50 protein-coding genes are annotated in these 57,626 nt (G+C 47.2%); 26 read left to right on the forward strand and 24 right to left on the reverse strand.

From position 1 onward, the window contains the following. Window positions 1–114 precede the first annotated feature (114 nt). Genes OXN25_04720 through OXN25_04735 form a run of 4 tightly spaced genes read left to right on the forward strand, consistent with a single transcriptional unit; the run spans window position 115 to window position 3,912 of the window. Entirely contained in the window at window positions 115–810 is a 696-nt protein-coding gene (locus tag OXN25_04720) for an HAD-IA family hydrolase (protein ID MDE0424153.1), read from the forward strand. Between the two features lie 26 nt (window positions 811–836). Beyond that, window positions 837–2,336, forward strand: a complete 1,500-nt coding sequence (locus OXN25_04725; GenBank protein MDE0424154.1) for an IMP dehydrogenase — start codon at window positions 837–839, stop codon at window positions 2,334–2,336. Between the two features lies 1 nt (window position 2,337). Then, window positions 2,338–3,132 (forward strand): hypothetical protein, encoded by a 795-nt coding sequence (locus OXN25_04730; protein ID MDE0424155.1) that lies wholly within the window; start codon window positions 2,338–2,340, stop codon window positions 3,130–3,132. A gap of 15 nt (window positions 3,133–3,147) precedes the next feature. Next, a complete protein-coding gene (locus OXN25_04735; protein ID MDE0424156.1) occupies window positions 3,148–3,912 on the forward strand; it encodes a hypothetical protein in 765 nt (254 codons plus the stop codon). Here OXN25_04735 and OXN25_04740 read toward each other — a convergent pair whose 3' ends face one another. Beyond that, window positions 3,913–4,605 carry a polysaccharide deacetylase family protein gene (locus OXN25_04740; protein MDE0424157.1) on the reverse strand — a complete coding sequence of 231 codons (693 nt, stop codon included), beginning with the start codon at window positions 4,603–4,605 and terminating at the stop codon, window positions 3,913–3,915. Window positions 4,606–4,738: 133 nt separating this feature from the next. Between OXN25_04740 and OXN25_04745 the strand changes: the two genes are divergently transcribed. Genes OXN25_04745 through OXN25_04760 form a run of 4 tightly spaced genes read left to right on the forward strand, consistent with a single transcriptional unit; the run spans window position 4,739 to window position 8,618 of the window. Beyond that, a complete protein-coding gene (locus tag OXN25_04745) occupies window positions 4,739–5,881 on the forward strand; it encodes a site-specific DNA-methyltransferase (GenBank protein ID MDE0424158.1) in 1,143 nt (380 codons plus the stop codon). 24 nt (window positions 5,882–5,905) lie between these two features. After that, window positions 5,906–6,505, forward strand: coding sequence for an MjaI family restriction endonuclease (locus OXN25_04750; protein MDE0424159.1), 600 nt, complete (start codon window positions 5,906–5,908; stop codon window positions 6,503–6,505). Between the two features lie 39 nt (window positions 6,506–6,544). Further along, on the forward strand, window positions 6,545–7,648 hold the full coding sequence (locus tag OXN25_04755) for a mandelate racemase/muconate lactonizing enzyme family protein (protein ID MDE0424160.1): 1,104 nt from the start codon (window positions 6,545–6,547) through the stop codon (window positions 7,646–7,648). Between the two features lie 4 nt (window positions 7,649–7,652). Then, a complete protein-coding gene (locus OXN25_04760) occupies window positions 7,653–8,618 on the forward strand; it encodes an ornithine cyclodeaminase family protein (GenBank protein ID MDE0424161.1) in 966 nt (321 codons plus the stop codon). Here OXN25_04760 and OXN25_04765 read toward each other — a convergent pair. From OXN25_04765 to idi, 10 genes are all read right to left on the reverse strand, one after another. Next, complete coding sequence (locus tag OXN25_04765) at window positions 8,592–9,296, reverse strand: fatty acid desaturase (protein MDE0424162.1); 705 nt, start codon at window positions 9,294–9,296, stop codon at window positions 8,592–8,594. The two genes, OXN25_04760 and OXN25_04765, sit on opposite strands and share 27 nt — an antisense overlap. Further along, the gene (locus OXN25_04770) at window positions 9,293–9,955 is read right to left on the reverse strand and encodes a carotenoid biosynthesis protein (protein MDE0424163.1); all 663 of its coding nucleotides are present in this window, start codon (window positions 9,953–9,955) and stop codon (window positions 9,293–9,295) included. Before OXN25_04770 ends, OXN25_04765 begins: the two co-directional genes overlap by 4 nt. Continuing rightward, complete coding sequence (locus OXN25_04775) at window positions 9,956–11,032, reverse strand: glycosyltransferase (protein MDE0424164.1); 1,077 nt, start codon at window positions 11,030–11,032, stop codon at window positions 9,956–9,958. It lies immediately after the preceding gene. Between the two features lie 60 nt (window positions 11,033–11,092). Further along, entirely contained in the window at window positions 11,093–11,752 is a 660-nt protein-coding gene (locus tag OXN25_04780; protein MDE0424165.1) for a lysophospholipid acyltransferase family protein, read from the reverse strand. Next, the gene (locus OXN25_04785; protein ID MDE0424166.1) at window positions 11,749–12,678 is read right to left on the reverse strand and encodes a phytoene/squalene synthase family protein; all 930 of its coding nucleotides are present in this window, start codon (window positions 12,676–12,678) and stop codon (window positions 11,749–11,751) included. The genes OXN25_04780 and OXN25_04785 overlap by 4 nt, the downstream gene beginning before the upstream one ends. A gap of 39 nt (window positions 12,679–12,717) precedes the next feature. Beyond that, window positions 12,718–14,199 carry a phytoene desaturase family protein gene (gene crtI, locus OXN25_04790; GenBank protein ID MDE0424167.1) on the reverse strand — a complete coding sequence of 494 codons (1,482 nt, stop codon included), beginning with the start codon at window positions 14,197–14,199 and terminating at the stop codon, window positions 12,718–12,720. Between the two features lie 34 nt (window positions 14,200–14,233). Then, complete coding sequence (gene crtI / locus OXN25_04795; protein ID MDE0424168.1) at window positions 14,234–15,721, reverse strand: phytoene desaturase family protein; 1,488 nt, start codon at window positions 15,719–15,721, stop codon at window positions 14,234–14,236. Beyond that, window positions 15,711–16,385 (reverse strand): lycopene cyclase domain-containing protein, encoded by a 675-nt coding sequence (locus tag OXN25_04800; GenBank protein ID MDE0424169.1) that lies wholly within the window; start codon window positions 16,383–16,385, stop codon window positions 15,711–15,713. The genes crtI (OXN25_04795) and OXN25_04800 overlap by 11 nt, the downstream gene beginning before the upstream one ends. Before the next feature lie 83 nt (window positions 16,386–16,468). Beyond that, window positions 16,469–17,038: a hypothetical protein gene (locus OXN25_04805; GenBank protein MDE0424170.1), complete on the reverse strand. Its 570-nt coding sequence runs from the start codon at window positions 17,036–17,038 to the stop codon at window positions 16,469–16,471. After that, the gene (gene idi / locus OXN25_04810) at window positions 17,028–17,567 is read right to left on the reverse strand and encodes an isopentenyl-diphosphate Delta-isomerase (GenBank protein ID MDE0424171.1); all 540 of its coding nucleotides are present in this window, start codon (window positions 17,565–17,567) and stop codon (window positions 17,028–17,030) included. The genes OXN25_04805 and idi overlap by 11 nt, the downstream gene beginning before the upstream one ends. Window positions 17,568–17,896: 329 nt before the next feature. On the opposite strand from idi, the gene OXN25_04815 reads away from it, so the two are divergent. Beyond that, complete coding sequence (locus tag OXN25_04815; protein MDE0424172.1) at window positions 17,897–18,865, forward strand: MerR family transcriptional regulator; 969 nt, start codon at window positions 17,897–17,899, stop codon at window positions 18,863–18,865. A 156-nt stretch (window positions 18,866–19,021) separates the two neighbouring features. Here the strand turns inward: OXN25_04815 and OXN25_04820 are convergent, their stop codons facing one another. The 4 genes from OXN25_04820 to OXN25_04835 all read right to left on the reverse strand — a co-directional run bounded on the left by OXN25_04820 (window position 19,022) and on the right by OXN25_04835 (window position 29,962). Then, window positions 19,022–21,214: an RRXRR domain-containing protein gene (locus OXN25_04820; GenBank protein MDE0424173.1), complete on the reverse strand. Its 2,193-nt coding sequence runs from the start codon at window positions 21,212–21,214 to the stop codon at window positions 19,022–19,024. A gap of 36 nt (window positions 21,215–21,250) precedes the next feature. Beyond that, window positions 21,251–23,107 carry a hypothetical protein gene (locus OXN25_04825; GenBank protein MDE0424174.1) on the reverse strand — a complete coding sequence of 619 codons (1,857 nt, stop codon included), beginning with the start codon at window positions 23,105–23,107 and terminating at the stop codon, window positions 21,251–21,253. A gap of 218 nt (window positions 23,108–23,325) precedes the next feature. Then, on the reverse strand, window positions 23,326–27,654 hold the full coding sequence (locus tag OXN25_04830; GenBank protein ID MDE0424175.1) for a hypothetical protein: 4,329 nt from the start codon (window positions 27,652–27,654) through the stop codon (window positions 23,326–23,328). A gap of 61 nt (window positions 27,655–27,715) precedes the next feature. Further along, entirely contained in the window at window positions 27,716–29,962 is a 2,247-nt protein-coding gene (locus OXN25_04835; GenBank protein MDE0424176.1) for a hypothetical protein, read from the reverse strand. 325 nt (window positions 29,963–30,287) lie between these two features. On the opposite strand from OXN25_04835, the gene OXN25_04840 reads away from it, so the two are divergent. Continuing rightward, complete coding sequence (locus tag OXN25_04840; GenBank protein ID MDE0424177.1) at window positions 30,288–31,313, forward strand: amidohydrolase family protein; 1,026 nt, start codon at window positions 30,288–30,290, stop codon at window positions 31,311–31,313. Window positions 31,314–31,751: 438 nt separating this feature from the next. Here OXN25_04840 and OXN25_04845 read toward each other — a convergent pair whose 3' ends face one another. Next, window positions 31,752–32,447 carry a hypothetical protein gene (locus tag OXN25_04845; GenBank protein MDE0424178.1) on the reverse strand — a complete coding sequence of 232 codons (696 nt, stop codon included), beginning with the start codon at window positions 32,445–32,447 and terminating at the stop codon, window positions 31,752–31,754. A gap of 162 nt (window positions 32,448–32,609) precedes the next feature. Between OXN25_04845 and OXN25_04850 the strand changes: the two genes are divergently transcribed. Next, complete coding sequence (locus tag OXN25_04850) at window positions 32,610–33,215, forward strand: phosphoribosyltransferase family protein (protein MDE0424179.1); 606 nt, start codon at window positions 32,610–32,612, stop codon at window positions 33,213–33,215. Window positions 33,216–33,264: 49 nt separating this feature from the next. After that, complete coding sequence (locus OXN25_04855; GenBank protein MDE0424180.1) at window positions 33,265–34,227, forward strand: DNA-processing protein DprA; 963 nt, start codon at window positions 33,265–33,267, stop codon at window positions 34,225–34,227. Between the two features lie 82 nt (window positions 34,228–34,309). Here the strand turns inward: OXN25_04855 and OXN25_04860 are convergent, their stop codons facing one another. The 3 genes from OXN25_04860 to OXN25_04870 all read right to left on the reverse strand — a co-directional run bounded on the left by OXN25_04860 (window position 34,310) and on the right by OXN25_04870 (window position 37,272). After that, the gene (locus tag OXN25_04860; GenBank protein MDE0424181.1) at window positions 34,310–35,383 is read right to left on the reverse strand and encodes an agarase; all 1,074 of its coding nucleotides are present in this window, start codon (window positions 35,381–35,383) and stop codon (window positions 34,310–34,312) included. 89 nt (window positions 35,384–35,472) lie between these two features. After that, complete coding sequence (locus OXN25_04865) at window positions 35,473–36,432, reverse strand: nucleoside hydrolase (protein ID MDE0424182.1); 960 nt, start codon at window positions 36,430–36,432, stop codon at window positions 35,473–35,475. A 675-nt stretch (window positions 36,433–37,107) separates the two neighbouring features. Then, window positions 37,108–37,272 carry a hypothetical protein gene (locus OXN25_04870; GenBank protein MDE0424183.1) on the reverse strand — a complete coding sequence of 55 codons (165 nt, stop codon included), beginning with the start codon at window positions 37,270–37,272 and terminating at the stop codon, window positions 37,108–37,110. Between the two features lie 260 nt (window positions 37,273–37,532). Between OXN25_04870 and OXN25_04875 the strand changes: the two genes are divergently transcribed. The 6 genes from OXN25_04875 to OXN25_04900 all read left to right on the forward strand — a co-directional run bounded on the left by OXN25_04875 (window position 37,533) and on the right by OXN25_04900 (window position 44,730). After that, window positions 37,533–38,660: a Gfo/Idh/MocA family oxidoreductase gene (locus tag OXN25_04875; protein ID MDE0424184.1), complete on the forward strand. Its 1,128-nt coding sequence runs from the start codon at window positions 37,533–37,535 to the stop codon at window positions 38,658–38,660. A gap of 43 nt (window positions 38,661–38,703) precedes the next feature. Further along, window positions 38,704–39,384 carry an O-methyltransferase gene (locus OXN25_04880; protein MDE0424185.1) on the forward strand — a complete coding sequence of 227 codons (681 nt, stop codon included), beginning with the start codon at window positions 38,704–38,706 and terminating at the stop codon, window positions 39,382–39,384. A gap of 251 nt (window positions 39,385–39,635) precedes the next feature. Then, window positions 39,636–40,649, forward strand: a complete 1,014-nt coding sequence (locus tag OXN25_04885; protein MDE0424186.1) for a hypothetical protein — start codon at window positions 39,636–39,638, stop codon at window positions 40,647–40,649. A 256-nt stretch (window positions 40,650–40,905) separates the two neighbouring features. Then, a complete protein-coding gene (locus tag OXN25_04890; protein ID MDE0424187.1) occupies window positions 40,906–41,862 on the forward strand; it encodes a hypothetical protein in 957 nt (318 codons plus the stop codon). Beyond that, window positions 41,859–42,977 (forward strand): tetratricopeptide repeat protein, encoded by a 1,119-nt coding sequence (locus tag OXN25_04895; GenBank protein ID MDE0424188.1) that lies wholly within the window; start codon window positions 41,859–41,861, stop codon window positions 42,975–42,977. Before OXN25_04890 ends, OXN25_04895 begins: the two co-directional genes overlap by 4 nt. A 103-nt stretch (window positions 42,978–43,080) precedes the next feature. After that, entirely contained in the window at window positions 43,081–44,730 is a 1,650-nt protein-coding gene (locus tag OXN25_04900) for a CRTAC1 family protein (GenBank protein MDE0424189.1), read from the forward strand. An 80-nt stretch (window positions 44,731–44,810) separates the two neighbouring features. Here OXN25_04900 and OXN25_04905 read toward each other — a convergent pair whose 3' ends face one another. The 4 genes from OXN25_04905 to OXN25_04920 all read right to left on the reverse strand — a co-directional run bounded on the left by OXN25_04905 (window position 44,811) and on the right by OXN25_04920 (window position 48,307). Next, window positions 44,811–45,329, reverse strand: a complete 519-nt coding sequence (locus tag OXN25_04905) for a hypothetical protein (GenBank protein ID MDE0424190.1) — start codon at window positions 45,327–45,329, stop codon at window positions 44,811–44,813. A 210-nt stretch (window positions 45,330–45,539) separates the two neighbouring features. Further along, window positions 45,540–46,907: an MATE family efflux transporter gene (locus OXN25_04910; GenBank protein MDE0424191.1), complete on the reverse strand. Its 1,368-nt coding sequence runs from the start codon at window positions 46,905–46,907 to the stop codon at window positions 45,540–45,542. Window positions 46,908–47,066: 159 nt separating this feature from the next. Beyond that, complete coding sequence (locus OXN25_04915; GenBank protein MDE0424192.1) at window positions 47,067–47,966, reverse strand: alpha/beta hydrolase; 900 nt, start codon at window positions 47,964–47,966, stop codon at window positions 47,067–47,069. Continuing rightward, entirely contained in the window at window positions 47,963–48,307 is a 345-nt protein-coding gene (locus tag OXN25_04920) for a ribbon-helix-helix domain-containing protein (GenBank protein ID MDE0424193.1), read from the reverse strand. Before OXN25_04920 ends, OXN25_04915 begins: the two co-directional genes overlap by 4 nt. 230 nt (window positions 48,308–48,537) lie before the next feature. On the opposite strand from OXN25_04920, the gene OXN25_04925 reads away from it, so the two are divergent. The 5 genes from OXN25_04925 to OXN25_04945 all read left to right on the forward strand — a co-directional run bounded on the left by OXN25_04925 (window position 48,538) and on the right by OXN25_04945 (window position 53,957). Then, window positions 48,538–48,792 carry a hypothetical protein gene (locus OXN25_04925; GenBank protein MDE0424194.1) on the forward strand — a complete coding sequence of 85 codons (255 nt, stop codon included), beginning with the start codon at window positions 48,538–48,540 and terminating at the stop codon, window positions 48,790–48,792. A gap of 53 nt (window positions 48,793–48,845) precedes the next feature. Next, entirely contained in the window at window positions 48,846–50,339 is a 1,494-nt protein-coding gene (locus OXN25_04930) for an alkaline phosphatase family protein (GenBank protein ID MDE0424195.1), read from the forward strand. Between the two features lie 158 nt (window positions 50,340–50,497). Continuing rightward, window positions 50,498–51,685: an RNA polymerase sigma factor gene (locus tag OXN25_04935; protein MDE0424196.1), complete on the forward strand. Its 1,188-nt coding sequence runs from the start codon at window positions 50,498–50,500 to the stop codon at window positions 51,683–51,685. Between the two features lie 621 nt (window positions 51,686–52,306). Next, on the forward strand, window positions 52,307–53,080 hold the full coding sequence (locus tag OXN25_04940) for a nucleoside phosphorylase (GenBank protein MDE0424197.1): 774 nt from the start codon (window positions 52,307–52,309) through the stop codon (window positions 53,078–53,080). 43 nt (window positions 53,081–53,123) lie between these two features. Continuing rightward, complete coding sequence (locus tag OXN25_04945; protein MDE0424198.1) at window positions 53,124–53,957, forward strand: phytanoyl-CoA dioxygenase family protein; 834 nt, start codon at window positions 53,124–53,126, stop codon at window positions 53,955–53,957. Here OXN25_04945 and OXN25_04950 read toward each other — a convergent pair. Then, window positions 53,954–54,754: a hypothetical protein gene (locus tag OXN25_04950; GenBank protein ID MDE0424199.1), complete on the reverse strand. Its 801-nt coding sequence runs from the start codon at window positions 54,752–54,754 to the stop codon at window positions 53,954–53,956. The genes OXN25_04945 and OXN25_04950 overlap by 4 nt on opposite strands. A gap of 251 nt (window positions 54,755–55,005) precedes the next feature. Here OXN25_04950 and OXN25_04955 point away from each other — a divergent pair, with 251 nt between their 5' ends. The 3 genes from OXN25_04955 to OXN25_04965 all read left to right on the forward strand — a co-directional run bounded on the left by OXN25_04955 (window position 55,006) and on the right by OXN25_04965 (window position 57,575). Further along, a complete protein-coding gene (locus OXN25_04955) occupies window positions 55,006–55,635 on the forward strand; it encodes a class I SAM-dependent methyltransferase (GenBank protein MDE0424200.1) in 630 nt (209 codons plus the stop codon). A gap of 84 nt (window positions 55,636–55,719) precedes the next feature. Then, on the forward strand, window positions 55,720–55,848 hold the full coding sequence (locus tag OXN25_04960) for a hypothetical protein (GenBank protein ID MDE0424201.1): 129 nt from the start codon (window positions 55,720–55,722) through the stop codon (window positions 55,846–55,848). A gap of 107 nt (window positions 55,849–55,955) precedes the next feature. After that, a complete protein-coding gene (locus tag OXN25_04965; protein ID MDE0424202.1) occupies window positions 55,956–57,575 on the forward strand; it encodes a VCBS repeat-containing protein in 1,620 nt (539 codons plus the stop codon). Window positions 57,576–57,626: the final 51 nt, after the last annotated feature.

Here is a 57,626-nt window from a genome sequence, read left to right on the forward strand (position 1 = left end):
TCTGCCAGCAACTCAAATCACCCTCACTCAAATTTAACGCTGCGTAAGTCCTACTCTATTAAGAAGGGAAATCCGGTTTTGTGTATTTACAGTCTCTGCATCATAAGGAGCAAAATGCCTTACAAAGCCATCATATTCGACCTGTATGGCACATTGGTTGACAATTTCAGCAGCCAAGCATACGACCGAGTCCAAGAACAGATGGCAAAAATTCTCGGTGTACCGTATCCAAAGTTCTGGCAAGCTATGGGAGAAACCATTAAGGACAGGTCATTAGGTAATCTCTCCGCTGAAGAGAATATTGTTGAGGTATGTCGGCGTTTAGGTGCTAAAGCAGATAGGACACAAATTGAACAGACCGTTTTTCTACAGGACGAATTCACAAGGAATTCTATTATTCTCAAGTTTGAGGTTTCGGAAGCACTGAATCTGCTAAAACTTAACGGATTACATATAGGGCTTATCACCAACTGTAACGCCGCTGTTCCGCGGTTTTTTCCAGAATCTCCGTTAGCCCAATACATTGATGCCCCTGTTTTCTCCTGCGAAGAACGAGTCAAAAAGCCTTCACGTCGCATCTATAAGATAGCGTATGAACGGTTGAAGGTCAAACCGCAGGAGTGTCTCTATGTCGGAGATGGAAGCGGCGAAGAATTGAAGGGGGCAGCGGCGGCAGGAATGCTACCCATACTAAAGCGTGCCGATCTAACGGATGTCTATGACCCACACCGACCAGAAGTAGAAAATTGGCAAGGTATTGCTATTGATGAAATCTCGGAGTTGTGCGCTATCGTTTCCAAATTGGCGTAATTATGTGTTAACAGGAGGGATGAATAATGGCTCACTTTTTTTGTGAAGCAAGCCGGACTTTCAGCGAATATTTGCTTTTACCCAACTTAACGACGAAGGATTGTATCCCTGAAAATGTTATCCTGAGAACCCCTCTGGTGAAGTTTAAAGTGGGGCAACAACCCTCTCTGGAAGTAAATATTCCCTTTGCTTCTGCAATCATGCAAGCCGTTTCGGATCACAATCTGGCAATTGCCTTGGCAAGACAGGGTGGGATATCCTTTATTTATGGGTCCCAAAGTATTGAAGAGCAGGTGGCGATGGTCCGGACGGTTAAAAATCACAAAGCAGGTTTCGTTGTCAGCGACTCAAATTTAAAGTGTGATAGTACTATAGAAGATGTTGTGAAACTTACTGAAGAAACAGGGCACTCGACGATTGCTATAACCCACGATGGCTCGTCTTCAGGTGAACTCCTTGGACTTATAACGGATAAGGATTATAGATTGAGTCGCGTGGATTTAGAGGCTAACGTAAGCGAATTCATGACGCCGTTTCCCGAACTAATTGTGGGTCAAAAGGGAATTACGATTGAAGCTGCCAACGACCTCATTTGGAAACACAAGATAAATTGTCTGCCGATTGTTGATGAAAATCGTAAACTGGTACATTTGGTCTTTAGGAAGGATTACGATGACCATAAGAAAAACCCGCTTGAATCCGTAGATTTCCAGAAAAGACTTGTTGTTGGTGCCGGAATTAATACCAGAGATTATAAAGAGAGAGTACCAGCACTGGTCGCAGCAGGTGTTGATATTATGTGTGTTGATTCTTCTGAAGGGTATACAGAGTGGCAATCAGACACGATCCAATTTATTAAAAATACGTACAATGGGACTGTGAAAGTGGGTGGCGGAAATGTCGTTCACGGAGATGCATTTACGTATCTGGTAGAAGCCGGTGCTGATTTTATAAAAGTAGGTATCGGTGGAGGTGCTATTTGTATAACAAGGGAACAGAAAGGAATCGGTCGTGGGCAAGCAACTGCCCTCATTGAAGTCGCTCGGCAAAGGGATCAGTACCTGAAAGAAACCGGTGTTTACGTGCCAATTTGCTCAGATGGTGGTATATTCCAAGATTATCATATTGGTTTGGCACTTGCGATGGGTGCGGATTTCGTGATGATGGGCAGATACTTTGCGAGGTTCGACGAAAGCCCAAGTAAGATAAGAAAATTGGGTATGAATACAGTGAAAGAATATTGGGGTGAAGGCACAAAGCGAGCCTCTAATTGGCAACGCTACCATGAGGGCGGCGGTCCAGAATTACTGTTCGAGGAGGGTGCTGATGCTTATGTCCCTTATGCAGGAAAGATGAACGATAATTTGAAAACGACTCTCGCAAAGATCCGATCGCTTATGTGTAATTGCGGGGCGATATCCCTACCGGAATTCCGTCAAAAAGCGAGATTCGTGTTAGTCTCTTCAGCAAGTATTCGCGAAGGCGGTGTTCACGATATTATTCCCAGAACGACGCAGGATGGGTAACATGAAAACTTTCGACAACAAAATCACACTTAATCTCAACGGTAACGCAAAAATCAACGTCAAAGCCTTCATCGCGCCGATTGAATATACACAATACAACTTTCATGTAGACTGGGATACATTAGCAAACCTACGCGTCGCTGAACCAGAAAAACAGTATCCCCACTCAATCTTCTGCGACTTCCTCCCTAAGGAAGCCGTTTCTGTCGGGACACCTTGGGAGATTGAGCACGCTGGTCCTCTGGAATTGATGAAGCAACTTCATCCGAGTCCATCTCTGGGTATGCGCTGGGATCTGCATCACCATAAAACCGAATCTCAAGGACTATGGGCATGCCTCCGCGCCCACGGCGATGAATTCGCTGACATTGTGTTCCGCATCCACGCGCAATTTGCCCTAAAAGATGGTTGGTTCACGCCTTCCCAGTTTACGGGGCATCTTGTTATTGATAGAATTAAAAGATCGGTTGCCTTTTTTCAGATGTCTGTTCCTAACGGGACCGTAAACTTTGACACTTGGTGGAAGAAGGATCCAGACGCGGAGGGGCATATTATGGATATCGGCTTCTGCCCGCAAATGGAGCTCCATGCTGGAACAGAAGATATCCTGCAAAACGCTAAATTCGCTGAATCCATTAGGCAAGAGGAAGTGGAGCACCAATTAACGCGCTGCTTCTACAAATCACAGCAAATTAACTGGGTATCGCTCAAAGAAGCGTTGGAGACGGCACCCGCAGAACAGAAACCGATTCATGCCATCTCAATAGATGGACCGCTCCTTGACGAATCCTGCTGAGGGAGTGGCAAAGGCTTGAGGGCAGGTGTCCTCTCAAAAGACGAAGTTATTGAATTTTTAAACGAAAATTTTGTCAATACATGGGTACCCAATTGTGAATTAGGACGTATCCAGAGTTTGCGGGAACCGATTGCCAAAAGACGCGAACGCGAGGGGAAGAGCTTTGACACATCGCACCCGTTAGCACAAGCGATTATTAAAGGCTGGGAAACCGGATCCAAAAAAGGCTCGCCGGTAGATTGCTTGGTTATATCGTCAACGTTTGAACTAATGGGTAGACAAATGGTCAATAATCTCCGCGAAGACAGTGAGCGTGAGGGACTCCCGAAGCATGTGCATTATCTCGCATTTCTCAAGGAAGCCTTGGGAGGAAAACAGCCCGGGTTAGGCAATATTGTACTAAGCCGTGAGCAGCCATCGGGAACAGTGTTGGGCACTTTTCGGATACCGATTGTGGGGCATCAGGACTGGACTGTTGTCATGATTGATACCACAGCTTTTGGAAACGGCGGCACACTCACCATTGACGTTGAAATCGGTAGAGAAGATGGTGAAGCGGCGTTCTTTCTGCTTGATGGTGATAAAGAACTTCCCACAGAAGAAACATTACCTAAAGACAAGATTACTTGGGTATGGGGTGAACCCGGGGACACCCGTCAAATTAAGCATCGCTTCAACAAAGGTCAATTATTTAAGTTAGGTGTTATTGGAGCTTGGGTGAGAGACGAACCGTGCATAAACGCCTTTCACGCAAAAATTTCTGTAGAGGCAGCAGATTGATCACTGATTACCGACATCCGACAATCGTACAAACCTGTATCCGTCCTGTTTAAGTCGAGTGATAATCTGGTCTGTCGCTTCGACCGTCCCCGAACGATCTGCATCCTTATTTTCCGCTTTTCCATCGTGCAGGACGATAATTGAACCCGGTTTTGTTTTCTTTAATACGGTCTCAGTGATTTTGTCGGGATTCTGGGTCGTCCAATCCCAACTCCAGACATTGCAACTGATGTGCGCTCGATTACCTTTCGCAAGTACCCACGCCACTGGCAGGAATCTTGTTAATATCGGTGCTCGGATTACAAGTTCATCTGTAACACCGGCTTGACGAAGCAGGTCGTCTGTCCGTTCGATTTCTCGCTGGATATAGGCAGGTGGGCAGAAACCGAGCACGGGGTGACTGTAGGAATGATTTCCAATTTGGTGCCCTTCAGCGATAGCACGCTGGAGTGTTTCAGGATATTTTTCAATCCGATTTCCAATCATAAAGAAGGTGGCTTTGACGTTATGCTCGGCGAGGATATCAAGCAGCCGATCCGTATAGGGTGGATTCGGGCCATCGTCAAAGGTAAGTGCAACCACGCGTTCGTCTGTATTTAGGCGAACAATATTCTTTCCGAAGGGAGGTTTAAAGTAAATCCATAGCAGTGCCGCTGTCGCGAATCCTATTAGAGTAGTGATTAGTGATCTCAAAATGTGTTCCTCATCAAACCAATTTTTCTTGACAGCTTTCATCGAACATGCTATTATTTTTTTCGAATTATTATAGCATCAACAATAGTCTTTTTCCCGATAATTTTATATTCTTTCACACATGAGACTATCTATGAAAACCACCCATCAGATCCTTTTTCAAAACGCACAAGATTTAAAAGTACTCCCTTCAGAAAGCGTTGATTTGGTCGTTACCTCCCCACCGTATCCCATGATTGAGATGTGGGACGATATATTCAGTGCCCAAAATTCGGAGATTCAAAATGCCCTTATACGCGGTGACGGTAAGCAGGCTTATGAATTAATGCACCAGATCCTTGATTCTGTATGGAATGAAATGTTTAGAGTCTTAAAGAATGGCAGATTTGCTTGCATCAATATAGGCGATGCAACAAGAAAAATCCGAGATGACTTCTGTTTATATCCCAACCATGCCAGAATTCTGAATTATCTCCTAACTATCGGGTTCTCAGCACTCCCTGACATCCTCTGGCGCAAACAGGCGAATACCCCCAATAAATTTATGGGCTCCGGTATGCTCCCTGCGGGTGCTTATGTGACACTTGAACACGAGTATATCTTAATCCTCAGAAAAGGTTCCAAAAGAGAGTTTAAAACAGAATCCGAAAAAGAAAACAGACGCGAAAGTGCCTTGTTCTGGGAAGAACGGAATATTTGGTATTCAGATGTTTGGATGGATATTAAGGGAACAGATCAGAAGCTTCCGAATGCAGTGTCACGATTGAGGAGCGCAGCATTTCCATTTGATCTGGCTTATCGACTCATCAATATGTATTCCGCAAAAGATGATGTGATACTTGATCCATTTTTGGGTACAGGAACTACGACTGCTGCTGCAATGACATCAGGACGCAATAGCATCGGTGTTGAAATCGACGAGAGTTTTCAACAGATTATTTGTCCGATTGTGCATCACATTATCGAGTTTTCAAACGATTATTTGTCCGACAGGTTGCAAAGACACTTGGCGTTTGTCGAAAATAGGATCCGAAACGCGGGAATGACAAAATATACAAATAAGTACTACGGCTGCCCGGTGGTGACGAGCCAAGAGCAGTTTATTTTTCTGAACAGTCTCAAAGAAATCCGAACAAGCAAAGATAATATCTTTGAAGTCACATATTCAAAGAAACCGCAAGCTTGGAATTTTGAACGCCCCTCGGAAACTTTGGGCAGGCAGAAAATGAAGTCGTCCACAAAACTCTTTCAACCCAGCATGTTGGACACACAGTAACTTCACATTGCCAAATAAGTATCTATGAAAATCAAACTCAAAAATGCTGAAATTCAGGAGTATGTGAACGCCCCTGCTTCCGAATTTCCGAAGTACACGACCCAATTAATGAATGTTGCAAACCAGAATTCTCAAGCAACACGACCGAGACACGTGGGACAATTGAGCGAACTGATTCAGGAATTCCTGGGACAAACCTTTGAAGAATGGGTTACGTGGTATCAAGAGCGACATCCCGATGCAATTGATGAGGCAACAGATAGAATAATTTCAATGATAGAAAACTTTAATGCGGCTGTCCAAAAAATTGACCGAACCTTGGTTAAATCATGGGTAGAAGATCTCATTCTGGTCAAGACGTTCGCAGGACTTAGATTTCAGGAGGCAATCCTGAAAAGGTTGTCGGAAATAAGAGGTTGCGACTACCGTTTGGCAGAACCTCATGAAGAATCTCAGGGCATAGATGGATTCGTAGGGGAAGAAGCGTATTCTATCAAGCCCAATACTTATGATTCAATGTCAACTTTAGCGGAATCGATAGAGGTAAAAATCATTTTTTACGAAAAAAAGAAGGATGGTGTGGTATTTGAAATACCGGAAGACTTAAGTAAAACCGTTAAGTGACTACCCGCCTCATTTCACGCGTGACGCATAACTAAAAACATGAAAATTCGTTCTATTAACGCTTATCAAGTCGATCTCCCGCTTCATGAAGGCAGCTATAACTGGTCGGGTGGGAAATCTGTATCCGTCTTCGACAGCACCATTGTCTCAATTGAGACGGATGAAGGCATTACGGGTTACGGCGAGGTCTGCCCACTGGGACCGTTTTATCTTCCCGCTTATGCAGCAGGCACCCGCACCGGCATCGTTGAACTTGCCCCACATCTCATCGGCGAAGACCCGACCCAACTATTTCCGCTCAACCAACGCATGGACATCGCTCTCAAGGGACACCCGTATGTGAAATCCGCAATCGACATCGCATGCTGGGATATCCTTGGCAAGGTTTCAAACCAATCCGTTTGCACACTTCTCGGTGGAAGGTATGGAGAAGATTTCATGCTCTATCGTGCGATCTCACAACAATCTCCCGACGAGATGGCAGCGAAGGTTGCAACCTATCGGGCGGAAGGCTATCGCAAATTCCAGTTGAAAGTCGGCGGCGATCCGAACATCGATATTGAACGTATCCGAGCGGTTGCTGAATTGATGGAGCCGGGAGATGTGCTTATCGCCGATGCGAATACCGGATGGCTGATGCACCAAGCAGCACGCGTCGTCCGAGGTGTCCGCGATGTGGATGTTTATATCGAACAACCCTGCCTCTCATATCAAGAATGTCTTGCCGTCCGTCAGCGCACAGATCACCCCTTCGTCCTTGATGAGACGATTGACAGCATCGAAACCCTGTTACGGGGGAATGCCGACCGTGCGATGGATGTCGTCAATATTAAGATAAGTAAATTCGGCGGACTGACTAAAGCGAAACTCGCCAGAGACCTCTGCGTTGAACTCGGAATTGCAATGACGATTGAAGATAGTTGGGGTGGTGATATTACAACCGCAGCGATTGCGCATCTTGCCCACAGCACCCCCCCAGAATTCCTTTTCACGGCAACCGATTTCAACAGTTACGTTACCGTCAGTACAGCAGCAGGCGCGCCGCAACGTGTCAACGGCAGAATGGCAGCCGCAACGCAACCGGGTTTGGGGATCACTCCAAATATGGATGTGTTAGGTGAAGCGTTAGTTCGCGTGGAGTAATTGCATGCCTATCAGAATTCTCTCCGCTGCCGATGTCCGAGATGCTCTACCGATGTCCCAAGCGATTGATGCAATGTGTTATGCCTACGGTCAACTTTCGGCAGGCAAAGCCATCGCACCACCACGGCAACACATCTCCACCGACAAAGGCGTTACGCTTATAATGTCCGCCTACCTCCCAGAACATAGAGACTTCGGAATCAAAGTTGTCTCAGTCTATGACGATAATCCTAACCTCAAGTTACCTCGTATCACCGCGACAGTCTTAGTCCTCGATCCAGCCACAGGAGTCCCAAAAGCCTTCATAGACGGTGCCAGTCTCACTGCCATCCGCACAGGTGCCGGTGGCGGCGTGGCGGCAGATTTGCTTGCTCGGCAAGATGCAAAAACAGTTGGACTCTTTGGAGCCGGTGTACAGGCAAGAGCACAGTTACAGGCGGTGAGAGCAGTCAGAGACATCACCTGTGTCAACCTTATCAGTCGCACACAAACCTCCGCACAACAACTCGCTACCGAGATTTCCGAGTGGACAGATGCTCCCGAAGTCAATCTCGTATCTACGCCACAACAGGTCATAGAAAATGCTGATATTGTCCTATGTGCGACGACCTCAGCAACCCCTCTTTTTGACGGAAGTGCTTTACAACTTGGCACACACATCACAGCCGTCGGCACATTCGTCCCAGAAAAACGGGAAGTTGATACCACAACAATAAGGCGAGCAGATCGGATTGTGGTTGATTCGCGGGAAGCCTGCTTAGAGGAAGCGGGTGATCTGATTATTCCAAATGCCGAAATTGATGCTGAAATCGGTGAAATCGTTAACGGCGACAAATCTGGGCGGCAGTCAGATGACGAAATCACGTTCTTCAAATCTGTAGGGGTGGCGGTGCAAGATGCAGTGGCAGGTGCAGCGGTACTCGCAGCGGCAGAAGCAAAAGGGTTAGGTGTTCTTGCGGACCTCTGGTAGATGCCACCACGGAACGGACGGATATTCATGGTGTTCCCAGTGGTAGCCGAAGTGATAACAGGTGATAAAAGACCAGAATGTCGAATACGCATTGCTTCGCGCTCGGTGTGGGTTGTCGTAGCCATCTTCTGGTCTGCGATGTGGTAGATACGTGCCAAAATAAAATAGCTGCAGCGTGCTAAGCAGTGCTGGAGAAACCCAGAACAGTATCAGATTGAGTGTCGGGATTCCCAGAACGTATTCCAGAATCTGAAAGACAATCGCCATACCGACCATCTGTCTCCAACTGAGGTATTCCTTCATAAAACGAAGATACCACATTAAGAAACCGCTATGCCCCCCATCGTGAAAATCTGGATCCGTTTCACTCGCCGGTGCTCGGTGGTGTGCCCAATGTTTCGCTAATAATTTGCGATATGAAAACAGGGCATATAACCTGACAGCGATTGTCCCGATTGTATTATTGACCCGTGGGCGCGTTTGGCAAACCGCACCGTGCATTGCATCGTGTGCTGTAATGAAAAGACCGGTATAGAGAAACGTCTGGCAAAGGACACCCAAAGGGACCAACGCAATGTTAATCCGAGCGAGATCGAGTGACAGCAAAACTGAGAGACTCAATCCCCACAGACCCATAATCATTAGCGCAATGAATAAACCCTTGTTTGTCGTTTTCATAGGCTTTTCAAATCCACCAGTCCGAAATAGATGAGTTGTGCGAAATAGAAATGAAACGCAATTCGAGGCAACGGCGGTTGAAAAAACAAACCAACTTTTATACCAATCGTCGCAAAGACGAAACTCAATCCGAACCACGCCAGATAGTTCTGCAGCGGAATACGGTTGTCCACCCATACCCAATAGTCTAATATCCCCGCTGCAGGTTCCATAAACAGATCAAAACAGACCATCAACACCGCTACACACATTGCCAACTTGATTGTACTTTTAATTACGGATTTTGGTGCGATTTTTTGGACGACGGCAACTGAAGCAACAAGCATTACAAACCAAGCACACCCGATAGAGATCGGCACACCATCAATTGAGGGACGTAGTGCTTGCCCGTAGGTATACGCTCCGAAAATCTTCCCTGTCCGAACACCGAGCCATTCAACTCCGACACTCCCTACAATAACGATGATGCTCCAGAGAACAAGTTGCCGTCTTTTCCGTGGTGGATATACCTGCCAACACTCCCAAAAGAGCCAGATCCCCAAACCAAACATCATCGGCGAAGCAAGAACTCGCATGGCTCCTTGAAAAACACCGAGCAGATGCCACAACCCGCCCGCACCTAAAAGCAGATAAAGTACACCTATTTTTTGCTTGTTCACTTACCTATTTACCTGCATGTCAATCCGCCGTCCTTTCCATTGCAAGCGACCGCGTTTAACTTGATAGAATGAATTAATCCCTATTAGCAACGTGAATAAAACACCCATCGGATGCAAAACTACGCTTGTAAAGAATGGGTGCCTATATTTCAACGCCAGTACAGCACGCATCGTAATATTCATAGAGATAGCAATGAGCGATAGTTTCGTAAGCGAAGCGAACCAAACAGTGATATAGGGCAAAACACACATTGTAAACAGCGCAAGCGTTAGCACAAAAAACGGGATTGTCTTGTAGCGCACCAATCCAAAAAGGTTTTTGGAAAACCCGTTCCACACTTCGCCAAACGAATGATACATTCGACAAAACACCACGCGAGTGCCAGCCGAAGTCAAGATTTTGATGCCCTTCTTTTTTGCCAAGCGACTTAACTCAACGTCCTCAACAATTTGACTGGATACCGCTTGATGCCCACCAATCTGTTGATATGCATCGCGAGTAAAGGCAATCCAGAGACCACTCGCAGCTGCCAGCGACGGAAAACGACTGAAATACGTAAGCCACAACGGAAGCCCAGCATAAACAAACATATCAACCACCGGCACTACGAGATTTTCCGCCAAACCTCCAGTTACTTTCTCTGGAAACGCCGATAATAATCCAAGTCCAAACTTCTGCATATAGGCGACGGTATTCACAATCGCGTTCGGGGCAGGACGGTTATCCGCATCGGTGAAGATGAGTATCTCTCCATCGGCATGCTGACTTAATTGATGGCACGCCCAATTTTTGCCCATCCAGCCCGATGGCAGGGATGCACCGCGCATTGCTCGAACTTTAGAATGCCGCGTCGCGAACGCTTCAATGATTTCACCCGTGCGATCGGTCGATTGGTCATCAAGAACGTGAATCTCAAAATTGTCGTACTGCTGTGCCAAAAACCCTTCAATACACGCACCGATATTGGCTTCCTCGTTCCGAGCGGGAATCAGCACCGAGACGCGCGGACGGTTCTGGAGGCTGACGGATTTTTTCAGCATCGGTGCAGTCACAGCATTAAACAAAGCGACTGCCAAAATAACCGCCAACAAAACTATCGAAATAACTATGAGAGTAAACAAAGCAACGCCGACCTTTCAAGGTAGCAGATTCCGTCCCTTTTCCTGACGAAGCATCCGCAGCGCGAGATCATCTAACAAGGCAGTTTCAGTCTCCTCAAGCCAATCCACTCCGAGAAATGTGTCCGAGTCAAAGACATTGACATCCCCAAATAAAAATAACACTTCTGGACGTTTCTCACCGAGGAGTTCAGTGCGAATTGCCAAGGGTAGAATAGCCACCGGTTTTCCGTATGCCCTTAAAATCCATTCAACACCGCGTTTATAGCCGAGTGGACGCGTGTGCCATGGTAATAATTCGCCCTGCGGAAAAATAGAGATAAGCGGGGTCCCTCGTTTCAATAATTCAACGGTATATTCCAGCGATTCAACGATACCTTGCCGATGCTTCGGCGCAATCGAATAAGCCCCAATCTTCGTAAAAAACTTGTACTTAGATAATTGCTCCTCAAGCATCATCAAATAGGCAGTTCGTCGAAAAATTCGTTTATTGAGCAGATAAACAAAGAACCCATCCCACCATGTACTGTGATTCGGCAGCAATAGCAACGGCAAATGCTTCGGAATTTCTGGCAGATCCCCCAAGAGTTGGATTGCGTGAAAATGCCGTTTGAATAACCATTTTAGATACGGTTGAAAGATAAAATCCGCCCAAAAGCGGTGTTGTGCCCGAATCATTTATTTATTATTCCAGAGTGAGCTGGGAATAGTTTTTCCTGCGCCGATAGGAGCTTTGTGCGAAGTCCTTCGTGTAGCAAAATTCCAATTTTTTCAACTGATGGCACAAAAACTCGACCTAAAAACGGGTTGTAATCGTGGGCTTCGATTTTTCTTAAGATACCGCGGTAAATTTTAGCAGCCGAATAAATCGCATACTGCGAATCCGTATTGAGCAGGGAAATCCCCGGCATTGCCTCAGCATAATAGTGATCCGCGCGTTCGACTTGAAATTTTATGAGTGTTTTTAATCGAGGTGTCATTCTCTCTTCTAAGATGTCCTGTTCTGACACACCGAATTGCACCAACTCCCTCTGCGGTAGATAGATGCGTCCCATCCCTTTATCCTCTTTAACATCCCTCAGAATATTGGTCAGCTGCATGGCAATACCGAGTTGCTTGGCGTAGTCAAACGCCCGATCGTCCTTATAACCAAGAATATGCGTCATCATCAAGCCAACAACAGCCGCAGCCCGATAGCAGAAAAGAGACAGGTCATCAAACGTTTTGTACCGCATCCGCTGGATATCCATAGCAACACCTTTGAGCAGATCAAGCGGATAGGCAATAGGAATTCCATAAGATTTCGCCACAAGAATAAAGGCACGAATAACGGGGTGTTCGGACTCACCTGTATCATAGGCAATCCGTAATTCTTCTGCCACAAATTGAATCTCCCTGAGAAGATCTGTCTTAGTTCGTCGACGCGGGGTATCAATCAAATTATCGCAGTGTCGGCAGAATCCGTACAAGGCGTATGTTGCCCAACGTTGCTCACTCGGCAGCATTCGTGCAGAAAAATAAAAACTTTTTGAGTAATAGGCAGTTATCCTGCGAGCATGCTCAAATGCAGCGCGATCTCTGTCTGCTGGTTTCCACAATTTCATGATATTCCTCCCATCCGATGTTTAAAAACGAAACACCGGTTACTCCACCAAATCCTTAAGGACCAATTTTACCGTCGTTTCCGCTGTTAGTAGTACGCCTGGTACGCCAGCTCCGGGATGCGTACTCGCCCCAACGAAATATAGTTTTTGTATATCTTCACTTCGGTTATGTGGTCGAAAATACGCCGTTTGTGTTAGTTTCGGCTCAACCCCCCATGCACTGCCGAGATGATTGTTCCGTAGTTTTTTGAAATCTGAAGGCGTAAAGGTTTCGAGCACCTCAATCGAACGCTTTAGATCTGTCAGTCCAAAATCGTTCTCCAAGAAAGTCAATATGCTGTCTGTATACGCTCTCTTTATCTTCTCCCAGTTGATACCGCTCTCCAAATTCGGCACAGGAATTAGAACATACATACTCTCACAACCTTCGGGTGCCATTGTCGGATCGGTCTGTGACGGAATATGTAAATACATCGAAAAATCGTCCGGTAGGATTTTATTGTCAAAAATGTCGTCTATCAGTCCCTTGTATCTCTTAGAAAGAATGAGCGTATGATGCTTCAGTTGCGGATACTTTTTATTCACACCGAGGTAGAGTAGAAACGCACTCATTGAATATTGGGTTCTTCTGAGTTTCTTGTCAGACCATCTTCTACGATGTTTCGGTTTAATAAGTTCGCTGTATGTGTGCACCAGATCGGCATTGGAAATTACAGCATCCGCTTCGTAAAATCTCCCTTTTGCCATAACCCCTTTCGCTTCTCGCTTTTCAACGGCAATCTGTTCAACCTCTGCATCGGTTTCAACGATACCGCCGAGTTCTATGAACACATTTTCCAGTGTCTGAACAAGGTTATACATGCCTCCCTTGCAGAACCAGACACCGCCAGTTTTTTCAAGGTACGGAATCATTAGGTAAACCGAGGGAGCCCGAAACGGATTGCCCCCTATAAACAGTGGATGAAATGAGAAAGTGAAACGGAGACGCGGGTCGTCAAAATATTTTTTAACGAAGTTGTATGCTGGCATCAACGCCTGAAGTCGTAAGGCACGTGGCAGAAAACCGATCATTGTCGGTAAGTCAAAGGGAGTCGATCCAAGCCCATCCGTAATGACAGCATCGTAGAGTTGACGGGTGTGCGCCATGAACTGGTCATAGTTGTCAGCATCCTCCTTATTAAACCGTGCCATCTGCCGTTTCATCTCTTCGCCGTCATCCGTATAGTCAAGCGATGAACCGTCATGGAAATAGATGCGATAAAACGGATCAAGTTTCACCAAATCAAGATAATCTTCCATCCGCATACCCGCGCATGCAAACACACGCTGAATCAGGTCAGGTGCCGTGATAATTGAGGGGCCCATGTCGAAAGTGTATCCGTCCCGAACCAGCTGATAGGCATGGCCACCAACTTTCGCGTTCTTCTCCAGAACCGTGACCTGCATACCCTCAGCCTGCAGTCGAATCGCTGCTGCGAGACCGCCAAATCCTGAACCGATGATGACGATTTTCTGCTTCATAGCTCCCAACCCCACCACAAAGTTTAGCCACACTTCATAACTTTTCCTGATCCTCTGCAATCAACGTTGCTGCCATTTTTCCAGACAATATCACCAACGGAATTCCACCACCCGGATGCACCGAACCACCAGCGAAATAGAGTCCATCAAGCGTCCGACTCCGATTTGGTATCCGTTTGAATGCTGTGGTTTTGCTATTCGACGATATGCCGTAGATGCTCCCCTGATTGCTCGCATACAGTTGAGAAAAATCTTCCGGTGTGTAGATCTGCTCCACTTCAATTTGATCGGCGATGTCAAAACCGAGTTGTTTTAACGTGTCCAAAACAACCGATCGCATCCGAACCGTCTCCTTCTCCCATATCTGTCCAAATGTGAGATATGGCATGTTCAACAATACGAACCAATTCTCGCCATCAGCTGGTGCGTGTTCAGCATCCGCTTTACTTGTTATAGCGATATAGATAGTCGGTTCATTCGGTACTTGTCGGTGTTTGAAAATCTGCTTGAACTCCGCATCGTAGTCGCTGGAGAAGATAATGTTGTGGTGCGCTAACTTCGGGTGCTTGGCACGAACACCCCACAGGAATACCATCCCTGATAACGAAGGTTCCAACCGATTCAATCTTTCGCGACGTTTCTGATGTCCGTCAATCAATTCGTTATATGCTACAACTGCGTCCGTACCGCAGAGTACGTAATCCGCCTCAATCTTTTTGCCATTAACCTGCACACCACTGACCCGTTTGCGTTCCTGACAGATTTTTTCAACTTTTGCCGATGTATGAACCTGAACACCTAACTCGCGCGCGACTGCCAACAAAGCATCAACGAGACGATATATCCCCCCTTTGACATAATACCCACCCAACTCATACTCAATATACGGAATTATGTTAAGCGTCGCAGGTGCCTGAAACGGATCTGAGCCGTTGTAAGTCGCGTAGCGGTCAAAGAGTTGAACAAGTCGCGGATCTGAAAAAAAACCGGACACGCTCTGGTGGACGGTCCGAAACGGATCAATTTGATGAAGCCTCAACAATGTCTGAAAATGTCGAGGTTTCATGAGTTTTTTGAACTCATGGATCGGTGTAAACATAAAGATTTCAGATGTTAAAGTATGAATCCGTTCCGCATATTTCAAGAAACGCTCATACGACTCCACATCATCAGGTGATAGCTGCTGGATAGCGGTTCTCATCTTCGCCTTATCGGCACTCGCATCCATCACTGAACCATCTGAGAAGAAGTATCGGCATATCGGGTCAATTGACACAAAATCAAGATAATCTGACCGATTGAACCCAGCAAAATCGAACAACTCGTCAATAACAAAAGGCATTGTTAGCAAGGACGCGCCAGTATCAAATCGGTAGCCCTCCAAAACGACCTCGTTCACCTTTCCACCGATTTTCGGATTCTTCTCGAATAATTGCACAGAAAATCCAAGCCGTGCCAGACGCATTGCACCACTTAGCGCACCAAGTCCACCCCCAATAACTGCTACTCTCTTATTTTCCATTCTTTAGTTTCTCGTAGAGCATTGTGTTAAAAAGCATCAGTGTGAATCCGTATCCGAAATCCTCAATTGGAATCGTCCAAATCCGGTACCCCATCTGATACGCCTCACCATATATAACAACCGGGCGCGCCGTGAGATAGCCGTTGAATACCAAAATCAAACCCGCGACAATTGCAAGATAGAGATAAGTTTTCGGACGCAGAAGTAGGTCGGTTCTTAACAGCATATCTACCAATCCAACAAGTCCAAAACAGCATAACACCAATCCTGTATACTGTTTACCTGTGCTGAAAACCCATATACCGACAGGTAGTGTAGCGTATAAAACGTTTCTAATGTGCCGAAGCGACTTCAATCGTGCTAACCATCTATCCAATTGGGGTAAGGTCTCCCACACTAACAAACATCCAAATGGAACTGTGATGAAGAAGAGCCATTCCTCAATTGGCAAACCGAACAACCGAAAATCGAGTGTATATGCCGTGTTGAACTGCCAATGCGAGCCCGCGACAAGCGCGTCCCATATCACATAAGGAATCATTACAATTACACTTACGAGTAATTTCAATCGCCACCGTGAAACGCTTTTAATTTGGCGACTGAACTGGGACACGACAGGCCCTACAACAACAGCAAGGTTAAATAGAAGATATTCAAACTTCATTTTCAGGGCGTTCTGCTGCGCTTCACTCTCAGCAGTCAGGTCGCTGCGCTTTCAGGTGTCAGCAGTTAGCAAAGACGCAAGCGTTACTGACCGCTAAAAAGTGTTTGGAGATATATTTTTTCGCTATCAGTCAACTTCGCATTTTCAAGTAGGAACACAAAGACATTTGTGATTAACTTCGGATCGTAGGCATCTATCTGCTGTGGCATCAATTTGATAATTTTTTTGAAATCGCGTTGGGCATCGTCCGCACGTCGGAAGAAAAATGGAAGATGATAACAAGTCGTTCCGTGGATAAATAGGGCTTCAATGTCGTTTGGACTCTTCTGCAAACCGCTATCCATAATTGCTAAACCGCGCTTTGCCCACTTGAGTTTGGTATGCGGGAGAAATGCGTGTTTGCCTTTGAGGGCAACGAGTGCGCCGATATAGACCTTTGCGCGCCCAACGTACTCCGGTTCGACTTTCGCAATTTGCTTAAACAACGCAATTGTCGGCGCAACCTGCTTTTCGTCTTCAATCGCGGTATAGAATTGTTCTCGCGCGCCCCTCAGCGTCTCTTCCACCGATCCGTGAGATGCAATACTACTAAACCATACGAAAAAAGGCAGTATTAATATCAGACTTATATGCGCAAATTGGTTATATTTCATTAGAAAAACCGATTTTTTGGGACTGTTCAACAACACGATCCAGCGTTAGTTTGAACCAGTAAGTGTAATTTTCAGGACTTTCTTGAACATCCTGTTTCAACGCGCTTATGTTCATCCATTTCCAATCGTCAACTTCATTCGGATTTGGAGTAGGTTGACCGTTATAGTATCCAGCAAAGACATGGTCCAATTCGTGTTCAAATAGACTATTATCGAGTTGGGTGTGATAAATAAAACTAAAAAGTCCAGTTAATTCACAGTTAAAACCCATTTCCTCATTGAGTCGACGTTTCGCCGCGTTATAATAACTTTCACCGGGACGTGGGTGGCTACAGCAAGTATTCGTCCATAATCCCCCAGAGTGATATTTTGTTAGTGCGCGTCTCTGTAGCAATAATTCGCCTACGGCGTTAAAGATAAAAATCGAAAATGCACTGTGTAATTTACCCTCACGATGTGCTTGTAGCTTTTCTTGGGTGCCGATTTCTCTGCCCGTATGGTCTACGAGTATGACATGCTCTTGTATCATTGATATTCATTTCCTTCGTATCGGTATAATTTCTCAAGTTAAATTAGGGCGTAAATCTCTATGTACACTATTATTACATATTGTCTATATTATGTCAAGAAAAAATTTATACAATTTTATCATAAATCAAATTTTGTATAAAATTATGTAGGGCAATAGCACAAGATGACGCAACGAATACCCACCACAGATAACCAGATCGAAAGGAAATTAAGATTTCTCCTCCGTCTTAATTTTAAAATTTAGACAAAATTATAGACAAATAACATATACCAATGTTATACTAAATCGTAAGATAACAAGAAAAAAAAGAAAAAAGGAAAGGACTGATGACGGATCAACATAAACACGGTATTAAAACCGTTGCTATTCAGACAGGATTAACACAACTTATCATTCGGGCATGGGAAAAGCGATACAACGTCGTCACACCGCTGCGAACCGAAACGAATCGTCGTCTCTATTCCGATGCGGATATCTCGCGACTCACGTTGCTTCGTCTCGCGACTCAGGCAGGACATAGTATTGGACGAATAGCAAATCTATCGACCGAAGAACTTCTGGAACTCATTGGAACGGGTGGGACGGTTGTGCAGTCCGCTGCAATCGCAAAAGAGGATGTCTCACAGGAAACATCCCTTCATTTTTACATCGCTTCGTGCATCGCAGCGATTAAAAGATTTGAGATGCAAGCACTCGAATCAACACTCTTCGCCGCATCAGTCGCATTTAGCCAACCTGTTTTCCTTGAAAAGTTGATCACACCGCTGATGCAGAAAATTGGTGAACAATGGAAAGCAGGAACGTTACGGATCGCACACGAACATCTTGCCACTGCAGTTGTCCGAACACTGTTGGGCAGCATCTCTCAAGGATCTGATGTATCCGCCGCAATGCCAAATTTAGTGGTCGCGACGCCACGGGGTCAACTCCACGAAATCGGTGCCTTAATTGCCGGAACAACTGCAGCGTCGCACGGGTGGCGAGTCACCTACCTCGGTCCCAACCTACCAGCTGAAGAGATTGTAGGGTGTGCAGTGCAAAATGGGGCAAAGGCGATCGGGTTGAGCATCGTTTACCCGACAGATGACCCCCTTATGGCAAATGAATTACGGAAAATTCGACGCGGAATTCAAGCAGATGTTGCCCTGTTTGTCGGGGGGGCGGGGGCAATCGCCTACGACTCCGTCATTAACGTTATTGGCGCGGTGAGAATCAATGACATGCCAACTTTCCGCACCGAACTCGAAGCCTTGCGTGCGCAACAGAACGCGTCAGTAGCATCGGAGGAATCGTAGCGGAAAGACTATCTTCGTTCAAGTTGCCAGTTATTGATTGTTGAACAAGAGTTGTGTGGTAACAGAAACCACTTCGTTACGCTCGCGTCTTTAACCAATATCTGATAACGGAAAGGATTTCGCAGAAATCCGTACCGAGAATTGTTCTTTCAATAACTATTCCCCTCGGATCGCTTGTCGTAAGATTCTCATCTGTTCAAGTGTTGCAGATGAGACTTTTCCATCCTGGGTAATCCCCATGTTCATTGTAATTACCAACTTCTGGGCAATACAGGTCTGCACATAATCAATAAGCCGCTGAGTAGCAAACAGGGGTGCAGCAATATCGGTATCTGGATATCCGTGCTGCCAAGGGTCATCGAGAAAAATCAAGCCGTGCGGTTGTAGTCCGCCTGCACTGCCACCCTCTGCAAAGAAACTTGCTGGTGGATTCACGAGCGCACCGCCAAACTCACCCGCATAGTACTCTTGAAATTCAGTCGTTTTGGGGAGAATCCAACTGTTCCAAGCGACAATGCGTTCGGGATTGCCAACCTTGGTCGCCTCATACAACTCTTCAAACGGCTGAAGCGGATACCGATCGTCGAACCAGTACCCCGCAATTTTTTTACCATAGCGAATACCGATCTCGGTAAGAATGTCACGCTCAATTTTGAAGAACCCTGACTTGTCTTGACGTAAAAACCCAGCGGCTTTCATCCACCCTGTATCCCCAACGCCATGATGGAAATAAAGAATAAGGGGTATATCATGTTCTTGCAGTTTGTCAGCCATCTCTCCAATTAGATCGCGTCTACACGTGCGTTCCGGCATAACCGCTTCGATCGATTTCAACGGAGCAGGGAAATGCATAACTCCGTGGACAGAAGTGAAAATAACGTAGCCTGCCCCAGTTTCACGCACCATATCGGCGAAAGTATCGATGTCAAAAGCGTTCACCGCTTCTGGATAGGATTTTTGTGAACCCCGCAACGGCTGCGTCGTTGTTGACCAGTGGAACATTACGCCATATTTCGCCTCGACGAACCAATCGGTATTCGCTCGTATTTCTTGAGCCTTCTTCCTTGAAGCAATCGTTGCTTTTGCTGCCGAGGGTGAAATCAGCTCAAGCGAATGGACTTTTATGTTTTCTACAGAGTTTGCCTTTCCGATGAGGCGCAGCGTAATTGTACTTTCACCTTCGGGAATGTGCAATGTCTCCTGAAGCGGTATCCTTTCAAAATTCTGCGAATCCCCTGCCCATCCGGTTGTTTGGCGGACTATCCAAGTAATTTTGCCGTGTCTTGTGATAATCTCGAACGCCGAACCTATTGCATCGGCATCGGCAGTATAAGTTAGCGCAATTTCATAATCAGAAGACCCCTGGAATTTCACCTTCCATGAGAGTGAAGCGGATGGTTTGTTCCAACCCTCAATCCAGTCCTGTGCCTGCAAGTGCGCAAGACCGGCATCTGTCTTGGCACTGTCCCCAAAAAGATAGATAACCGACGAAGGATCTGCTTCAACCAACCGCGGTTTCTTAAGCGTAGCGGGATCTCCCTCAATATCAAGAACGACGATGTCATCAATACCGTTTTGGTATTCCTCTGGAACCACGATCAAAAGTCCCCACGGATGTTGTCGCACGATTCCCCACAAAGTGCCGTCTACCGTGGGATTTCCCAGAATCCAAGCGTTCTTCACCACCCGATCGGTGATTGCTGGAAGCGTGATATTGTTCTTTCCAGCCCAAGAAAGCACATGAACGTAGATTCTGCCATCCTTGTAGGTTGTGACGTATTGGTCGGTGGGTTCAAATGGACCACCGCGAGTATTGATGATCGATTCCCCGTTCTCCTTAATCCACTCTTGAATCACTTCGTTTGCTCCAGGGAATCTGGACCTTTTCTGGCTATCCGACAATGGATTGACATTGATCTCTAAATCGCTACCCGCTGCATGCACCATATCTACAATCAACGCCTTGGCGGTTCCTTGATTACGCATAATTTCCTCCTCTGTGTGTGCAGCAAAAACCAGGCAGTTGAGCGCAAGTAAAATCGCAAAGAACGGACTTAGTTCGCGACGCTTTTCAACTTTCTGGCACACCTTGTTATGGGCATCTGCCTGCGCATTGAAATAGGTATGTGATGCCGATTTGACGGTAAAGCCCTCTTTTTTGCTGCCAGGGTCTACACCCACAGCAATCTCTTGATTACATCGTTTTGAAGGTTCTCTGTTGAGTCTTACACAGAATACGCCGTTGCTCCAAAACGGTGTTGCCTTGCCTGATTTTATTCGCTTCGCTGCCCTGGAAGGACGTGTAGGCATCAATGGCTTTTGATTCTTATCTACAACTGGGACAAACATAGTTTGTAACTTCCTTGGGATATGTATTTCCCCTTTTTAGAATCTCCCAAAGACACGCACAAAAATTTCCATGTAATTCTGGTCGTTAACATCACCGATTGCCCGTTGATCTATGTACCGCGCACCGATATGCAGAAACATCCGCTTTTCGTAAGCGACAAAACTCTTCTCCATTTCAGCCAACAAGGCTTGACGGACAAAATCGTTATCGTTCTCACGCATATCATTGAACAAGAGAATTTGCCCCCCACCGGTTAGCTTGATGGTTTTCGTAAACTGGTAGACAACCTTGAGGATAAGTGCGGGTGCCATATCGCGGACATTTGCGCGTTCAATTTGGCGTAGTCGGAGGCGACGGGAGACCTCCTCACCGTCAATCTCTCCAGTTAGGGAAAGGTATTCCAACCGGTCCTCCGCCATTCGGAAGCCATTACGGACAGTGTACTTGAACATTGGGCTAATCTCAAGCGACTTGGTAGGACGCATACGGTACAAGGTTTTGAAGATACCCACTTCGTAATGCTGGTTGTCTTTATCAAAGTCGTAGTCGTACTGAACTTTAGCGCGAGCTGTGGTGACCATCCGGTCAATTCCTAAGTATTCCCAAGTGATTTTGGCAGTGTTAATCAGGTCGTTCTGCATCAGCAGCGGATCCTTGCGTCGTTTTTCGACTTCAGTCCCGCCATCAACACCAAAGAACTGAACATCACCATCTTCTTCCATCTCCCAGACTTCCGGCTGTGATCGATAGAGGTGTTCGTCTTGCCTACTTAAAAATCCAGCGTAATACCACGTTTCGTCAGGGATTCGATCTTTCACCAACTTCAGCTCATTCTCAAAAACGAGCGAAGAGGCGTGTGGGAGTTCTTTTTGATAAACGAGATTAGCGAACGCTTTCGTTGAAGTTGGCGTATTTCTGAGTCTGATATTTTCTTCGATTTGAAACCCCAAATCCAAGTCAACAACACTCGTCTGCTGACTGATCTTGCGGTTCATGAAAAGCCGTACACCTTGAAGTCCAACATCGAATTCATAATTCGGATCCTTATCATTCTCCTCTTCGTCCCGAATGCCGTTGTTGTTCCGATCGCTCTCATCAAGGAAATCCTCGTCAACATCAAAAAGCAGAATATCATCCTCATAGTCGAAGATACCGTTGTTATTCTTATCAAGGTCTCCGGGGATAATCAGGGAGGGAGGATCAAGCGGTGTGTTATCGGAGTAGCGGTCTTGATCGTCATTATCGCCAACTGAACGAGAGGCATCGAACCGTGGGCCGACGCGAAACACTTCTGCCTGAAAGATGGCATCACCAACGGTTTGGAAGGCTTTGAAAACGGTCGTTGTCGCATCAAAGCGCGACCGCAAGTTTTTCCGCAACGCGCTTTTCGGTGTAACAGCCACTTCTGCTTTTATACCGTAGTTGGTAAAATTGGTTTCCAAATCCACCGCCCATACGGGTGTTTCGCGGAAGTACCAAGAGAGTCCTAACTGCGATTTTCCAAACTTTGTAACCTCACGTAAACCGATACCTGACCCTTCCATTGTCCCCTCTTGTCCGTTCAGTCGGTTAAGCAATCCAGGGACCATGAGAATTGTCCAATCGGTGCGATTCGAGCGGACCTCCCAACGGACACCGCTTAAGTCAATCTGATCAAAGGTGAATTTTGTGAAGGTCGTCGGGACTTCTCCGAGACTCAGGATATTTTTGACGCTACCCGCTGTCTCCTCAATCACCATGACACTGTGGAAACCCCGCCGAAAGAGACGATCAAAATCAAAACGGTCTTGTCTAACGCGTTCTTCCTCCGTATCTGCAAGGAAGTTCCGTCTGTTTGTGAAATCATACTCGACACGTCCAGAAAGAAACAACTTGCCGAATAGACTGTACACATCCTCTGCCTCAGCCCGGAACGTGAGGGAACAACAAAGCAAGACTTTTAAGAAAAAAAGGAAACTTTTAACAGAAAAATAAGGACCGAGCCAGGACTTTCGGTTGTCTGTATTTATTTCCATATCGTATTGGCTATCGGCTATCGGCTATCGGCTATCGGCAAGAAACCTTATAGCGGTTGCCCACACTTTACATACCACAAACTGATGGCTGACGGCTATCTCAAAATATCCTCCGGTCCGTAGGACTCCGTGAAGGTTGTCCAGGTTCCTGTGTGTTTATCAAGACGGCTCAATCCACGATATGTGCCAAACCAAACATAGGTGTTATCTACCGCCACGGAGAGGATACCGTTATGTGCTAAACCGTCCTCTCGGGTGTAAGTCGTCCAACTATCCGTCAACTGATTAAACCGACTGACGCCTGCATTATAGGTGCCGATCCACAGTTCCGTGCCATCCACACCGATATTGGTAACCTTGTTGCTGGCGAGCCCATCTTCTGTTGTATAGGCATCCCAAATATTCGTCTTTTCATTATAGAGCGTCACACCACGATCGCTGCCAAACCAGACCCGATCGCCATCAATAGCGATACAACTGACTTCATCACTTGCAAGCCCATCTTCCACTGTGATTGTCTTCCAAGTGTCTCTACCGATGTCGTACTTGCTGACCCCTCGGCGTGTCCCGACCCAGACGTGTCTCTTGCTTGCCGTGATACACCAAATTTGATCGGTAACTAACGATTCTGCGAACTCCTTAGATATAGCGGAAGGCTGGATTTCGGTTCCCGACGTATAGGTGATCCAAGCATTAAGGTCATCCGCTGTGCGAGGATATTTTCCAATCCCAGAGTTAGTGCCAACCCAGATGCTATCGCCGTCACTGCTGACAGAGGTTATATTATTGGCAGGCAACCCATGCTCAGTTTTGTACTGATCCCACCGGAGTGCTAATTTATCAAAGCGGTTCGCCCCATCGCGTGTCCCGACCCAGACATATTGTTCATCGGTTACAATAGAGCTCACAACGTCATCGGAGAGCGTGTCTCTCTTTTTGCGTCGATGCTCATGCCAGTGGCCGCCATGGGTTTCTATATTTTCGGATCCACCTTCCTGCCGATAATTCTTCCAAGTCCCCAAGGATTTATCATAGCGGGACATACCTTTGTCAGTTCCGACCCAGACAAAACGTTCATCTGTATCAACTGTCCGAACAGTCCGACCAACAAGCGTTGGCAATGATGTCAAAGGTGTCCAAGATTCTTTCCGCTTGTCATAGCGGGAAAGCCCACGCAAGGTTCCGACCCATACGTAGTCTTCATCAACCGCAAGCCCATACTCACCGACATGGTTATGGAGTAGGCCTTTGATATCTCTAAACGCTGCCCAAGTACCAGAAGCGAAATGGAATCGCCGAAGCCCACTGTTGGGTGCAGCTAACCATAGATAATCTTCGTCGGCTGCCAGTTCAAGCGTTCCGCGTCCGGATCTGATTGTCGTCCACTCTTTGTTCCGCCTATCGTATCGTGTAACTCCTACATCTTCCCAAGGTCTATAGAGTATCCATACGTCCTTCTCTGTTGCAATAATGCGTCTAATGGTCCTCGAAGCAAGTACATCGTTCGTTGAAAAGGTTGTCCATTTTTTTGTTTTCTTATCGTACCGCGACAATGGACGGTTGCTACCTCTGTCCCATTCCGAACGCGCAACCCAGATGAAATCGTCATCTACAGTAATCCACTCTCCGCCTCTACCGGCGAGTCCATCCCTTGGACCGAAGTCTTTCCATTCACGGGTAATCTCATTGTACCGAGTGAGTCCACGCCCAGATGCAAACCAGACATTTGGTCCATCAACCCCAAGTGCATTTACACGTTCAATCTGCTCATGCCTATCCTCTTCAACTACTTCCCATGTCCGAGTCGTTTTACTATAATGGTTTAATTCCAAACCTATCATCGGAATGACCCAGACACTCTGTTCACTCACAGCAATTTTACTTAAATCGTCTGTAGAGAGTCCATCCTCTGTCGTAAAATGCTGCCATGTATCCGCCATTTTATCGTAACGGAGAATACCGTAGTCTGTCGTGAACCAGACTGCGTCCGTATCCACATAGGTCCAACGCAGGAGTGTCATGGATCTTTTCTGCGTAGACTTCAGAATATCTAAGCGTGTAAAACGCCGCCACGTCTCTGTTGGCCGATGAAATCGTACAATACCACCATTGGGTGAAGCTCCCCAGTTACTGAACCAGATGTAATCGCCATCGAACTTGATGTTCGAGACTTTGATTTCAAGGAACGGCTCCCGCACTGGACGGGACTGATGTGCTACCTCTCTCCCACTTTGCGTCTCATATTCAACCAGACCAATATCTGTTGCCAACCAAAGTGTTCCATCCGCCTCACAGAGGATGTCGCGAATACTATAGGGCACGTTTGAGAGGGAATTCCAAGAATCAGAAGCGATTGTGTAACTGCCGAGACCGTGTGGTGTGCCGATCCAAAGGACGCCATCTTGAAAGGCAAGTGCGGTAACATTGGGAGAGGGCAACTGTTTATTAAAGGAGAGTGGAAGCCAAGACTGGCGGGTGCTGTCATACTTTGCCAGCCCTTGACGTGTCCCTGCCCAAAGTGTCTGTCCTGTGGGAGCGGTTTGTAACCCCGAATCTGTAGTAAGCAGCACATTAACGTAAGAATTCGGAAGACCGTCGGCGGCCGAGTGCATCTTCTCATCTTCAATCGAATACCGCCAAACACCTTCCGCACCGCCAAACCAAACATTGGCATCGCGAGCGAGTACAGATGATATAAGTGGGTCTTTAGGCGTATCTGGTAGGGCAAGCTGCGTCCATACTTGAGAAATTGTATCATACACCGCAGGACCGAGACTCGTACCGAGCCAAAGGTAGTGGCTCGGCGATGCAGTATCCACATCAACGGATGTCACGAAAGCTTCACCTTGTGTTTTCTCACGAGATGGGATCCGAAATGTCCATTCACCGCCCAAAGATGCCCGTGTCCCAAGCCCGCGATCGGTCCCGATCCAAATGGAATAGTTATCAGTTTCCAGAGAAGCATTACTGGCGACTGGCGACTGTCGACTGCTTAGCTGAATACATATTGATGTGATATAGGAAGTTGGCAATCCATCTTCTTTGGAAATCGTTTCCCAACTGTGCGTTTGCGGTGAGTAAATCGAAATCCCTGCGACTGTCGCAACCCAAAAGTTTCCATCCGGGTCGCGCGCTATATCCCGTACGTCGTTGTCGGTGAGAAAATCGGCTTGTTTGTAAAGCGTCCACTCACCGGTTACCTTATCAAAACGGCTCACACCATCCTCTTTGCTCGCGAACCAGACATCGTTACCTTGTGTTGTAATCCAGCTGACATGATTGCTCGATAATCCATCTGCTCTCGTGTAGTGGACCCATGTGTTGACAGGTTTAATGAACCGATGCACACCCGCATTAGCAGTTCCGAACCAGACTTGGAACCCATCTGCCCGGATCGAGGTAATCATATTGCTTCTGAGCAAATCAGTTTTCGTATACGTTTTGATGAACGTTTGGTCAACCTGATTGTATTGACTGACCCCCTCGTTTTGCGTGCCAAACCAAACACTGTCATCGTCCACCGCAATCGTAGCAATCTGGCTGCCTATCAAACCATCTGATTTGGTATAGTTATTCCAAGAATCGGTATCTCGATGATAGCGACTCACCCCACCCCTGCTGAACCTTGGATCCTCATCCCATCCATGTGGATCAGGATTTATTTCTCTATCGGTGCCGACCCAGACGTACTCCGGCTCGACTGCGATCGTTGTAATTACTTTGCTGACTAAGCCATCTTTCCGAGTGCGTACCGCCCAACTATCTATCGTTTTGTCATAACGGTTCAACCCATCGGATGTCCCAAACCACACGTAGTTTCCGTCCACTGCAACAGAAGAGACTTGGTCGCTCGCCAAACCGTCAATGGTTCGGAAAGTCGAAAAAGCGTTTGTTTGGACATCGTAACGGCTCACCCCTTCATCCGTAGCAAACCAAACCCATTGCCCATCAACAGCAACAGCATTCACCATATCGTTTGCCAACCCATCTTCCATTGTATAGTGGAACCACTTGTCCTGTTGGCGATCCCAGCGCGAAACTCCCCTCGCTGTCGCAATCCATACATTGTCTGCATCTGCAGCAATACAGTTAACTTCGTTACTGACGAGCGTCCGTTCCGTGGGCCACGTCTTTACAGGTGCCGAACCCGTTTGGGAATCCTCAAAGGGTACATCGGATTGCCGATCAGTTGCTAATGTCCCACATCCCATAACTATAAACAGGAGCAGTAACACCAAAACACAGACATTAGAAAATCCGTAAAGTGTTCTAAAGTCTGTAAAGTTGTGAAGTTGTTTCAGATTGCGTCCCAACTTTACAGAATTCTTCCACTCGTTGCCTGAAGGGGGCAAGCCGACTTTAGTATACTTGCTGCTTTTCGCAAGCGATCTTTGCGGCTCACGATTATCTGCTCGCTTTATCATTTCTAATTACCTCTTAATAACTTACAACTAACAACCTTAGCACACTTCATAACTTTCCTTATCAGTCGATGACAATCTGTTCGATAGAATGCACAAACAACACATCTTTCACTTCATCATAACGCTGGAGTATTTGAGACAAGTCATCAGAATTAAGGTCTTCGCCGGTTAATCCTGTGATGACGAGGTCAGCCTGAGCGGATTGATGGGACACTTCGTCTTCCAATGATTCCAAACTGTCATAGGAAACTGATGTCACATTTTGCATCGAGATTGGCAATCGTCCTTCTATCATGAGGGTCGAGAGTTTGTCCGCTTCTCGCTCAGCGTCTCTGGAATCGGAACAAGCGAAGAGTCTAATCTCTGCGCCTTTCCAGTCGGGATGTCCAATAATAATATACGCCAGCAAGAGCATCATCGGGGCATTATTTAGATTCTCCTCTGTCACCCAGACATGGATGGAGGACTTATAACCGAAGCGGTACCCCGTGGATCTGAGGATTAGAATATTGAAAAGCGAATTTACAGCGATCCGCGTGCCTTGTTTGATCTCCTCAATTTCCTCTGGAGTCTCCTCATCAAACTCAAAGAGTATGGTATTGTTAGGCAACCCCGAAATCCCCGGCATCTGTGCTATTTGTGTGATTGCAAGTTGAAACGTTGGACAAATCAGGGTATCAACGAAAACGCTGGCTCTACTGACCTCCGTCCGTTTAATGAGTTCATCAACGTGGAGGCGTGCCTTTATCTCGTTTGGAAATGTGTAATCCCCAAGGTAGAGTTGAACGAAGTGTCCGAAACCGTGTCTGTGGCAGATCCACCGGAGCAAGTCGAAATGCCCAAGTCGATGTTCCCCTAAACGTGAAACGGCGACGATCGAAGGCCGCCATCCACCTTCAGAGGTCATAGCCCGACTTTTTTGGAGGGTCGTCTGCAACCAACGGGTTAGCTGAAACATTGTTCCTTGAAAGATTGCGGCAAAGTCGCGCTCGTCTTGACGGCTGCGGCGAAGCCCTATGTAGGTGCCACCCATGAGGACGAGCGCAATCAGGGCATAGAACGCGCTAATCTGAACCATCATCAGCCCGCACATCACGGTCCCCAGCAGAGACAAATACCAACGAGAATGAAAGGTCGGACGATAAGACGGATTGCCTGCGAAATGCTCAAGAAATGATACCGCACAGAGGGCTCCATAAGTTACCATAAAAAACATACTCAAAATTTGGGCGATAAAGTCCACATCGCCTATGACAACAAACACTATAGCAACAATACCCGACACACCCGTCGCGTACACGGGTTCTTGACTTTTTCCCACACCGGTTTCCATCAGACGATTCAGTCTCGGAATCGGAAAGACGTTATCACGGGCGAGCATTTGCAGCGTCCTTGGTGCCACCATGATTGAACCGAGGGCAGAGGATAGTGCGGCTGCGCCTAATCCGATATAGATTGCCGGACTCCAGAGGGCGACTTGCGCCATGATAAATTGGTCCTCATCCAGTGCCTCAGGTGTGGCACTCTGTCCCAATTTGACAGCAACAAGGACGTATATTACCATACCGCCGAACGTCGCGCCGATTGTGCCGAGAGGTATACTCCGCCGAGGATTCTTTAGATCTCCCGACAACCCCAAGCCCGCAATCATGCCTGTAAAGGCAGGGAAACAGGTCGCGAAAACCGTCCCAAAACCATCCGGATTTTCAATCCGCGCCGTAAGATTCAACCCCTCGGGTCGTATAGAGTCGGGCCCCTCACCAAATAGGAAAGCCAGAATTGAGACCGCAAGCATTACGCAGACGAACCAGAGAAGTTGTACCCCTACGCCTGCCCCTTTCGTCAGCATGATCACCAACATCAGGAACGTGCAAGGAATACTTACCCAGCGCGCATCTAAACCAAAGCCATAAGTAGCCTCAACCCATTCATAAACTGGTTGAAAGGCTTCCGCAAAAGCGACAATATAAAAAGCAACCGAGATCGCTTGCGAAATATACAGCGCGATGCCGATCGAACCTCCGATACTCGCACCGAAGGAACGACTCACAATATAATACGCACCACCGCCAGCGACTCGGCGATTTGTCGCAATCTCAGACACTGCCAAAACGGTAGGGACTGTCACCAAATGCCCAAGCAGAACAACCATAAGTGTCCCCCAGAGCCCAGCATGCGCGACAGCGTAACCGAACCGTAAAAAAAGGATAGCACCGAGGATTGTGCTAATTGAAGCTAAAAAAACAGGAGCTGTACCAAACCCGTGCCCATTTTGACTTTCAGATTTTTGTGACGCTTCTGAAAACATACGCACCCCCTTAGTTTATGAAAACTTCTTAATATATGTAAAACTTCACGAAGTTCTCACAGACGAAATTATCGTGATTTTTTAGGAACACCGCTGAAGAACTAAATCTTTCGTTTTATCAATGATTAATACTAAAATCACGCCATTCCCGCAATTATTATGCCATAAAAGCATTTCATAGGCAAGGAAAGCGTAGCATAAAACCATCTAAACCCAATGAACGGCACTCCAAAAACCTATTTGACAAAAACTCCCAAATGCTCTACAGTGTATTTTAATCGCAAAATGACAACCCGAATTGACTGTAGAGATGGAGGTATTCATAATGCCTTATGGAGATAATGACTGGCTCGCTTTAACCGAAGAACCGACACTGGAACCAGAGATCCCTATCTGCGATCCACATCACCACTTTTGGGATTTCCGAACCGAGCGGATTCCTTACCAACGCTACTTGCTCCACGAGTTGATAGCAGACATCAATAGCGGACACAATGTGCGCTCTACTGTATTCGTTGAGGCGAGAGCGATGTACCGAGCCGATGGACCGGCGGAAATGCGTCCTGTCGGTGAGGTTGAATTCGTGCAAGGGTTGGCGGCTGCGAGTGCGAGCGGTCTATACGGCACGAGTCGCGCTGCCGCTGCGATTGTTGGACATGCGAACTTGAACCTCGGTGAGCGCGTCGAACCCGTACTGGAGGCACTACAAGCGGCAAGCCCGAATCGGTTTCGAGGGATTCGCCATTCTGTCACTTGGGACCCACACCCGGAGATAGCAGGCGCGTCCGCTTACAGAGCAGAAGGACAACTAGAGCGTGAGGACTTCCGAGCAGGGGCGCGGGTGTTGGCAGGTATGGGGATGTCTTTTGAGGCTTGGATGTACGCGCCACAACTCCCTGAACTCGCTGATTTTGCGAAAGCCGTCCCTGATTTGACGATTATCTCAAACCATATTGGCGGTTTGCTACGGGTCGGTCCTTACGGCGGTAAGGATGACGAGGTGCTGGCGAATTGGCGGGACGGCATCGCTGCAGTCGCGGCGTGTCCGAACGTTCACATGAAACTTGGTGGTATTGGGATGCCTCGTACGGGTTTTGACTGGCACGAACGGGAAGAACCAATTGGCTCTGAAGAGTTGGCGGAATCTATGGCCCCCTTTATGAACTATTGTATTGATCAGTTTGGTCCAGAGCGGTGTATGTTCGAGAGCAACTTCCCTGTTGATAAGGTTTCGTTCTCGTACAATGTGATGTATAATGCGTTCAAACGGTTGTCATCGGGATATTCGGAGAGTGAACGTGCTGCGCTGTTTCACGATACGGCTGTTCGTGTGTATCGGATAGATGTATGAGGAAACATCTAATCCTACAAATCCGCGATTTTGCACCGAATAAAACGTGAGTTTGATAAACGTAGGATGTCGGGTTTCGCTCCTGCTATTTAGGCAGAATGTGCCTTGAAAACGACATATTTGTGCCCATTATAGGGTTTTTCGTGTATATTTACCGCTCTACCCGACCTACAGATTTATTTTCAAGCTCACGTTAATAAACATTGCTACGGTGCCCAACTTCATGCACAAAAACCTCTTGGGTTCTTGCATTGAAGGAGTAAAGGACTCGATAATGTTTGGCAACTGTTAGACTGAATTTGCCTCTGTGTATACCTTTCAATGCTTTTTTCGGGTGTTCATCCCAATTTGCACATAAATTTTCCAGTTTTTCGAGTACTCTTGCCCGGATTGTGGGATGTAAACGCTGCATATCCGATCTCGCCCCGGATCTTAGCACTAACGTGTACATTTCAATTTTACCCCAAACTCCTTAGCAACCTCCTCAAGTGAAATCGTTTCTGCTGTGCCAGCTTCGATTTCTGCTATACTTTGATCAATCCTCTCAATAACTTCCGGGCGGAATTCCAATCCTTCGTCCGGATCGTAGTGATAATCTTCAAAAGCACCCTCCAGAAGTTCATAGGCGACGTAAAACTCTCGAAATGCCACTTCTAACTCTTTATCTGAAGGATTTTTATCAAGCAGCACAACAAGCCTCTCACGTACTGGGAAGATATCTTGGGTGACGAGGTCGCGAAGCAAAGCTCGGTATTCTTCCATTGATAAGTCAGTGATTTTTTTTTCTGGCATCGGATCACTGTTGAGGTAGATCCCCATCCGTCTGAAGTTCCGTTCTTTAAGAGTCGTCTTCCGATTAGCGAGGACATATTCGCGCTGCCGTTTGAGTTTTTTAACGAGTGGTGTATCCTGTGTGAGTCCTTCAAGCGGATCTTCTTCGTAATCCTCTAACCAATAGGCGAAATCTACATAGTCGCCGTGGAAGTGAAAGAATTCTGCATCCAGTGCCTCGCGCGGACCCTCCTTTGCGAGTAATGCAGCAAGGCGTTCCCGCGATTTGAAGAGTTCCTCGTTAACGAGCGTGTGGAGTAACTCCCGGAATTCGATAGGGTTCATCTCCGTAATGTTTGGCATGATGTTCTCCGTATGTTTTACAACCTTGGCGTTAAGTATAACATAAAATCCAATTGATGTCCAATATAGAAGCTTGAATTGCTGTGAAATTTGGTTGATACCCTTCACAAAACATGGTATACTTCTTCACAAAGGCAGGAGGACACAAATGGTGCCAGAACTATGACAGATATCAACCCACAAGAAATTCGCGGTAATTGGCGAGCAGGTTGGGCTTTAGACATTCATACACTATCAAGTCGTCCTTTGCCGGGCGGAGGATATGATACGAAACGACCCGAGTTTGGTGAATGGGTCTATCAGTTAAAATATCGACACGATAGAACCAAACTTCAACCTATAGCAGAAGTTGCTGCCAAATTCGTTAAAGAAGAATTTGCCGTTGATGGATATCCGATCCTTCCATATCTGAAGGCGACTCTTCCGATCCCACCCTCAGATCAAAATAGAAATTTTCAGCCTGTTACCGAAGTCGCACAGGAAATAGGGAAACTTCTAAGTGTACCGGTCCGAATGGATTATCTGATGAAAGTAAAGCAGACAGTACCCCTCAAGAATCTTCCAAACATAGAGAGTAAACGTGAACAACTCCGTGGGGCGTTTGTGGTGCAGTCCCAAGATTTGAAAAATCAATGCGTTTTGTTGGTTGATGACCTCTATGACTCAGGAACTACTTTAACAGAGGCAACCAAAGCTCTCTATGAACAGAGCGGTGTTCAACATGTTCTCGTCTTAACCCTCACTCGAACACGGACAGGTCGTAATTGAGGTTATGAACTCCGAGGTTACCAAAATCAAGCCAAACAAGGACAGAAAAATGAGCATTAACAGAGATTATTTCTGGTTTCGACTCTTTAAGACGCGTGGGATAGGTCCCAAATTACTGGTTTCGATTGCCGAAATCTTGGAAGCAGACAACCTAAACCCAGAAATATTACCGCGAAGCCAAAGTGAACTCTCAGCACAATTTCCGAAATTAGCGAAAATTCTTAATGGAAAAATCCGTGCAGAGGATAGAGAGAAGGTGTCAAAAGAGTACGAGGAACTCAAAAGGCAAGGGGTCAATATCATTTATCCCGGGCACCCCGATCTTCAGCCACACATCCTTGAAATTTCACCAATTCTATTTGTTAAAGGGCGGCAGAAACGGCTTATGTCAGATAGTGTCGCAATCGTTGGGGCGCGGAACGTATCAGATATAGGGATTCGTATTGCGAAAAAACTCGCTGGAGATCTCGCAGACGAAGGGTTAAACATCGTCTCTGGATACGCCAAAGGGGTTGATTCGGAAGCACACTTAGGTGCATTAGAGGCGGAAGGAACAACAACACTCGTACTTCCTCACGGTATCAAGCAGCTGCATCAAAAAAGTGCATTTAAGAAGTTCAATTGGGATCAAGACGTACTCGCCGTTTCGCAATTTGACCCAAATTCCAGGTGGCGGGCGCGCAATGCAATGGTGCGGAATAAACTTGTGTGCGGACTATCTAAGGCGGTTGTTGTTATTGAATCAGGACCCGAGCGAAATGAGCAAGGCAAAATGAGTGGAACCTTCAGTGCCGCAAAAACGGCACTCAGTATGGATTTACCGCTTTTCGTTCTCAATCCAAACTGTCTTGACGATGCCCCAAAAGGCAATGCCGAACTGATTAAGTTGGGCGGTTATAGTCTTGATCCTGTCAATGGTGCAAAGGAAATTGTTGAACGTATCTTCGTCAAAAAGGCGAAGCCTGCTTCAATTGCAAATCAAAATTCTACTGAGCAATTGTCACTCTTTTAAGGATTTCCAGACATCCTAACCGGAGTTTGTAGCGTATCGCTGTCGAGTGGGGTTATGCCGCCATACGTATCAAGTGTATGTGTCATAGGTTCTGTCTCCGCTGCATTTCAGTGTTGACGACGCGAATCCCAGCAATCGTTTCGTTAATCTGCCTGTTTGTCCGGTCTCGAAACCCGCATTTGCGTGCGTTGTTCCGAATGTATGCCCCACATAGGTGGTATCCGACGCATTGTGGGATCTCCCAGAGTGCGTCCATCACTTGTTGATAGTGGTCTGTATCGTGCAAACGGTTCGCCGTTGGTGGCCAGCTTGTGTCACTGTGAGCGCGTATATGTCCCGCCGCGTCTGCCAGCAGCACCGGTCGGTCTGCGAAGCCTGCCCAGCGTTGCATCTTCGTAGCAATATTCGCTACCGTCCCAAAACATTGAAAACTGAGCACATCAATGTAGGGCAGTGCTGCTTGGACGACTTCCTCGGGTAGCACTGCGTTTGCTTCCCAACGGTCACCCAAGATTAGGTGGTTCGGGTCGTAGCGACGGATAGCGTCATGGGTGACCTTATAGTAACGTTCGGCAATCGCCGAGAGTTCGCGTCGTCCCGCTTCTGATTCGAGCAGGTCTGGATCGACCAACGACCCGCGCCACTTTGTGGTAGGCGAGGCGTGCACCCACTGCGGACAATCGCAGTAGAAGTAGCCAATTAGCTTGGGATCATCCCGCAAGCGTACGCACTCATCGCGGGCGACATAGTCGCACCACTCTTCAAAATCGGGGCTCATAAGATCAGGCATACGAACTTCAACCTGCCACTGATGTGCCTCAGTGAAAGGTAGCAGATGGCAGTAAGGCATGTCCGCCCATTGGTACTCCTCATAAGTAAAGGGTCGCGAATGCCGATGGTAGCCGTCAGTGATAATTACGACTTCCTGAGTCCAGCCAATCGTGTTAAAGCCCCAATCCCGCAGATCATCGGCGACTGCGCGGAGCCACTGTTCATGACTGTTGGCGAACTCGCCTTCCCACACGCCATCTGACTCTACATACCGCAACGCAGCCGAGTCGATATGGTTCATGCCGATGGACCAGAAAGGTGCACCGTCGGGTGTAATGAACCACCAACGTCCGTCCCGCTTTTCAACCGTGTAAAAGTCTGCCATTGTGGTTGGTGTTCCTTTAATAATAAAACACAAAAGCGCAATGAATTGCGCTACTACAAACAGAAATTATTGAGGTCCGCTTTTTAGATTCACTTTCTCGGCGGTTTAATCATCAAGTCTTCAACGATACGGACAAACTCACTATCCGACACCTTTGGATCCAGATAAGACCGAAAGCCTTGTTTCATCTCCCATTCATACCCATTCGACAATCTACCTTTGCCTTCTGTGACCTCAGTGAAATAGTCACCAACACCGCGGACACCGTATAAGACAGCCAACTGATCCCAACTGGAACGTCCCCTATACTGCCCGTTAAAACGTCGATAATACGCTTCACGCACAGGATTTTCAGCAGCTGTTTCCGCAAGTCTGGCACCGGTATGGACAGACTCTCCATAGTGGCTGATAACAAGGTGTGTGGGCCAATTGTGGATAACATATTCTGATTTATCAATCTGATTGTGACGAACTGTGTTGTACGGATCATCAACAACCAACGCCATCACCACGAGTTCGATGACTTTCTGCTTAACGAGGTTAGAATCGGTTTTCAGGAGATCGTAGAGATTGTTGAGGAAACCGACGCTGATAATTGTTACCGAGTCATCGGGTTGTTCACTAAGCACCTGTCGGTAAAGCTCCAAAGAACTCGGTGTAGGAGTGGTCGGGAGATGATGTGGAAAATTAGCGAGTGCATCCAGATAACTGGATTCATCAGGATCAGCGAGATCACCTTTATAGATACCAATGGGAATGTCTTCGCGGTTGTACCACGTATTTATCGCACAAATAGCGTTGGCAGCACTCGGATGTACTTCGTTGAAACTAACAGCAAGGATCTCAGTCTCTCCACTATCTGCCAAGGCATGAAGCACAGCCAATGCCCCTACATCATCTACGTCTGTAGACATATCGGTCTCAAATATTACTTTTTTAAGGTTCATTTTCTCAGCACCTTCTGCCAGTAAATTAGACGGTGTTATTATCACAACCAAGAACGTCAATATTGCTACAAGGCACGAAATCTTAAAGTTCTGCTCTAACATGAATATCTCCGAGTAACTTCAAAGATGCAATTTCTATTACGTAAGTATATTTGAAAAATTGACAAATGTCAAGAACTCCGGCGTTTTGCGCCAGAGTCATTCGATTTTCAGTTGTCTGAATCAGGGTTTGTAGGATCATACGGACGTGAATATGTATTTAACTTAACGGTATATTTTCCAGCGATTTCCCTTAAAAATGTTACACCAGTGTAACATTTGGCGTATAGTGTGTAACGTTAGAGAACCCAGTCACCGTAAGGGTTCGTTGATGTTTAATTTTCTGTTGTGAAAAAAATAATTTGGCGAAAAGTGTAACATTTTTGAGTTAGCGGTCAGCAATCAGCGGTTGATATTCAGTAAGTAACTTCTGTAGTCCTCTGAAAACGTTTGTGTCGGTTTCCGCGCCAATATTTTGTCGTTTGGTACAATATTCATCTCTTTGGAAAGTCTTACGATATATTATACTCTATTTGCTAACGGGTGTAAAGTTAAAAATGTATTAGTGATTTATATTTTTGAGGATTTAGTGTCAAAAACTTTACACACCCCTGTAAGTCCATCCTTATGTCTCCTTTTTGTGGTGGTTTACAATAAAGGATAACATAAGGATGGGCGAACACCAAAGCGAAAGCAGCAGCCTTCATGAATCTGAAAGCATCTCATATCTTAAAGCAATTAGCACCAGGCGTGTACATCGTAATTTTTTAGCACCGCTTCACTGAGATAATTTCGGTTGTTAGTGGTTTGATAGATGCTGTCCGGCTCGATTCGTATCAATCCATCTGACCAACCGGTATCGCGTGAAGTATCAACTAAAATCCGAATTCGTTCTTTTGTCATCTGTTGTATGCCCTGTCTATTAGATTGTTGGTTTGGTTCGCTCATTTGGATTTTAATCTTCAATAGTTCAAATTTGCTTAGACACCCCGATAATCCATCCCTTCTTTTATTCAACCGTCCCCATGACTCTTTCTTCAATTTTTTGTTGAATTCTGGTGCTGAAGTTGCTATGATAGAGGCAAACGAAGCATATATTTTTTTGGGCAAACAATATAAGGGCAAGGACAAATTGCGCTTTAGTAGCACGATTTGGAGACACCATGAACACTTATCGTATAGCAATTATCGGCTTGGGCGGCATGGGTGGAGCGCATGCAGAAGCAGTAAAGTTAGAAACGAACTGCGAACTCGTCGCCGGTGCAGAAATCAATCCAGAGCGAGCAAAGGCGTGGAGCGAACGGTTCGGGGTCGAAGCCATCTATGACGACTACGAAAAGATGCTCGACGCACAGCAGCCCGACATCGTTATCGTTCCAACGCAAGCACCCATGCACCATCCCCCGACAATCGCAGCGGCACAGCGTGGCATCCACGTCTTCTGTGAAAAGCCGACTGCTTTAAACCTTATTGAAGCCGACGAGATGGTCGAAACCTGCGACCGACACAACGTCAAGTTTGCCATTAACCACATCAAACGCGCCAGTCCATATAACCGTCACGTTCTTTCATTAATTGAAAAAGGCGAGATCGGCGATGTCGTTGTAATGAAGGCAACAGATAAAGGCGGACGCAAGGTAGGTAATTCGCTCATGGAGATGGGCACGCATCTCTACGACTGGTTGCGTCTTTTCGCGGGCGATGTCGAGTGGACACACGCACACCTCGTGCAGATGGACGGTCGCGAATCAACCGTTGACGACATCAAACACACACAAGAGGTTCACGCATTTGACCGCGACGCGGGACTCGTCCTTGGGGAGCGTGGACACGCTGCTTTCCGTTTCAAGAACGGCATTCATGCGGATGTGCAGTTCCTCGCGCAGCCCGAAACCAACGATAACGCCTACGGTATCGACATTATCGGGACTGAAGGCAGAATTGCCATCCGAGAGAGTGTCGGCACGACGATGTTTATCCACAAGGGACAACACAAAACACCCGCAGAAGCGTGGGAGCCGGTGCATCTATCCGCTGAAGACCTTGACGAAGAAGGTAACCCACGAGATAAAGCCTCAATACGGTTGCTATTGCAACGTCTCATGCTACGCGATCTCATCGAAGCCATTGAAGAGGACCGGGACCCCTTCGCGAGTGGTAGGGATGGTCGTGATTGTCTTGAAATGATACATGCGACATGGGAATCACATCGGCAAGGAGCTCGGGTCCCTATGCCACTCACGCCACGTGAACACCCGCTTGAACGCTGGAGAAAAGAAGAAGGCATCTAAAAAATAGGCGAGGTTAGAAAAACTCGTCAGCAAGGAGTAATTTATGCAACGTTTGGATATTCTTCACCCGTCAATCGACGACTACTTACTCGGCATCATTCCTGAACGCGACGAAGTCCTCACAGAGATGGAGGCACACGCACGCGCAAATCGTTTCCCTATCGTTGGACCGCTCGTCGGACGCGTTTTGCATCAGCTGGTATTGCTTACCAATCCAACGCGGATTTTCGAGATGGGTTCAGGTTTCGGCTATTCGGCGTATTGGATGGCAAAGGCACTGCAAAAACCGGAAGCCTCTATCATCTGTACCGATGGATCGCAGGAGAACGCCGATCGCGCAGCGGGATATCTTGCGCGCAGTGGTATCGCAGACCGCATCGACTATCGCGTCGGCAACGCCCTTGAAATCATCGACGATACCGAAGGCGAGTTTGACATCATCTACAACGACATCGACAAAGACGGGTATCCCGAAGCGTTTCGGAAAGCGATTCCGCGACTCAGGAGTGGTGGGTTGTTTATTACGGATAACATGATTTGGGGTGGACGCGTCGTCACGCAGGAACCCGGTAGTGCTCCAGAAGGACTTAACGAACAGGAGCAGTGGTTCCATGAGGCTACGATCGGTGTTAGAGAGGTAACGCGGCTGCTCTACAGTTCGCCTGAGGTATTCACGACGATTATCCCGCTCCGTGATGGCGTTTCGGTTGCTTTAAAACGTTAATGGCAGTCAGCAACTGCTATAGCCATTAAAAAACTTGACTTTTATTTTCACATACCATAGAATTGCCACAGAAGCCATCTGGTAATTGAGGCATCTCAATATCCTCACAACGACACGCGATGGCAACTATCCTGTCCGTTTGTCTTACCGACGTACCTATTGCTTGCGAAACCCAGACATCAAGCATGTCTTTACAAAAGGCTGAAACGTCTTTGCCTTTTAGGACAAAGATCATCCATAGGAGGTTTACAATGTTTTTTCCAAACAAACCATTATCTATAAAAGCCAATCTATTTACTATCGCTTGCTGTGTTTTATTTACACTAACCACATTGCCAGTAATGGCACATTCAGGTGGTGAAGTAACATCGAAAAAAACCGAAACGCCTATCACGATTGACGGCATGCTTGATGAAGCAGAATGGGACGCAATATTTCAAGAAGCTTCCCCTCTGCAAGATATTGTCGTAGACCCGCGCGATCCGAAACATAACCAAGACTGGTATCAAATTATTCCGGGTGGTGGTGCAGGTGCCGACACAAACGACGGTGGGCTCCGTGTCAGTCGCGGGAAATTCGACGGTGACGACGATTTCTTGGCGCGTTGGGCGACGCTGTGGGACGACGACTACCTCTATTTCGCGTTTGATGTGACCGATGATACCACACACGCTTATGCCAACGATCTCGCCACTCGGACTGGAGACATTGACGGGATATGGTTGCTGTTTGATACCAAGCACGATGCCCCTGTATTCGAGTTTCCACACCACGAGTTTGAAACGAGACACGTCGCCAACAACAGCAGTTATGAAGCGGACGACCACTATTGGATATTTGCCCCTTTAACGACAGACGGGATTGGGGCATGGGCACAATCCTTGAGCGCCGGTTTGGATCCAGAGTTAGGCGAACCCGCTAACGGACACGTCGCCGGTCAGAAAACAGGGTCAGGTTATTCCGCTGAGATGCGTCTTCCTTGGTCGATTTTTGAGCCGTTTTTCGGTGCAGCCCTCGCGCCTACAGACGGTTTGGTCATCGGATTCGACATCACAATCACAGATATTGACGGGGACGCTCCCGGCACGTATGCCGCACCGCTTGGTGGCGCAGTTGCATGGTCGAGCGATTTTGAAAACGATAATAGCCCGGGTGTACTCGGCGATCTCATGATTTCCACTGAGGTTGTCGGCAGTGCAACTTCTGTTGACCCCGAAGGCAAATTGCCATTGAGATGGGGTGAGATCAAACGCGGTTACAAATAGTGGTCTGTCCACCTTGGATTTAAGGGTTAGTTTGTAGTAGTGCGATTCATCACACGTCCCGAACGGGCAATGAATTGCCCTACTACAAACGGACTTGCCCCTAATCTGAAACTGGAGAGAACAACAGTCCTTGATTAACCGCTATCTCCCTTATTTTTCCTACGCAGAAAATGGGTGGAAACCTTATTCCCCCTTAACATTCTAAGACAATTCAGCATAAACCTTTCCAGAAACTTGAAAAAAGGAGGGTAACTTCATGAAATTCACGATTCACGCTCAAAAAACGCTCGGTTTGTTTGTCGCAACACTTATTTCAATCTGGCTAATCCTCCTCACAACAGATGGGTTTGCGCATTCTGGTGGAGAGGCAATTAGTGCACCGAGGAGAGGAGACATCACTATTGATGGCGACCTTGTAGAATGGGAGATCGTTAGAAGCCTCGCGCAAGAGATTACCACAAAACCGCAGGATTGGTATCAAATTGTTGCAGGCGGCGGTGCCGGTCGCAACACAAATAAAGGTGGGGACCGTGTGAGCCGCGGACAGATCGATGGCGACGATGATCTCCATGTTACATGGATGACCATGTGGGATGATGACAATCTCTATTTCGCCTTTGAAGTCGTTGATGACGATATCAACGAGTTAGATCCACCTTTTGCAGCACGAGACAGCAGGAATTTTGAAGGGTATTGGCTCTGTTTTGATACGAAACACGATGCCCCGACCAAAAAATTCGGAAACAAGAAATTTGATACCGCTGCTATTGCCGCGATTAGCACTTACGAACCGGATGATACCTATTGGGAAATTGCACCGTTGACGGCACGCGGTGCAGGTGCTGCATTTCAAAGAGACGGTCAAGTCGAGGACCTGGAGCTCAACAGTCCAGCAAAGGGACACATCATGGCGAAAAATGATGGAGGCAGCTACACTTTTGAGGTGCGCATGCCTTGGAAAATATTTGAACCCTACTACGGAAAACGGATCAAACCGGAAGACGGTGATGTCATCGGATTTGACATTACGGTAATGGATATTGATCCTGTCTACGATCCACCACAAGGTGGCGCGATGGCGTGGTCGAGTGATTTTGAAAATGACAACAGTCCTGGCGTGTTGGGCGATATAATTTTCAGCACGACCGCTGCTGTCGATCCGAGTGGCAAACTCCCTGTGACTTGGGGTCAAATCAAGCAATCACATCAATGAGACATCTGTTCCTAACCGCTTTTATCCTTTTTTGTTCAAGCTTCACAGTGAGTGCCCAACGCTCCGAACTGTTGCTACAGCACTATCGACAAGCGGAGATGTTTGTCAACCAGCAACGCTTCGATGAGGCACTCCGCGAATATCAGAAGGTCATCGAATTAGATCCCACGTTGCCGCAAGCATATCTCGGATTGGGCAACATCTACCTCGCTCAGTTCAAGTTTGACCTTGCGCTGGAAACGTATACACAGGCGATTGAACTGAAGTTGCCATCGCCAGAGATACACTGTAATCGCGGCATCGTCTACACTAAACAGGGAGAGTATGAGAGGGCAATCGCCGATTTTCAGCAGGTGCTGGCAATTAACGCCGATTACACACCAGCAAGATTTGAACTCGGCTTTGTCTATCAGCAGATCGGCGAGTATGAGAAAGCGGTTCTCGAATATGAGCGTGTGCTCCCGCACCGTCAGGGAGACCTCGCGCTTCACCACAACCTCGCTCGCTGCTACTTCCGTCTCGGACAGGTTGAAGCGGCAGCGCAGCAACACGAGATTGCACAGCAAATTCGGAAATTTCAAGACACCTTCGATGCAGCACAGCAGAAAATTCGTGAAAAACCGGACGACCCTGACGGTTATATGGCACTTGCGAAAATCTACGCAGACCACGGGCAACCCCAAAAAGCGTTTGAGCAGTATAAAGCCGCGATCCTCAAAGATGCCTCTCTGATGGAGGCTTACGATAAAATCGCCGCACTCTATATTCAGAATCAACAGGGCAGTAAGGCGGTTACCGTCTACAAAACCGCAGTTGGTGTTAATTCGGGATATATCAAAGGACATCTGATGCTCGGTCTACTATATCAACAGTCCGATCAGCCAAACGAATCTGCGCACCATCTGGAAATCGCCCGTCAACTCGCTGAAAAAGCGACTGAAATGACCCCAAATGCGCAAAATCTCAACATGCTCGGCGCGATTTATCTTGCCATGAAAGATTATAATCGGGCTGAAGCCACTTTTCAGAAGGCTCTTAAACTGACACCCGATAACAAACAGGCACAAGCATACCTTCATCAGGTGCGCGAGGCGAAAAAGAAGGAGTCAGACTAATCTTGAGGTGATTCCAACAACCGTCAGTTATTAGTAAAAGAGACTTTCGGTTAATCAAACATCTCTTTGCTGACTGCTAATGGCTAATCGCTGACAGCCTATTATGCGCTACACAATCTGTCTATTTCTCACAACCTGTTTAATTAATGCCTTCTGCTGGGCGGATACCGAAGGTAAAATTTCATTTACTGCTGTCACAGAAGAGGCAGGTATCCAGTTTCAGCACGTTGACGGCCGGAGCGGGCAGCGGTATTTTTTGGAAACGGTTGGATCGGGTGTCGCTTTTTTTGACTATGACGACGACGGTTTGCTGGATATATATTTCGTTAACAGCGCAGATTTGCCCGGCTCTCATTCACCTACACTCCCCACCAATCGACTTTATCATAACAACGGCGACGGCACTTTCACGGATGTCACGGAACAAGTAGGCGTTGGAGATACCGGTTACGGTGCGGCTTGCGCTGCCGCTGACTACGACAACGACGGCGATCTGGATTTATATGTGACGAATTTTGGTGCGAATGTGCTTTACCGAAACAACGGCGATAGCACTTTCACGGATGTCACACAGTACGCCGGGGTCGGAGACAACCGTTGGAGTCTTGGCTGCGCCTTCGCCGATTATGACAGCGACGGCTTTGTTGACTTGTACGTCGCTAACTACATCGACTTTGACTTTGAAACGCATATCAACTGCACACAAAAAGGCGTGGCGACTTACTGCCCACCGGAAAGCTTTGAAGGTTCACCAGACACCTTATATCGCAATAATGGCGATGGCACGTTTACCGATGTCACCACCACTGCCGGAGTCTATAATAAAGACGGAAAAGGGATGGGAGTCGTGTTCGGGGATTACGACAACGATGGAGACGTAGATTGTTATGTCGGCAACGATGCCGGGGAGAATTTTCTCTATCACAACAACGGTGATGGGACATTCACAAATGTCGGCTGGATGGCAGGCGTGGAGGCTGACGAAAACGGGAACGTACAGGGAACAATGGGGGTCGATTTTGGAGATTATGACAATGATGGCCGCTTAGACCTCATCGCCGTCAACTATCAGCAACAACCGAATGCCCTCTATCGCAACGATAACGGCAGCTTCTTCACAGATGTATCGTTTGTGGCGGGTATGGCTGAGAGTCTCCCCTATGTCGGTTGGGGTGCCGATTTTTTCGATGTAGACAACGACGGGGACAAAGACCTGCTCATCGCCAACGGTCATCTTCAAGACACGGTCGAACAATACGACGACACAACGACCTATCCGCAGCAGAACTACCTCTTGATTAACAACGGACAGGGACGCTTTGTTAATGTCTCAATGAAAGCCGGAAGTGGGTTACAGGCACGCGAGGTGAGTCGAGGTCTTGCCACTGGGGATTACGATAACGACGGTGACTTGGACGTGCTAATCTCCAACGCCAATGATACCCCGCAACTCCTTCGCAACGATAGTGAAAATCACGGCAATTGGATTCTGATTCATACGATTGGGACGCGGAGCAATCGGGCAGGTATCGGCGCACGGGTAAAAATTCAGACCGGCGATTCGATTCAGATTGATGAAGTACGGGGTGGGTCGGGTTATCTCTCTCAAAACGACTTACGCCTGCATTTTGGCATCGGTACCCACAAACGCATCGACAGTATTGAGGTGAGCTGGCCCAGCGGGGTCGTGGATACAATCCGAGATGTCGTGCCCAACCAGATACTCACGATTACAGAATCAGCGACGCAGTAACTCCATTAGCTCTTTGTCGTGATGGTATCGTACCTCACAAGTGGTATCGAAAATCATCGTTGCACCACCTTCACAGGTAATCACTCGTCCTCTACTGCTACCGGTTCGGCAAGAAGTCGACCGAGGTTGCCAACATCAGCAATGACAACTTGAACCAGAAACTTATATTGACTGCCTCGCGTGAGATTGCCAATATATTCTGTGCCATCGTCAATGATAATAAGAGTATCACTGGTGAGGTCATTGTTCACATCTGCAATCACTACACCGTCATCGTTGGTGGCAATCACAAAAGCCTCAAGTTCTACATATTCGGCGTGATATGTGTCGGTATCCGATAGGATTGTAGAAATGGTTGTATCAACAGCCAATTCCTCAAGTGTTTTCCCGGTTACCAATAAATCCACACAGACCTTATCTAAGGCGATGTAGTACTGTGTTAGGTCACCCAGTAAATAGTCGTAACAGCCTGCGACCTCGCCAACAACTTCGTAGGTGGGTCGGTCCAACTGGTCAAGAACAACATCTAATCTACTTTCAGCGCAACCGAGTGTGAAAACAGTCACGATAACAAGTAGTGAAAAAGTGAAAAGTCGCATTGTGTCTCTCCAAAAGTAGTTTTCAGAGAGTATAGCACATCCCTAAAAACAATAATAGTGCTATGTTGAAATACATCGAAATCAGGACTGTATTTTAACAGGGGTTTTCACGAAGGTTTCACGGAGCTTCATGAGGCCCCTTGATTTCATTGGGTTTGTGATTTTAGATTTGTGCGTTCTCCGTGAAATCGGTTTTTGGTTATATTTTATTTAACGAATTGGACTGACGACGCCGCGCTTTTGATTTTTCCAGTTGCCGCGCGTGAACCAGTACCCTATCAGGAGACATTGTACAACGTTTGATACCGCAATCCCCCACCAAATCCCCGTGAGTCCTATCAACTGGGAGAGCAGAACCACCAATATCAATCCAACCCCGAACTGAGAGAGTCCTGTAATCGTCATCGGGGACTTCGTATCTCCAGCACCGTTGAGCGCACGCCCTAAAACACTGGCGACAACCATGAACGCAAACGTCGCTGCGAGATACCGCAAATACACATTCCCAATCTCAATAACTGCGGGGTCGTTCGTGAACCAACCGACGAAGAACTGAGGGATCGTGAATAAGAAGATGCCGATAAACGTAACAACCGCCGCTGCTAAGACACTTCCTAAATGCGCTGATTTCTCGGCACGATCAATTCGGTTGGCACCGATATTCTGTCCAACCATCGGTGCTGTCGCGTTTGAGAAGGCAGTCCCAAAATGCATAACCAAGCTACGTAACCGCATACAGATAGCGTAGGCAGCAACGGGATTCGTGCCAAAGACAGCGACAATCCGAATAAACAACACGCGTGAACCGTGCCGCAACAACGCCTGCATGGACGTAAAAATTCCCAAACGCATGATTTGACCCCACAGTGAAAAGTTCGGGCGCCGTTGAACATGACGCAGAGAAATCACACTATATCCTCTAAAACAGAGATAAAGAAGGACAACAACGCCGAGACTGCGACCAATCACCGTCGCATACGCCGAACCGACCACGCCGAGTCGTGGAAATCCCCAGATCCCAAAGATGAGCAGTGGATCCAAAACGATGTTAACAACCGAAGAAAAAATTAGGACCACCATCGGTGTCATCGCATCCCCGGCACCGCGAAAAATTGCAGTGAGGGTGCGGGAGAGAAACATCACCACTCCACCCAGCAGCATCACGCGAAGATAGGGAACACCCAACGGAATGACTTCCGGTTCGACACCCATTAACCACAACCCAAATTCCGCTAACGGATAGCCTAACACCCCGATGCCCAACGCACAAACCACGTTAAGCATCAAGGATTGCATGGCAATATCCTCGCTTTCTCTACGCTTCCTGGCACCGATAAACTGAGACACAAGAATAATCGTCCCCGTCGAGATACCGTGTGCCAGAATGCTCACGAGCCGCAGCAAATTCCCACTGACCGCGACAGCAACGAGGGCTCCGGGTCCGAGCCGACCAACGAAAATCATATCAACGATGTTAAACAAATCTTGAAGGAGTTGACTGACAAAGGTAGGGATCGCCAATCGTAGGAGGGCTTTTGGAATGCTTCCGCGCGTTAGGTCGTGCTTGGACGTTCTCATACATTTCCTGCTGATGGGCACCCATAAAGACAAGTAAACTGGTCAGTGGAAAAGGAGTTCTTTGTAGCATAACCTGTTAGGTTGTGCATCGCACTCATACAGACTAACAGTCTATGCCACAAAAGACAGATATATTCATCAATCGGAAATCGTACTACATTATGGCTTCAGATGTTTTTCAAGAAAGGTTTTTGTTAATTCTGGGACTTTTGGATCCTTAAACCAACCGTGACCGCCGCCTTCTACCCTATAAAACTCAACCGGTGCCCCTATCGCTTCGAGAGCGTCTTTCAATAACACGCTCTGGTGATACGGAACAAGTTTATCCTGATCCCCGTGGATAATCAGAATAGGTGGATCGTCTTTGGAGACATAGGTGATAGGATTCGCTCGTGCCACACGGTCCTCATGCTCTTGAATGGGGCCACCGACCAATTTAGACTCTGGCGAATCAGGGGCGTCATGAACCAATCCATCTGGGAGGCGATGCGTGTCCATCTGAAGGAAATCTGTGGGTCCGAAGTAATTGACGACGGCTTGCACCTGACTGGACACTTCCAAGTTTTCACCCACTTCAAATTCGGTTACATCACCGGCTGTGCCGAGCATAGCAACGAGATGACCACCCGCAGAAGAACCCCATGCCGCAAATCGATTCGGATCGAGACGATAGGTTTCCGCATTCGCGCGGATCCACCGCACCGCGGCTTTCACGTCTTCGATTTGTGCTGGAAAGATAGCGTGCTGGCTCAAACGGTAGCCGATACTCGCACCCGCATAGCCCGATTTGAGATATTCCATCGGTGCGTAGCGTTCCTTGCTGCCACCGAGCCAAGCACCCCCATGCACCCAGATGATGAGCGGTAGGTTTCCTCCCGTGTCCGGCACATAGAGATCCAGTTTCTGACGTTCGTGCCCATCGGTAACATAAGCAATATTCCGATGTACCGTTACGCCTTCAGGCACTTTTGGTTCAGTTCGATTTCGTTGCTGCGCCAGCACCGAAGTCCCGACAAGAAAACAGAAAATTAACGCAGCCGCGACAGTGATTCGCGTCATCGACTTTCTCCATTCTGCCCGATAGATTCGGACGCTTTTGTATTTTCGGCAATCATTGCCTCCAGCTCAGTTCTTAAATTTTGAATCTGAGAAATTTTATCTGCCATCTGCTCGAACATCTGCTGTTTGGCTTTGATGCCCTCACTGATCAGAAACGCCGTCGCTTCAGAACGACTGTTAAATTGTCCGGTCTCCACAAGCTCGTCAATCCGATTCAGATTCTCCTCATCGACCCTGACCATTACGACATTATCTCTTTTTCGTTCTCCCTTTTCGCGCTTATGTTTTCTTCTTCTTTCACGGTGTCTTTTTCTCCCGTGTTTTCCTTCATATTCTGACATTGTAAAATCTCCTTTGTTCTTTAAACACATATAACTTAATTACATGTAATTATTATACAACATTACATAATAGATTGTCAAATTAAATTTTGATACGTATAGCACAGGCTAACGGTCTCCTATGCTACAGGGAGTCTATGCTCTCGAATTAGAGAGATTGACACTGCTGACGATTCAGGATATAATAGTTTGTATAAGCACGAAATACTGAAATATGGAGGCATAGCTAAATGACAGCGATGAAATGTGGCAGGTGTGGATCCGAGAAGGTCATGCCTAATTTGAGAATTCGGGATCGCTACGAAGCAGGAATGGGACAAGATGTTGAAGTCGAAGTAGAGGGTAACCCCGATGCTATGATTTTTAAGAAGGCTCACAGAGAAGCGTTGCGCGCAACCGTCTGCGGTGAATGTGGGAATGTTGGCCTCTCTGTCGAAAATCCGAAAGCACTCTGGGAAACTTATACCCAAGGAAAGGATTCATAGTAGAACAAATTTGATTTTTTCCACGCATTATCACGTAGTAATACGGGGGAATAATGGCATCAACCGAACGTTCCTTCAAACGCTTGGTTTTTATTTTAATTGATGGAGCACCCTACACAGTGTTTAGAGGGTTACTTGAAAACGGTGACCTCCCGAATATCAAGAAACACGTCGTGGACCGCGGCAGTTTGAACAAGGCGGTCTCCGTCTTTCCTTCAACAACAGGTCCCGCCTTTCTCCCCTTTTTTATGGGGTTGTATCCCGGCACAGCGAATATTCCGGGTATCCGGTGGTTGTCTAAATCGGATTTTCATTTCCCACACCGTTTCAAACGTCCCGGCATCTGCAGTTATATGGGAATCGACGGGCTCCGTTTTGAAGCCGATTTACCGATAGGCTATCCGTCACTCTTCAATTTCTTCTCACCTGTAAGTAATATTTACAACCTCCTCACTCGCGGGTGTCCGCCTTCTAAAAACCTGACGCGTCGGATTAAATCGTTCGTCTATACCTATGCCCACTTCTCGCATCGGTGGCGATTCGTTAACAAGATCGCTACGCATCACCTACATAAAGCCGTCGAAGCGGGTGACAAGTTTGTGATGTGCCTCTTTCCTGCAGTCGATACCTTTTCACACCTCACAGAGATACAATCTCCACAGGTCCTTCAGACTTACCGAGAAATAGATACGGCGATCGGCAAACTTGTTCATCTTTTGCAAAAGGCGAACACACTTGAGGAAACGCTCATCTTGATTACCAGTGATCACGGAATGACCGACACACATACGCACATTGATGTCCCTCAGCATTTAGATGGCGGCGGCTGGCGATGCCTGCATTATCCAAAGGTTTGGCGACAAGGTGCCGTCTCTGCGAGTATGGTATCCGGGAACGGAATGACACACCTCTACTTCAAAAACAACTCGGACGGAAAGGGATGGGGAACACGTACGCCTTTCGAGAAACTTCAGCAAATGGGTGTCGTTGGTTCACTGATTGAACTGGAGGGATTGGGACTCGTTGCAGGGCAGAGCGAAACGGGGAACATCATTGTTCAAAGCCGAAGCGGACAAGGGAGAATTTCTTGTCACTTGCAAAACAAAACTTGCGAAAATCCACAGCGCGCGGCTATAACTTCTAAATCCGCAGACGCGCTACGCTTCTCCTATCGGTTTACTGGCACAGACCCACTCGGATACGGCATCCACTACAAGAATCTGTCTTCGCGGGACGCGCTACATGAAACATACGACACTCCCTATCCAGATGGAATTGTTCAGTTATGGCAGATATTCAAGAGCCAACGCACCGGAGATTTGGTCCTCAGTGCCGAGAGCGGTTACGACCTACGCGCCCGCTATGAAGTCCCAGAGCATCACGCGACGCACGGTGCCTTAATAGCGGAACACTTAAACATTCCACTTGCCACGAATTATCCAATCGTCGAACCGTACATCCGTTCTGTCGATGTCTTTCCGACAGTGTTAAGCCTCTGCGGACACACCATCGCGGAGCAGTATATTGATGGAAGGGTCGTCAAGTAAACCTATCCGTTATTTTGAATCCACTATCCTTCTCTCCAGAATTATGCACCTTTCTTCACCTAACTCGCGTCATTATATAGTGACGCGGACGGAGCAAAAACACTCGCTCCTACAAAAAGAAAATGTGGACGGAATAATAGTCTTTCTGGAGATGTCTGATGAAAAAAGACGATGTTAAACTCATCCAGCGTATACTTGCGGGTGACGAGAAGGCTTTTGAGAATTTGATTCAAAAGTATCAACGGCAGGTTCATGCCCGGGCGTTGCGGAAAATAGGGGATTTTCAGATTGCCGAGGATATTACACAGGAGACTTTTCTGCGAGTTTACCAGAAACTTGACACGCTAAACCATCCAGCACAGTTTTCAAAGTGGCTATATGCGATTGTAGATCGCCTTTGTATCGCATGGTTCCGAAAAAACCGACTACAAATCAGGTCGCTGGAAGAAGTTCACATCTCGGAAATAGAGGGAGCGGCGTACTCTCGGTATATCGCAACGGAACATGCAAAAGCGACTACCGAAGTGCAACGCGATCTCGTCAAAAAACTGCTTGCGGAATTGAAGGAGAGTGACCGCGAGGTTATCACGCTCCACTACTTTGAAGAGATGACCTCTTCAGAAATAGGCGAGACCTTAGGGGTCTCAGAGAATACGATTAAGAGTCGGATCCGTCGTGCAAGGCAACGATTAAGGAAGTATGCATTTATGATCCGAGAAGCACTCGAGATTACAACCGAAGGGGAACATTACACCCAAAGCCAATTAGAAGGAGAAACGACCATGACAAAGGAAGTCAGAGACGAATCCAAACTTAGGGCAAGTCTTGAAGAAATGCAGCGTCAGATTGCCGATTTGCAGGAGCAACTTCAGGTTATCGCAGATGAATCGGATGCCTTTCTTAAGGCTGAGAAACGGGAAGCGGTATCAACATTATGTCGGCTCCCCCAGAATGGTGAGGAACCTATTGCGTGGTGTTATGGGGGTAGTTACCGCACCACCGGCGGAAAAAAGTCAAATCGCTTCTCGCTCTGGACCACCAGTGTTGATAATTTTTTATCAAGCGTACCGGATGCCGAGATTGCGAATCTTGCGAGTCTCTTCACAAATCCCACCATCGTCGCTATTTTGAGACAACTCGTAGAAGGGAAAAAATCGATTGAGGACCTTGCAAAGGGATGTGATGCCTCAGTGCATGAGATCGAAAAAGCCGTAGAGATGTTAATCGATGCGATGTTAGCGGCTCGTGGAGAGGACAATTGCATCGAACCTAAACACGATGCTGTGTTCTATTTCCTGAACTTCGTGGGTATGACAAGGGTCCATCTGAACCCAACAGACCACTAACCCAACAATGCTCATCCCGCTGGCGAGGTTTCCTACCTCGCCGATTCCCTTTATAGCCCATTATTATGTGAGTTTAATCTTGGGTTCTGCCGACTTAGTGTAGCACAAACTGTATGAAGATTAATTATTTAAATCGGTAATTCTTTCCGGAGGTTTCCCCAACTTGTTAGGGACGCAGGGCACCGAAACACTCCCGAACAAGTTCGGGCTTCCAAATATTCGGATATTACCGAATTATTTTCTTAAACTTCATTTATGGTAAACCTTAGAATTAATTAGACATTCAGCACCAGTGCGGTTAGAAACCGCACCTACCGGGGTGGGGTAAAATGTCTGTTTATTTTTCAGGGTTCCCATAGTTTGTGTGGTGCTAAGTGAAATCAGCGGTATCGCAAACTAACAGTTTGCGGTACAAGGACTTTTTACCAAATCCAGATTCATTGTAAAATCTACTACGGTTTTCACAAGGATCGAACGGCTAATCTTACGACTTGACTTTGTCAGCCAGATTTGTTATTATTCTAACAATCAATTTTGGTAACATACGGTTCAAACGACCTTTAATTCGCGCTGCAATACCACTTATTATTCGATACAAAACTCTCAACGTTCCAAATAACCATGCCAATACCGAATTTCCCGAGCAAACATAAATCGACCCCCATTATCACACCACAAGAGCACGTTGCCTATTTCCGGAAACAAGGCTTCATTCCCGATTTTCCTATTCCCGAAAGTGTCATTTTTTGTTATGAAGGAAATCTGCTTGAGCGTATTACCAAGGTTGAAAATGTTGAGCAGGTTCATGGGGTAGGTGGCGGATTCTATCTACTGACCGAAACTGACAATCGCGTGGCAGTTAGCGGCAATAACGGCATCGGTGCCCCTGGTGTCTCAATGCTCCTCGAAATTTGCATAGAACTCGGGGTCAAGCGATTTATCAATGTGGGGATTGCCGGAGGCCTACAAAAAACCTCTCATATTGGCGATGTCGTTGTGTGCACCAGTGCGATTCGTGATGAAGGCGTTTCCTATCACTATTTGGAAGACCCGTTAGCACCTGCGATGCCGTCTAAAAATCTGACAGCTGCACTTATGAAGACACTTGAGGCTGATGGCACTCCTTATACACAGGGACCAACTTGGACGATTGACGCTTTTTTCCGCGAAACAGTCGCAGAAATTCAGCACTATCAACAGGAAGGAGTTGTCACAGTTGAGATGGAAGCCGCCGCTCTATTTGCTATCAGTACACTGCGTGGTGTTGATATGGCATCAGGATTTGTCATCAGTGATTCGATAGCAGAACTGGTATGGCATCCACAAATACTCGCCCAAGAAACACACAAAAGTCTATTTCGTTTGTATCAGGCGGCACGCGCAACCTTACAGTAGCACACTTGCTTAAATATTAAACGCTAACACCAAAGGAAACCAAATGGGAATACTCACACAAGCACATCGCGACCATTTTGATGAATACGGCTATATGGTCATCGAAAACGCCGTCCCCACTGAACTTTGCGATGCGGTCATTGATGCGATTTTTGCGTTTTTGGAGATGGACCCTTCAGATCCAAATAACTGGTATCGCGCCCCGCATAAACCCGGCGCAGGTATGGTCGAGATGTACCAACACCAAGCCATGTGGAACGTCTATCAATACCCACCGATCCATCAAATCTATACCGAGGTATACGGTACCCACCGGATTTGGGTTCACCCCGACCGCGTCAATATGAAGCCGCCGAAACATCCTGACCATCCTGAGTGGGACCATAAAGGGATGTACCACTGGGATGCCGACACCTCAAAACTGCCCGTTAGATTCCACACACAAGGTGTCCTGTTTCTGACAGACACGGCTGACAATCAAGGGTCTTTTGTCTGTTGGCCCGGGGCGCACAAGTCGCTGATTGACGAGGAAAACCCATGGGTGCCAGAACTTACGCCGGAAATATATAGGGAAAAATTCATACAGGTACCAGCGAAGGCAGGTTCCCTGCTTATATGGCATGTCGCACTTCCGCACGGCAACGGTCGTAACACCTCTGACAAGCCCCGACTGGCACAATACATGAACTTCTATCCGGTTCCCGAGCCGATGGATGAAGAACGACGACAAGAACGTATCACACTCTGGCGGGAACGGAGAGCCTTGGGGCGTGGTCCCTGGCCGGGCGATCCACGCGGTTGGGAAGCGAAAAACTATGGACCCGCGGAACTGACACCCCTGGGACGAAAACTATTGGGACTCGATCTGTGGGATTAATACTTCTTAATCATGCCCCAACTTGTGGCTAATTTCCCTTGTGGGTCTACACCGAGTGCCGCTTGCAATCCGTTGTCCATGATTGCCTTAATCTGATCTTCACTCAAATCCACATTGAAGATAGCGACTTCATCAAAGAGACCGAACATAAACTGGTGGTGCGCCAGGAAGTCCCCCATGTTCACTTCCTGCGCCTCATCATTCGTGTCCATTGCTTGATCGGTGCCTTCTTTGGTTTGAAGTTCACCGTCAACATAGAGATCATGGTCTTTCACAGCGTCTGAACCTTTGGGAAAGACCACCGCCATGTGATGCCATTCCTTATCACAGACGTCGTCTGCCCCGTAATTCTGCCCTCCCGCAACTTCAACCCTCAAGTTGCACTCGGCACCTCTCAGATGCGACCGGATGTAGTACTTTTCTCCCGTCAGGTTCGGTCCCCACTTCACCCACGAATGCTCTCGTGTGTCCCCGGCTTTAAACCAGAAAACAGTCGTCCGAGGGTCCGTGCCACCGATTCCAGCGTAGCCGGTAACAACCAAATTATCGTCACTGCCATCGTAATCCAGGCAGGTTCCGAACACACCTTTGACGTATTTCGCTCCAGAGATGTCCCCATCTCGACCATTTTCAGAGATATCTTTAGCAACGGTGCCTTTTCCTTCGTCAAAGAGATAGGCGACTTCAACAGTTTTTGGATCAAGCACAGCAGCATGGCTGCTACTTGCAACCAACAGTCCAAAAGTGATGACAATCAACCCAATTAGGACGGATCCGCCGCAACTTCTAACACTCATCTCTATTTGCCTCCTATGCGAAAATAGGACTATATTTTCAACCCCAAACCCTATATTTCGACGTAGGGGTGGGTGCCTTTTTGTAGAAAATGAATTATAGCAAAACTCGCAAAAATGATAAAGGAAAAAGAAACAACAAGCAATCTCTTGACAACCAGAAGACCGCACGGTATAATAATTCGCAAGTAATTCCCAATGCCAAAATCTCAGAGGGAAACGAGAACAAATCAGCTTAATTCATACAACCCAACATGAACAACATCCAAAACGCCTACAACGACTGGTCAGCAACTTACGATTCTGACAAGAATCGCACGCGGGACTTAGATCAGGCCGTCACCGAGAAAACACTCGCAAATTGGCAGTGCAAATCAATCCTTGAACTCGGCTGTGGAACGGGAAAGAATACTTACCTTTTGTCACAAATCGGTGAGAACGTTTATGCTCTCGATTTCTCAAAAGGCATGATTGCTCTCGCCAGAGAAAAACTGAAGTTCAGCAATGTGACTTTCTCGCATGCCGACATTACACATCCGTGGCATTGCGATAACGCGTCCGTAGACCTCGTCGTCTGCAACCTCGTCCTTGAACACATAGAAAACCTCCAATTCATATTCTCAGAGGCATTCCGTGTATTGGTTCCTGGCGGTCACTTCTTCGTCTCTGAACTGCACCCTTTCAGGCAGTATCAAGGCACACAAGCAAACTTTCAAACAACTCAGGGAACCACAGAAATTCAGGCATTCGTGCATCACATCTCAGATTTCCTGAATGCCGCCACAACCAATGGATTCCGCCTCAAGGAATTCAAGGAATGGTGGCATGAAACAGATCAAAACAAACTGCCAAGACTTGTGTCTTTTATGTTTGAAAAAAAATAATGCAAAAAAATTTGACAAAAGAAAAAATACATGATATACTTAACAGTGTAAAGTTAAATGACTCTGTAAATAAAGGGTAAAGCAATGGGTGTTAAAGAACGGAGAGCCAGAGAAAAAGAACAGTTGCGGCGGCAAATTCTTGTTGCAGCACGTGAGCTGTTTGTCAACGATGGGTATGAGATTGACACAACGATTCAGGGTTTGCAGGCATAGAATTTAACACTATTTGGCGCAGGTCGCCTCTATTTTTTCCTATAAAGTTAACACTGTTCATTTATTTATCTTTGTTAACATATTGAAAATCTGAAAGGAGAATAAAAATGCAAAAGCAAAACCCATTTCATACTTTTCTTATACTGGTCTTCAGTGTCCTTCTAACGGGATGTTCTGGTCTGCTTAGCAAAAAGGTTGGTTCAATGGCATCCGCTTCCGTCGAATTCACTTTCGAGCAGCACGAGATCGATACGGGTTCGACGAAACATCAAACTATTTTAACAGGATTTTTTCTCGGCGGTGATTTCGCGGAACTTGCTGTGGTGAGCAGTGACGAAAATGACAACCGGCACTTGCACATCTACGCGTTCAACGACAGCGTTTGGGAGTTGAGACTTGACGCAACGCTGCGTCCCGAAGTGTTGTTCGTCGATGTCGTAAATATTGGTGGACGCGATCGCTTAATCACCTACGAACATGGACACCTAAATTGGTTTGATCCCGACTCGGCAGTGGAACGTATGCTGGTTGAGGTCACTACGACCTACAAGGCAACAAATGACGGTGGAATTCCATATATTGACATTACGCACGATGTAAACCGGGACGGTCTCAACGACCTGGCAGTACCCGATATTGACGGTTTCTGGATAGCCACGCAATTGCGTAACGGTTCGTTCACCCCTCCGATAAAACTCGGACCGCCTGACCCTTTCCTCGACAAGATTGCTTTAGACGATAGCCGCAGCTACCGCGAGGTAGGGATAAATGCCTTGACTGCCCTCTGGTATCTGAGCCGTCTCCACCAAATGGATTATGACCTCGACGGACGCAGCGATCTCGTGTTCTGGAACGCCGATCATTTCGATGTTTATCGCCAGGATGCCCGCGGAATGTTTTCCAGGGTGGCGGAGACTTTCACTGTAGACATCCCATTTGACACCGACGGTGCCTACTCAATCGCCTTTGATTTCAAGGACGAGAATATGTTCTCACTCATCTCTGGCTTCAGAGAGAACACGAAGCGGAGGGTGCTGCGTGGATTCCAAGATTTGAACGGCGACGGCGTTGCTGACTTTCTGATTCACTCACTACAGGGACGGAGCCTCGGAAAACAGCACAGCGTGTACGAGGTGCATCTCGGCGCACCAACACCCGATGGGACGGTGTTCGCGCAGGATGTTAGTATGACAATCCAACCGCGAGGAACCGCTGGTGGATTGCTGCCTTGGGGCTATTCATCGCAATGGTTAGAAGATTTCGACGGAGATGGTGAGATCGACATTCTGTTCAAAGATGTTCAGACCGGACTTATCGGAATGAGCCGCGCGATGCTCGGCAAGTCGATTTCAATAGATATCGAATTCTATCGCATGGAAAATGGAGTTTATCCTCACAAACCCACTACCACGCGTAAAATTAGACCTGCACTTGACCCCTTCGAGCCGCACAGAGTTCTCTTTCCAGTCGTCCTGCTGGGCGATGTGAATGGCGATGGACGCTCAGACCTACTGGTCGGCAAGGCCTGGGAAGAACTGCACGTCTTTCTTGGTGTCCCGGGACCGGAACTGTTAGCGCAGAAACCGCAAAAGATAGCAGTTGCTATGCCCAACGACGAACGAAATGCTCGACTCGTGAACCTCAACAAAGACAACAAACAAGACATCCTCGTGTACTATCCATCAACGACTGAATCCCATAGGTTAACGTTGTTGATCGCCCGGTGATAGCACCCACACGCTAAAGCGTGGGGCTTCGGTTTCGTAGACAGTGCGGTT

It is taken from the genome of Candidatus Poribacteria bacterium (assembly GCA_028820845.1).
Classification (GTDB): domain Bacteria; phylum Poribacteria; class WGA-4E; order WGA-4E; family WGA-3G; genus WGA-3G.

Coding starts and splice junctions, on each gene's coding strand:
- OXN25_04815 (MDE0424172.1), top strand. CDS start 17,897: ATGACGGATCAACATAAACACGGTATTAAAACCGTTGCTATTCAGACA.
- OXN25_04850 (MDE0424179.1), top strand. CDS start 32,610: ATGACAGATATCAACCCACAAGAAATTCGCGGTAATTGGCGAGCAGGT.
- OXN25_04920 (MDE0424193.1), bottom strand. CDS start 48,307: ATGTCAGAATATGAAGGAAAACACGGGAGAAAAAGACACCGTGAAAGA.
- OXN25_04910 (MDE0424191.1), bottom strand. CDS start 46,907: ATGAGAACGTCCAAGCACGACCTAACGCGCGGAAGCATTCCAAAAGCC.
- OXN25_04725 (MDE0424154.1), top strand. CDS start 837: ATGGCTCACTTTTTTTGTGAAGCAAGCCGGACTTTCAGCGAATATTTG.
- OXN25_04880 (MDE0424185.1), top strand. CDS start 38,704: ATGCAACGTTTGGATATTCTTCACCCGTCAATCGACGACTACTTACTC.
- OXN25_04930 (MDE0424195.1), top strand. CDS start 48,846: ATGGCATCAACCGAACGTTCCTTCAAACGCTTGGTTTTTATTTTAATT.
- OXN25_04860 (MDE0424181.1), bottom strand. CDS start 35,383: ATGGCAGACTTTTACACGGTTGAAAAGCGGGACGGACGTTGGTGGTTC.
- OXN25_04890 (MDE0424187.1), top strand. CDS start 40,906: ATGAAATTCACGATTCACGCTCAAAAAACGCTCGGTTTGTTTGTCGCA.
- OXN25_04830 (MDE0424175.1), bottom strand. CDS start 27,654: ATGATAAAGCGAGCAGATAATCGTGAGCCGCAAAGATCGCTTGCGAAA.
- OXN25_04955 (MDE0424200.1), top strand. CDS start 55,006: ATGAACAACATCCAAAACGCCTACAACGACTGGTCAGCAACTTACGAT.
- OXN25_04905 (MDE0424190.1), bottom strand. CDS start 45,329: ATGCGACTTTTCACTTTTTCACTACTTGTTATCGTGACTGTTTTCACA.
- idi (MDE0424171.1), bottom strand. CDS start 17,567: ATGATACAAGAGCATGTCATACTCGTAGACCATACGGGCAGAGAAATC.
- OXN25_04885 (MDE0424186.1), top strand. CDS start 39,636: ATGTTTTTTCCAAACAAACCATTATCTATAAAAGCCAATCTATTTACT.
- OXN25_04755 (MDE0424160.1), top strand. CDS start 6,545: ATGAAAATTCGTTCTATTAACGCTTATCAAGTCGATCTCCCGCTTCAT.
- OXN25_04925 (MDE0424194.1), top strand. CDS start 48,538: ATGACAGCGATGAAATGTGGCAGGTGTGGATCCGAGAAGGTCATGCCT.
- OXN25_04750 (MDE0424159.1), top strand. CDS start 5,906: ATGAAAATCAAACTCAAAAATGCTGAAATTCAGGAGTATGTGAACGCC.
- OXN25_04805 (MDE0424170.1), bottom strand. CDS start 17,038: ATGAAATATAACCAATTTGCGCATATAAGTCTGATATTAATACTGCCT.
- OXN25_04800 (MDE0424169.1), bottom strand. CDS start 16,385: ATGAAGTTTGAATATCTTCTATTTAACCTTGCTGTTGTTGTAGGGCCT.
- OXN25_04945 (MDE0424198.1), top strand. CDS start 53,124: ATGGGAATACTCACACAAGCACATCGCGACCATTTTGATGAATACGGC.
- crtI (MDE0424168.1), bottom strand. CDS start 15,721: ATGGAAAATAAGAGAGTAGCAGTTATTGGGGGTGGACTTGGTGCGCTA.
- OXN25_04835 (MDE0424176.1), bottom strand. CDS start 29,962: ATGTTTTCAGAAGCGTCACAAAAATCTGAAAGTCAAAATGGGCACGGG.
- OXN25_04915 (MDE0424192.1), bottom strand. CDS start 47,966: ATGACGCGAATCACTGTCGCGGCTGCGTTAATTTTCTGTTTTCTTGTC.
- OXN25_04780 (MDE0424165.1), bottom strand. CDS start 11,752: ATGATTCGGGCACAACACCGCTTTTGGGCGGATTTTATCTTTCAACCG.
- OXN25_04870 (MDE0424183.1), bottom strand. CDS start 37,272: ATGACAAAAGAACGAATTCGGATTTTAGTTGATACTTCACGCGATACC.
- OXN25_04730 (MDE0424155.1), top strand. CDS start 2,338: ATGAAAACTTTCGACAACAAAATCACACTTAATCTCAACGGTAACGCA.
- OXN25_04855 (MDE0424180.1), top strand. CDS start 33,265: ATGAGCATTAACAGAGATTATTTCTGGTTTCGACTCTTTAAGACGCGT.
- OXN25_04785 (MDE0424166.1), bottom strand. CDS start 12,678: ATGAAATTGTGGAAACCAGCAGACAGAGATCGCGCTGCATTTGAGCAT.
- OXN25_04865 (MDE0424182.1), bottom strand. CDS start 36,432: ATGTTAGAGCAGAACTTTAAGATTTCGTGCCTTGTAGCAATATTGACG.
- OXN25_04900 (MDE0424189.1), top strand. CDS start 43,081: ATGCGCTACACAATCTGTCTATTTCTCACAACCTGTTTAATTAATGCC.
- OXN25_04720 (MDE0424153.1), top strand. CDS start 115: ATGCCTTACAAAGCCATCATATTCGACCTGTATGGCACATTGGTTGAC.
- OXN25_04745 (MDE0424158.1), top strand. CDS start 4,739: ATGAAAACCACCCATCAGATCCTTTTTCAAAACGCACAAGATTTAAAA.
- OXN25_04760 (MDE0424161.1), top strand. CDS start 7,653: ATGCCTATCAGAATTCTCTCCGCTGCCGATGTCCGAGATGCTCTACCG.
- OXN25_04940 (MDE0424197.1), top strand. CDS start 52,307: ATGCCAATACCGAATTTCCCGAGCAAACATAAATCGACCCCCATTATC.
- OXN25_04875 (MDE0424184.1), top strand. CDS start 37,533: ATGAACACTTATCGTATAGCAATTATCGGCTTGGGCGGCATGGGTGGA.
- OXN25_04765 (MDE0424162.1), bottom strand. CDS start 9,296: ATGAAAACGACAAACAAGGGTTTATTCATTGCGCTAATGATTATGGGT.
- OXN25_04965 (MDE0424202.1), top strand. CDS start 55,956: ATGCAAAAGCAAAACCCATTTCATACTTTTCTTATACTGGTCTTCAGT.
- OXN25_04960 (MDE0424201.1), top strand. CDS start 55,720: ATGGGTGTTAAAGAACGGAGAGCCAGAGAAAAAGAACAGTTGCGGCGG.
- OXN25_04895 (MDE0424188.1), top strand. CDS start 41,859: ATGAGACATCTGTTCCTAACCGCTTTTATCCTTTTTTGTTCAAGCTTC.
- OXN25_04840 (MDE0424177.1), top strand. CDS start 30,288: ATGCCTTATGGAGATAATGACTGGCTCGCTTTAACCGAAGAACCGACA.
- crtI (MDE0424167.1), bottom strand. CDS start 14,199: ATGAAGCAGAAAATCGTCATCATCGGTTCAGGATTTGGCGGTCTCGCA.
- OXN25_04845 (MDE0424178.1), bottom strand. CDS start 32,447: ATGCCAAACATTACGGAGATGAACCCTATCGAATTCCGGGAGTTACTC.
- OXN25_04935 (MDE0424196.1), top strand. CDS start 50,498: ATGAAAAAAGACGATGTTAAACTCATCCAGCGTATACTTGCGGGTGAC.
- OXN25_04820 (MDE0424173.1), bottom strand. CDS start 21,214: ATGTTTGTCCCAGTTGTAGATAAGAATCAAAAGCCATTGATGCCTACA.
- OXN25_04950 (MDE0424199.1), bottom strand. CDS start 54,754: ATGAGTGTTAGAAGTTGCGGCGGATCCGTCCTAATTGGGTTGATTGTC.